The sequence below is a fragment of the Rhodococcus sp. FW305-130 genome (assembly GCF_058788335.1).
Genome location: NZ_JBYTAP010000003.1, coordinates 1 through 57,040 on the forward strand (window position 1 = coordinate 1; position 57,040 = coordinate 57,040).

The following is a 57,040-nucleotide window of genomic DNA, read 5'->3' on the forward strand; positions in this document are numbered from 1 at the left end:
GGCCGAGGACTTACCACAAAGAAGCTACGCGTCCACTGTGCGGTATCTGAAACAACACACAGATACTGATGAGAAACCCTGTTTTCTCCGTCCCCCAACACCAACAAACATTGGTGGTGGCGGGTGGTGAAACCAGGTGATCAGAAGTTGGTTACTGTGACAGTTTCATAGAGTTACGGCGGTCATAGCGAAGGGGAAACGCCCGGTCCCATTCCGAACCCGGAAGCTAAGCCCTTCAGCGCCGATGGTACTGCACTCGACAGGGTGTGGGAGAGTAGGACACCGCCGAACACAATGTAGAGAAGCCCCCCAACCAGTGATGGTTGGGGGGCTTTCTCGTACCCAAAACACCCCCCAAAACCACCCCGCACTCTCCGAGCGAACGGCACGTCCGTCGCCTCAGATCGACCGAACGTACCGTTCACACCATTAGGGGCGGGCACGCCGCCGGCTCACCACCCCGTCCGGGATCGAGTGAACGACACTCTCACCGCCTCTAACGAGATGAACGGTACGTTCACTCCATCAGGGCAGGGCAGGGCAGGGCAGGGCAGGGCAGGTGAGCGGATGGGCAGATCCGACAGGCGTTATCGCAGAGCCTCCTGCAGCACCTCGCAGAGCACATCCAGCGTCCTGGAGTACTGCGACTGCGTCGGCGTGCTGTAACCGACGACGACGCCGTCACCGCCGACTGACGACACGTCGGGATGTCGGAAGACGGACAACCCTTCGAGCCCGAGATCGCGCGCCTGCGCCGCCGCAAGAACAGATTGTTCGGTGCCGGAGGGAAGGCGGATCCCAGCGTGAAGACCCGCGGAGATCCCCTCGACCCTGACCTGGGGTACTTGCTGTGCAAGGGTCGCAACCAGTTGATCGCGTCGTCGTCGATACGAGGTACGCATCTTTCGAATATGGCTGTCGAATCTTCCGGATTCGATGAAGTCTGCCAAGGTCAATTGATCCGTTGAACTGACCCAGCGTTCGTAGGGTCCCTTTGTCGCGAGGACGGGTTCGATCAGCCTGTCCGGCAACACCATCCATCCGATGCGTATGGCCGGCGACAGTGTCTTGCTGACAGTGCCGAGGTATGCAACGTGCTGCGGCGCGATTCCTTGGAGTGCGCCGACAGGCTTTCTGTCGTAACGGAATTCGCCGTCGTAGTCGTCCTCGATGATGACGCCACCGGTAGTCGAGGCCCATTCGAGAGCGGTCGCGCGCCTCGCCGGCGTGAGGGGACCTCCGAGGGGAAACTGATGCGTCGGCGTCAGCAGAACACTCTCAGCAGACGTTGACGCCAATTCGTCTGTGCAAGTGCCTGATTCGTCGACCGAAATGGGAATTGTCAGCAGTCCTTCGTCGACGAGCAACTGTCGGTGCAGGTGAAGGCAGAAAGCATCGACCGCAATCGTTCCTCCGAGTGCACGGGCGAGGAGGGAGATCCCGTGACCCGAGCTGGCACTGATCACAATGCGGCTCGGATCGACGCGAACGCCTCTGGTGCGGCTCAGGTATGTGGTGAGGGCGTTCCGGAGTTCGACTCGGCCTCTGGGATCAGTGGTCGCGAAAGCGTCGGTCGGCGCGGTGGTCAAAGCACGTCTGGCGGACGAAATCCATGCAGTGCGGGGAAACGCCGACGCGTCCGGCGATCCGGGGAGAAGGCTGTAGGTCAAGCGCCGTCGGGTCGGCGATGGATCGACCTCGCGACTGTGTGTGCTGGCGAGCGTGGCGACCACGGTTCCGGAACCCGGCCGCGTGACAAGCCATCCAGCGGCGGCGAGCTCGGCATAGCAGTCCGCAACGGTGTTTCGGGCAACTCCGAGGTCGAGTGCGAGGGTGCGGGAAGGTGGGAGTCTGGTGCCGGGCTTCAATAGTCCACTGTCGATCGCGTCGCGAAGCGTCTGAAGCAGCGCAGCGCGAACCCCGATTCCCTGTGGCAGCTCGATATGCAGATCGAACCCAAGATTGGCCCATGAATTCATCACCGGATTGAACCATGTTTCGGGGTCTTTCCGGGATTACGGTTTGAGTATGACTACAGCAACAGGACAACGACTGGATATCGCAAAGCTGGCGCCCGAGGTCTACAAGGCGATGATTGCGTTGGATGCCGCTGCGCGCAAGGGGCTGGAGCCGACGCTCGTCGAGCTAGTCCTCACGCGTGCGTCGCAGCTGAATCATTGCGCGTGGTGCTTGGACATGCACACTCGCGATGCCCGAAAGGTCGGCGTGACGGAGCAGAAGCTCTACCTACTGAACGCGTGGGAAGAAGCGCGAGGGATGTACTCCGATCGCGAACGCGCCGCACTCGCCTTGACCGAGGCCGTGACAGTCCTTACCGACGGTTTCGTTCCGGACGAGGTGTACAGCGAGGCTGCCGGCGAATTCTCGGAGGAGGAACTGGCCCAGCTCATCAGCGTCATCTTCACGATCAATGCGTGGAATCGCATTGCGGTTACCACAAGGAAGGCGCCTCCGGTCCGAGACTGATCCGAGGCTCGTACTCCGCTCTCTATCGGGTGCAGATTGCCGCCGTCGAAGATCTGGGTAATCGACACAAAGAGGACCAAAAGATTGGTTCAGAGTGTGAACAAAACCAACAGATTCTCTAAATGTGAGGCAAATCACATTTAGTGAATCGGTGGATTGTTCCGAGTATCTGCAAGTTGTCTGAATCCAGACAAAGCAGTCTCGGTTGGAAGTTCCGGTGAAGGGGTCCGCATTGCGGGCCCCTTCTTTTGTGTGCGCGCTGAAAACGCCCCTTCCTGTGAGTTTCCCCAGAATGTCCGAGTTACCGACCGGCTAGCGTCGGAGGAATGCCGGGAACGCCCCGGTTACGTGAGCCGATTTTGAGTTGATCGCGATAGTTGTGCGGTTGGACAAAGGTGCAGTCATCTTGTTGGCTAACTCGTCGTCCGGAGGTTCAAGCTGCGTGCGGGGGCTCGACGATCGGGTGGACTTTCTTGAAACATGCACTACATTGCCATCTAGTAACTGGCTGGTTGCCAAAAGCGATCAGCCGATCCTCTCGGAAGTGAGCGCTGGGTGGCGTGGCCTTGGGAATCCAAGCAACCTTCCCGCTACCGAAATGTCTTGAAAGGGAAGCTTTGATGACTGTGTCTGGTTCACGGCGTAGGCCGCTTGTTCTCCGGCTCTCGCTAACTGCAGCTATTGCCGTAACGGTGGCCGGTAGTAGCGTTGCTTTTGCTTCACCAGCTGTGTCCGCGCCGATGCCGGTGCGAACCGCGGCTGCTCCGGCGTTCACCGCCGGGTTGTGTGAGGGCACCGAGTACACGCCCTCAGAGCAGATGCTCGACATCTCCGGCATTCGGCTGGATCACTTCAACGACGGCAACATCGTGCCGATGTACGGCACCACCGATCGGGGTACATCGGCCGCGGTGGATGCTCCGGTCTGCGGTGTCCGCGACGTCGACGGAATTGCGAAGTCGGAATGGATGTACTGCACGGACTTCGATCTCGATCCATGTGCCGGCGTCGACGAAAACGGTTTGCCCGTGGACAAGCACAACGACGAGATGGGTGCGACGGTTCCGTCATCGGGCAATCCCGATCTGTCAGCCGACGATCTCGCTGTCATCAGTTGGTTGCTGCAGAATCCCGCCAAGCTCGACGGCGTCGTTTCGGGAAATGGCAGTGAGGATGCGCGTTCGGCGCGGCAGACGCTGGTGTGGTGCGTTTCGGACTACGACAATCCGCTGATGGCCGATTTCAAAAGCCTGTGCGACAGGAACATCGGCGACGACGAGCGAGCTCGCATCGTCGAGATCATGAACGTCACGCAGACGCTCGACCTCGTTCGTAAGACACCCGCGACGGGAACTCTGAAGGCCGGCGAGACTGCCGTGTTCACCCTGAACACGAATATGTACCGGAAGCCGATCAATGTTCAGTCCTCGGCGGGCACCGAACTCACCGTCTGTGGCGACAACGCCAAGGCAACGTTGAGTGCAAACCAATTGACGGTCGACGGCCGCGGCGACGCACCGACTGCCGTGGATCTATGCCTCACCGCTGCGGACGGCGGTGACTACTCCGTGACCGCAAGCGTCATTCCGGATTCGGTCGAGAACCTGCACTGGAACACGGCAGGCGCACAGTGCCAGGTCTTCGCGTCGTTCGACACCGTTCGGCCGGCGTTGATGAATGCGTCTGCCAGCGTCGGATATGCAGCAGCGCCCACGACGACACCCGCAACGACGACACCCGCAACGACGACACCGGCAACAACGACACCGGCAACCACGACGCCTGCAACTCCGGTCGTTCCGATTGTGCCCATCGTGCCGATTGTGCCGGTCGTGCCCATCGTTCCGATTGTGCCGGTCGTGCCCGTAGTTCCGGGTGCGCCTGTTCCGTCGCAGCCGGTTGCAACTCCCGCTGCTCCGGCGCCGTCCGCTCCGAAGCCGGCTACCGGACCTCGCCCGGTTGCCATCGACGGTGGTGCCGCTGAACAGAATTCAGGCCGCAACGTCGCCGTCGCAGTGACGGGCCTCGGGCTTGTCGGTATGGCTGCTGCCGGAGCAGTTGCTCTCCGCCGCAAGCGTTCCTGACGCCAGGCAGATGTAGTAGACGTCGGCACCGGTCACGATTCGTGTGATCGGTGCCGACACTGATCAGACGCAGGGGGCGTCAATTCGCAAGAGGCGCCGGGGGTGCCTCATCCCGCAGGAGACAGTTCGATGACCATGTACGAGTCGGATCCCAATCCATCCAATCCATACGACGATTCCAACCGCGATCAGCCCGCGAACATCGGCAAGGGGCGTCGTGTCGCGTTCATCCTGGCCCTCGTCGCGGTGCTTGTCGCCGGTGCTTCCATGGCTTTCGTCGGCCTGCGATCCTCCGATGACGATGCTGCGATTCCGCCGAGTCCGGGAGTTGTCATGTCGCACTCTGCGAATCCGGCGGCGCCTTCGGATGAGTTGATGGCTCCCAATACCCTTTCGCTCGATCCGGTCGGTGTTCAGGCGCCGATCGTGGACGCCACCGTGCCGGAAGGAGTTCTCACTCCGCCGGAGAACGTCAAGAACGTCGGAATCTGGCTCGACGGCGCCTCGCTCGACTCGGTCACCGGCACGACTTTGATTGCCGGACATGTCAATTTGACCGGCCAGGGTAACGGTGCACTGTTCGACCTGGGCACGATCGAACCGGGTGAAGTGATCCGTACATCCGACGCGACGGGCAAGAGCACGTCGTGGAAGGTGACTGCGGTGACGACGCGTCCGAAGGCCGATGGCGTGGAGGAAAGCGTGCTGGCCGGCCCGGATGGCCCTCGAAAGTTGGCAGTCGTAACCTGCGGCGGCGAACTGCAATTCGAGGACGGTATGGGTAACTACGCCGACAACGTCTACCTGTACGCGGATCTGATGGTCTGAGACACAGAAACAATCCAGTCGGTCCCCGATCCCTCTTCGTAGAGATCGGGGATCGCCTGTTGGATAGTGTCGCAGGTATGGATCTTCACCTGTCTGGAAAGCGTGCGATCGTTGCCGGTGGTAGCAAGGGGATCGGTCTGGCAATCGCCAGAGGTCTGGCCGCAGAAGGGGTCGACATCGCGATACTCGCGCGCACTGAGCAAACGGTCGTGGATGTTGCCCGAGATTTGGTTTCGGAGTTCGGAATTCGTGCGATCGGAGTCGTGACGGATACGCGAGACGACGACGCAGTTCAAGCGTCGGTGCGGCAAGTAGTAGAGGAGTTCGGCGGCGTCGACATTCTGGTCAACTCCGCAGCGACTCCGTTCAGCGCCGGAAAGCCGACGGATTTCGAGGCGACCACAGACGACGTCGTGCGCGACGAAGTCGAAGTGAAAGTGCTCGGCTACCTGCGCACTGCGCGTGCTGTAGCGCCGTATCTGATCGATCAGGGTTGGGGTCGGATCATCAACATCAGCGGTTTGGGTGCCAGACAGGCAACCTCGATCGCCCACACGATCCGCAACGTCAGTGTGTCTGCGCTGACCAAAAATCTTGCAGACGAGCTGGGCCCCAAGGGAATCAACGTCACCGTCGTCCATCCGGGCGTGACGCGGACCGAGAGGTTGACCGCGCGGATTGCGCGCGAGTCGGAAGAATCCGGCCGCTCGCAGGCGGAGGTGGAGCGGGGTATCGCGACGAATTCGATACACCGGGTCATCGACGCCGAAGAGGTGGCTGATGTCGTGACCTTCCTGGCATCGCCGCGAAGCATCGCGATCACCGGTGACGCGGTGGCAGCGGGTGGAGGAGTGCCGGGGCCGGTCTATTACTGAGAACTCACGTACTGCTACCTGCTCGCGGTGGTGACGATCGTGTGAACACGTCCGCCGCCGAGTCTCTTGCTTTCGTACATCGCCGAATCGGCGACTTTCTGCATGTCGGTGAACGCTGTTGCACGCTCTTCTCCGGCGACGAATTTGTGGGTACGCACGGCGATTCCGATGCTCGATGTCGACGGTATCTCGTCGGTATTCGAGTGCATTGCCGGTCCGATCGAGTCGAGCATCGGGCCGATGGCCGGCACGGAAAGTCTTTGAGCGAGGATGAATTCGTCGCCGCCGACCCGTGCGACAACAGCATCGGCATGTGCCCAGGCGGACAACCGCTGTGAAACCCGGAGAATTATGCGGTCGCCCACGTCGTGACCGTGTACGTCATTGATCGTCTTGAACCGGTCGATGTCGATGGCGATCACGAGTAGTGCCGCCGATTCCTGACGCTGGAACTCCGCGAGTACCTTCTCGACGTGGCGGTCGAGGCCACGACGGTTCAGGAGCCCGGTGAGGGGATCGAGGTCGGAGCTGGACGCGTCCATGCTGAGCATCGTCAGCACGATCTGCGAGATGAACGCACAGACCACGAGTGCGGTGACGACAACCAGCACTTTCGAAACACCGAGCGCAGGATCTCGCTCCGGCCCGAAGAGGATCGGCTGCGCAGCCACCACGATCATCACAACCGAGAAGGTCAGGTGTGCGATCTGCAACTTCGGATTGTGAAAATAGGCGATGTAGATACCGATCAACGCGTAGATGACACAGGTAAGTAATCGCGCAAGCTGCGAGGAATCTCCAAGTACGGAAATCGTGACTGCGATGTCGCAGAAGACTACGAAACCGAACGAGCGGCGCTTTGTCGGGCCGAAGACCCACCATGAGACTCCGACCATGAAGCATGAGATCACGACAACAGTGTTGAAGAACAGCGCAATCGTGCTTGTCGGACCGGCCGGACTGAATCTGTTGAGTAGTGCGCACACGCCCAGTCCGATGACAATGATGCCAAGTAATAGCCGGGTGGCGGTCGTGAGGCCGTTGTCGCGGAGATAGCGAGTGAATCGGTCGTATTGATCGGGGAGGGCCAGCCACTCGCGGGTCAGGGTCCTCATGGACTTCATCTGCGACGTCATGAGTGCATCAGTCTGCGATGGCGGGAGCGTGCGCCGTTCATCGTGAACTGACTCCTCTTCTGTCTGGCACCTTGCAATGCTAGCTGGATCGATGCCGTGTTGGACCGAGATGTTCGGATCGGCGACCCGAATGTCTGGGTTCCGCCAGCGTGGAGTATAAATACATCTTGTGTCTATGTTGTATTCCGCTTCGGAAAACGTCTTCCGCGAAGTCAAGGAGCTGATCCTTTCCGGCGAACTCGCCGGCGGGGAGCTGATCAGCGAGGGTGACATCGCCGCTCGGACCAATGTGAGCCGAACGCCGGTGCGTGAGGCGTTTCTGCGTCTCGAGTCGGAAGGTTGGATGCGCCTCTACCCGAAGAAGGGGGCGCTGATCGTCCCGGTCGCGGATGGGGAAGCGGAACACGTAGTCAGTGCCAGACAACTCGTCGAGACTCAGAGCGTTCGAGTGGTGTCGGTCCGACCGCACGCGCGTAAAACGCTTGTCGCAGCGTTGCGCGCGAATCTGATCGAGCAACGTGAGATTGCTGATCGCGGGGACGTTGCCGCGTTCAGCGCAATCGATGCCGACTTTCACAAGATGATCGTTGCCGCCGGTGGGAATCCTTTGCTCGACTCGTTCTACGCGAGTCTGCGCGACAGGCAACGACGGATGACAGCGCGGTCGATCTCACGCGACCCCGGCCAACTGTCTCGCATCCTTGCCGACCACACCGCGCTTACCGACCTCGTCGAAACAGGCGATGCAGACGGATACAACGCTGCCGTCCTCACACACATGCGCCAGGTGCACGGCCTCGGCTTCGAAGGAACTCTGTGATGAGCACCCAAACAATAGACGCTGGGACCGCAGCCGAACGTCGTCCAGGCAGTGAACGTGGCACCGGCGGAAAATGGCTGTGGCTGACCGTTGCCGCCAGCATGTTCGCCGCGGCCTGGGGCGGAAACGAATTCACGCCACTGCTGGTGATGTACCGACTCGACCACGGCTATTCGCCGGTGATGGTCGACTTCTTCCTCTTCGCCTACGTCCTCGGAATTGTGCCGGCCCTGCTGCTCGGCGGCCCGCTGTCCGATCGATTGGGTCGACGCCCGATCATGCTCCCCGCGCCGATCATCGCGATCGCCGGTTCGACGCTGCTCGCTTTCGGGGCCGACTCCGCTGCCGCTCTCATTCTGGGAAGAATCCTCTGCGGCATCGCCTTGGGGATCGGTATGGCCGTCGGCGGCTCCTGGGTCAAGGAGTTGTCCACGCAACCTTGGGATTCGGCGGCGTCGGAAGGCGCAGGTGCTCGGCGAGCGGCGATGAGTCTGACCGCTGGCTTCGCCTTGGGGGCGGGTGCCGCGGGAATCTTGGCGCAGTGGGCGCCCATGCCGAGTGTGTTGGCGTACGTGTTGCACATCGCGATCACCGTCCTCGCCGCCATGGCGCTGTGGCGTGCTCCCGAAACACGACCGGCACAGGCGAAATCCGACCGTCGCAGGTTGATCGACGACCTCAAGATCCCTTCGGCAGGTCATCGTAGATTCCTCTACGTCGTTGTTCCGTTGGCGCCGTGGGTGTTCGGTGCTGCCAGTGTCGCGTATGCAGTTATTCCGGCGCTCATGACCGGGCACAGTGGCGATGCGCCCGTGGCCTTTTCGGCTCTACTGTGCATGGTCGCGCTGACATGCGGATTCGCGATTCAGTCGTTGGGGCGAAAGATCGATACCGACCGCAGCGCGCGCGGCGCAGTTGTGGCTCTGGTGTTTCTGGTGGTTGGTATGGCCGGCGCTGCTCTGGTTGCGTCGACGCTGACCGTGGCGATCGCGATCGTGGCTGCAGCGATCCTCGGTTGCGGGTACGGCATGGCATTGGTTTCCGGGTTGCTGGAGATCCAGCGAATCGCGGGGCCGGACGATCTGGCAGGACTGACCGCGGTGTTCTACTCGATCACCTACATCGGTTTTGCTGTGCCTGCGTTGCTGGCGATGCTGTCGGAAAGCATTCCGGCGCTGAGCTACACGGTGACTCTTCTGTTCGGATCAGCCGCCGCCGCTGCCTGCTTGATTCTGATTCTCTTCAAGTCGCGTTCACATCTTCCGAGCGCGTGATGCCGTCCGATCCGCCGACCCCTGCGAGAGTCGGCGGACCGGGGCGAAATCACGCGTCCACAGTTGCGGAAACGTTTTCCGAATTGTGGACCGAATTGTGTACCGAACCAACCGGAACCGATGCGGTCTTGTTCAGGCCGTTGAGCAATCCGGTGATATCGACGCCTGAGCTTTCGAGAGTTTCGATGACGCCGGCGATCACCTGGGGGCTGATGCCCAGGATCGAGCCGATCGAACCCTGGGCCCCATCACTGCCGCCGACGATGGAGATGCGGTCGATGTCGCCGACCGGCTTCGCCGCCGCTGCGGTGGCGTCGACCAACGCCGCCAGAACATCGGGCAGAGTGAGCAACTGCGCGGCCTGCGGGGTGTAGGAATTGAGCGCCTCGGCGATCTGACGCTTACCGGCAGCTTCGGCTTCGAGCTTGGCGCGCAAACCATCCGCCTCGGCTTGTTGCTCGGCACGGACGGCGTCGGCCGCTACCTTGCGGCCGTCTGCTTCGGCTTCCAGACGTGCTCGAAGGCCGTCGGCATCAGCCTGCTGCTCAGAGCGAACAGCGTCGGCGACGAGCTTTCGTGCATCGGCCTGAGCGCCGCCGGCCTGCCTTGCTGACTCAGCCTGTGCCTGGGCGCGGAGGATCGCGGCCTGTCGCTCACCCTCTGCGCGTGCGATGGAGGCTTGGCGTTCGGCCTCGGCCGGTGCAATGACATCTGCCTGCAATGCCGCTTCCGATTGCTGGGCGCGACGACGCTCGACCTCGGTGCGAGCTTCGACGCGGGCCGCCTCGGCCTGCTCACGTGCGATGCCGACGGCCTTCTCGGCTGTTGCCTGCGCGAGAGGTCCGGCCTGGTCGGCTTCTGCGTTCTCGGCTTCGGTCTGTGCTCGCAGGCGAGCGAGTTCGACGTCGCGCTTCTGATTTGCACTCGCGATCGCGGTGTCGGCCTCGGCTTGTGCGACGGAACCTGCCTGTCGCGCCTTTGCTGACTGGATCTGCGAATCACGCTCTGCTTCAGCAGTTCCGATCGCGGCATCACGTTTGACCTCGGCGATGCGGCGCTGACCGAGCGATTCGAGATAGCCGTTGAAGTCGGAGATTCCCGCGATCTTGATGACATCGACTTCCATGCCGATGCGGGCGAGGTCGCCGCCTGCCTCCTCGACCACACTGCGCGCAAGCGAATCGCGATTGGAGTTCAGATCCTCGACCGTCATGGTCGCGGTGATTCCGCGCAGGCTGCCCGCGAGGATTTCGTTGATCTGCTGCTGGAGCTCGTCCAGGTCGGAAGTCAGGAATCGTTGCACCGCTGTCTGAACCGCTTCGTCGGCGGAACCGATTCGTACCAGGCCGACTGCCTCGACGTTGACCGGAACACCGTCGTTGGAGAGCGCATTCTTGAGATTGATGCTGACGTTGAACGGCTCGAGCGACATGATGTCGACACGTTCGATGCCGGGAATCTTGAACCGGGCACCGCCGCGGACGACCTTCGGCTTGCCTCGTCCGGTGAAGACCGCCACTTCGTTCGGCGGGACCTTGACGTAGTTCTTCACGTAGATCGCGGGGAGAACAATGAAGATGATTACTGCGACTACAACCGCAATGATGATGATTGGCAGCATGTATCGAGTCCTTAGATCGCGTCGTCAACCGTGACGACGTGAAGGTATTGATCGTCTACATCGGCGATGTAGACGGTGGTGCCGGTGGTGAGCGCCATCGGCTGTGCACTGACGGCCTTGGCCTGGACGCGATTGCCTTCGGCGTCGACGAACGAGACTTCTCCCCAACCTTCGGCTGCGATGGTGAGGGTGACCGTGCCCAACAGTCCGTGGTATGAATTGCGCCCGATGTGCGAATTATCTTGTTGTTTAAGGAGATAGGGGAGAAGAAGGCCGCGCGTGACGACAACGAGAACGGCGGCGAGTGCGAGTGCTGCAATCACCGCTACCAACGTCGGAGCGTCCGCGAGAGTGGCAGCTACGCCGCCGGCGCCGAATCCGAAAAGTGCTGTGGCCAAAGTTGTCAGGCTCAGAAATGGCAGCCCGTCTGCGTGGCCGCCGCCCAGATCTGCAACCTCGCCGACGGCAAAGGCTCCGATCAGGGCGACGACCCCGATCACGAAACATATTGTGAATACAACGAACATCGATCCCCCGATCTACCTGTCGAGGAAGCGTGCCCTGAGAATTGTGTTGTCGGGGTCGTCCCTCGGCCCACCTCTATAGTAAAGGTAAGACAAAGCTAATCGGCGCATTCGGAATGTTTCGGCGTGGTGCTACGGCTGGGGGAAAGCGTCAAAGCCGAGGTAGCGGGCGTTGATTCAGCCAAGCATCCCAGAGAGGGCGCAGTGGGGTGTCGGTGAAACGTGAAGCGAGATCGGTGAATTGCTCGGTGCTGACCGTGCTGTGCCGATGCTTCGTAGTCCACTGGCGAATCAGTTCGAAGAACTTCTCGTCTCCGAGAACGCCGCGCAGGGCGTGCAGAGTCAACGCGCCCCGCTTGTAGATTCGATCGTCGAACATCAGGGCAGGCCCGGGATTGGCGACGATCAAGTCCTGAGATTTACGCCCGAGCCCTTGATAGGCGTTGGTCGCGAGTTGGTTCGAGGATGGGCCACCGGAATTCTCGGACCAGATCCACTCCGCGTAACAGGCAAAGCCCTCGTGTAGCCAGATGTCGCACCACTGCCCGAGAGTGAGGCTGTTGCCGAACCATTGATGGGCAAGCTCGTGTGCGACAAGACGTTCGGAACCGCGCCTACCCGTGCAGTGGTTGGCTCCGAAGATCGAGAGTCCCTGCGCTTCGATGGGGATTTCGAGTTCGTCGTCGGTGACCACAGCGGTGTAGTCGGCAAAGGGATACGGGCCGAACAGCTTTCCGAAGACCTCCAGCATCTGGGGTTGGCGCCCGAAGTCGACGTCGAACGCTGCGCGCAGCCGAGGTGGGTGAACGGCGAAGACCGGTACCGGCCCGGCGCTCACCTGCCGGTGCTCGTACTGACCGATCTGAATCGTCGCCAGGTAGGTTGCCATCGGTTCGGTCTGCTCGTAGACCCACGTCGTCTGACTCGCACGGGTCTGCTTGCGGATCAGCTTGCCGTTGGCGAGGGCATAGAACGGGGAATCGGTGGTGATCGAGATGCGGTACGACGCTTTGGAAATCGGATGGTCGTCGCACGGGAACCAGGACGCCGCGCCGTTGGGCTGACTTGCGACCAAAGTTCCTTCGTCGAGTTCCTCCCAGCCGACTTCGCCCCACAGGCTCTTGATCGGCTCGGGGTTGCCGCTGTACGCGATGGTGACCGACAGGGCACCGCCCGCGGGGATCTTGGTAGACGGCGTGATGATCAGCTTGTTGTTCAAGTGCGCGTACTTGGTGCCGCGGGCACCGTTGACGGACACCTTGGACACCTGCAGGTTCTGCGCGAGGTCGAAGCTGAACTTGGATCGGCTCTCGGTGGTGACAGCGGTGATGACTGCCTTGCCGGCGAGACGGTTACTGAAGACCTTGTACGTCAGTTCCAGTTCGTACCGAGACACGCGGTAACCGCGGTTGCCGTTGTGTGGCAGGTACGGATCGAGCGGCTCTTCGAGCATTCTGTTCGGCTTCACGACGCCACCCACGGTGCAATCGGATTGCCCTGCCAGCGGGTGGAGGGCGGAACGGTGTCACCTCGCATCACCAGAGATGCAGGCCCTACCGTCGCTCCCGCGCCGATCCCGGCTGCGGGTAGCGCGACACAATGCGGTCCCAGCGTTGCTCCTGCTCCCAAGGTGACGGTGTCCATGGACATGATCCGATCATGGAAGAGATGAGTTTGCACGACGCACCCCCGTTCCACTGTCGCTCCGTCGCCCAAAGTCACAAGATCTGCCTCGGGTAGCCAGTACGACTCACACCAAACGCCCTTGCCGATCTTGGCCCCGAGCCCACGCAAGAAGATGTTGAGTACGGCAGTACCAGTCGCTGCGCGAGCGAACCACGGCGCCGCGACGGTTTCGACGAACGCATCGGCTACCTCGTTGCGCCAGACGAACGAACTCCACAGCGGATGCTCGACCTTGGCGATGCGTCCGACGACGATCCACTTGGCGGCGATGGTGATGGCGCCAGCCACTGCTCCGGCGACGAGCAGAATTACGCCGCTCAACAGAGCCGCGAACCAGAATCCGACGGCGCCGACCAGTGCTTCGAGTGCAAACAGAACACCGAGACCGATGCCGAACGTGACCATCACGGGGATCAGTCGGCAGGTTTCGACCACTCCGCGGGCGATCTTGAGGCGCATCGGCGGATTGAACGTGCGGGCGGCGTCGGTGTCCCCGGCAGCCCTTCTCAGACGTACCGGTGGACTACCCAGCCACGATGATCCGGACTTGGCCTTGGACGGGGTGGCCGACAGAACCGCCACGAGACCGTTCTTGGGGACGCGTCGACCGGGTGCGGTCATACCGGAGTTGCCGAGGAACGCACGCTTGCCGATCTTCGCCTGTTCGATGTGCATCCAGCCGCCGCCGAGGCCGTAGCTCGCAACCATGGTGTCGTCGGCGAGGAATGCGCCGTCGGCGACCGTCGTGAACTTGGGAAGGAGGAGCACGGTGGATGCTTCGACGTTCTTGCCGATCTTGGCGCCGAGGAGGCGGAGCCATCCCGGCGTCAGCAGGCTCGCGTAGAGCGGGAAGAGGAAGGTTCTGGCCGAGTCGAGCAGGCGTTCGGTCGCCCACACCTGCCAGCCGATGCGGCTGCGGACAGGGTGGTAGCCGGGGGTCAGCCCGATCGAGAGAAGACGAACGGCCACCAGTGTGACGACTGCGAAGACGAGCAAACTCAGGATGGTCGCGACGGGAAGCATGATCAGCGATTGGAGCACTGCACTCGCGAGCGTGTCGGTGTCGCGGATCCACCAACCGATCAATGCGATTCCGGCCATCAGAGCGAAGATCGGCATACCGGCCAGGAAGACCGAGGTGACGCCGTATACCGGCACCCAGCCGGGTGCGCGCTTCGGATGTTCGGCCGGCCAAGGATGATTCGCTTTCCCGACCTTGGTGGCGGGGGATCCGGCCCACTGCTGGTTTGCCTTCACTCGGCCGAACACCGCAGATCCGGGTTCGACGACGGCGTCCCGACCGATACGCGCGCCGGGCAGAAGCGTCGAGCGTGAACCGACGGAGGCGCCGTCGCCGATCTTGATCTCACCGATGTGAATGACGTCGCCGTCGATCCAGTGGCCCGAGAGGTCGACTTCGGGTTCGACGGAGCAGCCGTCACCGAGTTCGAGCATGCCGGTGATGGGAGGAAGTGTGTGGAGATCGACGCCGCTGCCGATGTCGGCGCCGAGGGCGCGGGCGTAGTAGAGCATCCACGGTGCGCCCGAAAGGTTGGCTGCGCCACTGGCTTCGGTGAGTCGCAGCGCTATCCACAGACGCAGGTGTTCACTACCACCTCGCGGGTACGTTCCTGGTTCCAACTTGCGTAGGAGCAGGCGCGCCCCGACGACGGCGATGGTCATACGGCCGATCGGCGTGATGAACACGATGAACGCCAACAGGATCCACCACCACGAGACCGTGGGTGCCCAGCTGACGTCGACGAACCAGCCGAGGACGTTGTTCGCGATCGCCAGCCACGTCACCCACTGCAGTCCGGTGAGCGTCGTGAGTGGAACGGTGACGGCGATCTGCGCCAGCTGAGTTTTCAAGGGTGTTGGAGCGACGATGCGCGGCTCCACAGTTTCGGTGGGTGCCAATTCGTCGAGATATTCGGCGAGCGATCCCAACCGTGGATGGTCGTAGAGTTGTGCGACGGTCACTTCGGGGAACCGCTCGCGCAGGGCGGTCACCAACTGAGCAGCAGAGAGGGATCCGCCGCCCACTTCGAAGAAGTCGTCGTCGAGTCCGGTGATCTGGGCTCCCAGGATCGATCCCCACAGGCCGGCAACCCAGGCAGCGGTGCCGTCGAGGCCCAACGCGGCCCCGGCATCTTCACCGGCGCCGGGCAACGGCCACGGCAGCGCATTGCGGTCGACCTTGCCTGACGTACGCGTCGGAAGTTCGTCCATCAACGCCAGACGCGGCACGAGGGCTGCTGGTAGCTGCTCGCTGAGCAGTGCATGAGCGGCCTTGAGATCGAAGTCGGGATCCGTGCTGGCGATGTACCCGACGAGGAGCTGGTTGCCGGCTGCCGTCTTCTTCACGGCTGCGGCAGCGCCGCTCACGCCCGGCAGATTCTGCAAGGCGTTGTCGACCTCACCGAGTTCGATGCGCCTGCCGCCGAGCTTGACCTGATCGTCCGCGCGGCCCTGGAACATCAGGCCGGTGGTCTCGAGCCGGACCAGGTCGCCGCTTCGGTAGGCGCGTTCCCACCCGAGCGAGGGCATCGACGCGTACTTCTCGGCGTCCTTCGCGGGGTCGAGGTAACGGGCGAGGCCGACGCCGCCGATCACCAGCTCGCCCACCTCGCCGACCGCGACGGGATTGCTCTGGGCGTCGACGACGGCAAGGTCCCAGCCGTCGAGGGGGAGGCCGATGCTGACGGGGCTCTTGCCGTCCATCAGTGCGCCGCAGGCGACGACGGTTGCCTCGGTGGGGCCGTAAGTGTTCCAGACCTCGCGGCCCTCGACGGCCAGGCGCTCTGCCAGTTCGGGTGGGCAGGCTTCGCCGCCGAAGATCAGGAGTCGAACGGCTTCGAGGGCCTCGGCCGGCCACAGAGACGCAAGCGTCGGCACAGTGGAGACGATGCTGACGTCACGCGAGACCAGCCACGGGCCGAGGTCCATGCCGCTGCGAACCAGCGAACGAGGAGCCGGGACGAGGCAGGCGCCGTGGCGCCACGCGAGCCACATCTCCTCGCAGGACGCGTCGAATGCCACGGAGAGTCCCGCGAGGACGCGGTCACCAGGCCCGATGGGCTCGTCCTGGAGGAACATGCGCGCCTCGGCGTCGACGAAGGCTGCGGCATTGAGGTGAGTGACCGCGACGCCCTTGGGGGTGCCGGTGGATCCTGAGGTGAAGATGATCCAGGCGTCGTCCTCGGGTTCGGGTTCGCGAACCGGTGGATGTTCGAGCCGCTTCGGCGCCGTCCCCGGTTGGATTCCGTCGCCGGTGATGATCGCCGCTACCTGCGCCTCGCCGAACACCAACTCGGCGCGCTCTTCCGGATCGTCGGCGTCGACGGGAACGTAGGCGGCGCCCGCCGCGAGGATCGACAGGATCGCGACGTACAGCGAACGCGAACCTGACGGCATCCTGATTCCGACGCGGTCACCTGCGCCGACGCCGGCATCACCGAGCCAGCGCGCACCGAGCGCGATCTCGTCGAGCAACTCCGAGTACGACAGTGTGGTGTCGCCGTCGTCGATGGCAGGTGCTTCCGGGTTGGCCTCGGCTGAGGCCCGCACGATGTCGATGAGCGTGCGCGGCGCAGGTGCATGCGCCGACCGTAGGAATACGGACGGAATCCCGAAAGATTGTTCCGTCTCCGACTGCGACTGGAGTGGCAAACCCGTTGGTCCTGTTCTACTCACGAAACTTAGAGTCCTGCGAACTGTCGAGTTGAAAGTCTCATGACAAGTTTGCGAGTTGGTGAACAGATATGCCTAATGCAACATGCCGAACGTGCCGGTCAGTCCGTACTGGCGGCTTGCGCGTGGCCTTCTGCAGAGTCGGCGAACTCGGGTGTGTCGAACACCTCTCCGCCCAGCGGATCGATGACCTTCGATTCCTCGGAGAAGTCGACGGCGCCGGTATCCGGGTCGATGTTGACCGCATGGGCGGGAACTTCGTGGACCGCGACGAGCATGTGGGCGTCGGAGGGATCCGTCATGATTCCGCTTTGTGACGGGGTGAGCCCGGCGAAGGTCGACGAGATCTTCAGATCGCGGAGCCGCTTTTCGGTGGGTTGCGGAACGTCGGTCGATGCCGAGGCATTTGTAGAAACCCGCAGGTAGCGTGGTGCCGACGCGACCTCGTATCGGAACGCCTTCAGCATCGACAGACATGCCAGCACCATGATGACCGAGAACGGTACCGCCGTGGCGATAGCAACGGTTTGCAGCGCCGTGAGCGATCCACTGCCACCCACGATGAGGAGAACTGCGGCCGCGGCACCGGAGAGGAACGTCCAGTAGACACGCGTGATCTTGGAGGTCTCCAAGCTGCCACCGGTCGCGAGGATGTCGATGACGATCGAGCCGGAGTCCGCGGACGTGACGAAGAAGAACACGATCACGACGATCGCGAGAACACTCGAAATCGTTCCGAGCGGAAGTCCGTCGAGAAGCGTGAACAGTGACGTGTTGGTGTCCACTGCGCCGGATGCGTCGAGCATCGTGCCCTCGTTGCGCTGACGCAGAATGCCGGAGTTACCGAAGATCGTGAACCACAACGAACCAACCAGCGTCGGGGCCAGCAGCACACCGAAGACGAATTCGCGGATGGTGCGGCCGCGTGAGATGCGCGCGATGAACATGCCGACGAACGGTGCCCAGCTCATCCACCAACCCCAGTAGAAGATGGTCCATGCGCCCTGCCAGCCGTCTTCGGCGAACGGGGACGTGCGCAGCATCAGTTCGGGCAAGGCCTGGACGTATCCGCCGAGGTTCTGCACCCACGACTGCATGAGGAACAGCGTCGGTCCCAGAATCAGGACGAACAGGGCCAGCGCGGCAGCGAGCATCATGTTGATGTTGGAGAGCCACTTGAGGCCCTTCGTGACACCGGAGACGACCGAGAAGGTCGCCATGCCCGTCACGATGACGATGATGGTGATGACCAACCAGTTGTCGGTCTCCACCCAGCCGAGGTAGTCGAGGCCGGCCGAGATCTGCTGGACACCGAAGCCCAGCGACGTCGCGACACCGAACAGCGTGCCGACGATGGCGACGACGTCAATGGCGTGGCCGATCTTTCCTTCGATGCGAGCCCGTCCGAGGAGCGGCTCGAGCAGCCAACGGATCGAGAGCGGGCGACCCTTTCGGTAGGTCATGTACGCCAGACCAAGGCCGACGACGACGTAGATCGCCCATGCATGCAAGCCCCAGTGGAACAGCGTCAGTTCCATGGCTTGATTGGCTGCGGCGTCCGTGGATCCGGCGATCTGCCCGGCGACGGGTGGGGTCACGTAGTGCGAAAGTGGTTCGGCTACTCCGTAGAACACGAGCCCGATGCCCATGCCGGCGCTGAAGAGCATCGCGAACCACGAGAGCATCCCGAACTCGGGCTGCTCGTCGTCACGTCCCAATCGGATGTTGCCGATGCGGCTGATTCCGCAGTACAGCGCGAAGATCACGAAACCGGTGGCCGAGAGGATGTACCACCAGCCGACGCCGTCGCTGATCACGTTGTTGAGTGTTTCGAAAGCATCCGCGGCGGTTCCCGCGTAGATCACGGCAAAGGCGATCAGGGCAAAGATCACTATCGACGCGGGGATGAACACGGGTTTCCGTAGTTCACGCCACGCAGTTTTGACCGCAGTCATTCCACTCCTCGAACGTTCAGGCATTCACAGCGCCCATCAGGGCGGCCACGTGTCACGCGTAGGTGGGCGTTTCGCTCACACCATCGCAGGTCAAGACCGGGCTATTGCTTTGAAATTCAACGTAACGTCAAGTTTCGGTCAACTCAACTGGACGAAAGATGCTGCACTGTCGCGAAAGTTCTCACTGGATGCCGTAGTTCCGGTTGTAAATCGTTGGGTAATAGTGGCATTGGGCCATGAGTGGAATGCTGAACGGCGAATTCGATTGGTACGGTGAGTTGAATCGGTCGAGTCGACGCTCACCGATTGACCACATTTGTCAAACTCGGCGAAACAGCCTGTCTGTCAGGTGGTTAACTCCTGGCGTGCTTGCCCGATCGTGGCGGTCAGGTGTCGATACCTAACTGTGATTGTGATGGTCGCAACTATCAGTGATGCGGGCCCTGTTCGCCCCGCTGAGCGTCGATCAGATCCATCGCATCCTTCAGACCCAAGCCCGGATGCAGTTCGCGTAGTGCCTTGATTGCCGGAATACGGTCGTCAGTCGACGCGAGTGCACTACGGACGTCGTCGGCAGGGATTTCGGTGGGGGCAGTTGTCCCTTCCCACCACACCGACTGAGGTTTGTTCCTGTTTCGCCAGGCTTGGACTGCGTAGTAAGCAGACCCGACCGTCGCGAAAAGCCAGATTGCGAGGAATGTCCAATTCCAAGCTGTGGGTTCTGTGATGACCTTGTCGATGGTGCTTGGGCCGAAGAAAACGAGTAGCCAAACCAGCACGATCGTCTGCCACCATCGCTCGACGCGCCTGCTCGGATTCCACCACTCGGCCATCGACCGATACTCGCACAGGGCTGCTGTTTCGGTGCGACGATGGAGATCATGGAGATTCGTGATGCGGTGGAGCGACTTCGGGCGGATTCCGGGACCTCGATGATCTTCGGAGAACCGCACCAGACCAGCGACGGATCGACGATCATCACGGTTTCGCGACTACACCGGCAGTGGCGGGGCGACCCGATACCGGTGCCAGTGGGAGTGTTCTCGATCCACGAGGGTGAGCCGTCGTGGTCACCGGCCGTCGATCACACCAGGGCGGCTTTGATGGGGGAGTTCATCGGGTTGGCGGCCGCGGTGATCGCAACCCTGGCCGTTCTACGTCGACCGCCCTGGCCTGATGTGACGATTCGGAAGGGGTGACTCAATAGGGGCGACTCAGAAGGGGTGACCCAGAATTACGCCGATCAGTTGGAACGGCATCGCGAGGAACATCGATCCGACGTAGAGCGGATAGCGAATCGGGTCGCCGGCGAGGTAACCCTCGGCGAGCCAGGCCATGACATCTGCTGATCCCATATTCGTTACTTCCCTTCGCGGTTGTGGTTCACCGACATTTTCGGTCGTGGGAGTTGTTTTGTTACAAGCGAACTCGAAGGAGGAGTGCATGTGACGGCAGTTTCGACGCAGCAAACTCAGTCAAGTGAGATCCCCGGGGGTGGCAGTCTCTACCGGCTTAGTCTGGATACTTAGCACCGTGGCGTAGTGAAATCTGTGCATTCTGCACATGTCGGGACAATTCGGTGAGCCTTACAGTCGCTAAATGACAACGACACCTTCTCCTCTCTCAGACAAGACCGTCGTACTGATCGGTGGCGGAACAGGCATCGGGCTGCGGGTGGCGCAGCTTGCCGTCGACGCCGGCGCGCAGGTAGTTCTCGGTGGCCGAACCACATCCAAGCTGGAAGCAGCGGCCACGCAGCTGGGTGAGGCGGCGCACTGGTTCACAGTCGACACCTCCGACGACGACTCGGTGAAAGCGTTCTTCACCAACATCCCCAGCGTCGACGCTCTCCTCACCACGGCTGCCGATTACCAGGTCGGCTCTTTCCGTGAACAGAGTGTCGAGGAAGCGGCGTCGCCGTTCACCTCCAAGTTCTGGGGGCAGTACCGCGTCGTGCACGCTGCGCTCGACAAGCTGACACCCACCGCATCGGTGGTCCTCATGTCCGGTGCTGCCAGTGTGCGGCCACCCGCGGCTGCCGCGGCATACGTTGCGGCCAATGCGGCAATCGAGGGGCTCGGACGGGGGCTGGCGGTCGAGCTGTCGCCGATTCGCGTCAACACCGTTGCTCCCGGAACCATCGACGGGCATCTTTGGGCTCAGCGTCCGGCGGAGGTTCGGGAGGCGGCGTTCACCTGGAGTGCGGAGAACAACGTGCTCGGCCGCGTCGGGAACGAAGACGAGATCGCACAAGCGGTGTTCTATCTCTTCACCAACACGTACACAACGGGTTCCACGCTGTACCCCGACGGCGGGTACGCGTTGCGCTAGACCGTGCCATTTGACGACTGTGTGAAATGACGACTGTGCGAAATGCATTGTCGTAACACGAAGAAACGCCAATTCGCCCATAGGCGTGACCCCGACCACATTCGTACCGTCTTCTCCGAGAACACTTCCCAACTATTCGAGGAGTCCGTCATGAAAAACACATCAACGACCGCCGCCGGCGGTGAAGTGTCCGACGGTGACGACTACGCGCTCACCCGCGTTCCCGACGAAGCACGGTATTCGTGGTTCTCGGTGGCAGTACAGCGATTCGGTCAGGTATCGGCGCTCGCACAGTTCCTGCTCGGTGCGACGCTCGGCTACGGCATGACGTTCTGGAATGCCTTCTGGGCATTGACAGTCGGGGCGGTGATTCTCGAGGTCGTCTGTATTTTCATCGGCATCATCGGGGTTCGTGAAGGGCTCAACACGTCGGTGGTCGCACGCTGGTGTGGATTCGGGCACGCTGGTTCCGCGGTGATCGGCCTGGTGATCGGAGTCAGCCTGATCGGTTGGTTCGGCATCCAATCTGCTGTCTCTGCATCAGGTTTGCACGGAATCATGCCGTTTCTGCCGCAATGGGCGTGGGCCCTGGTCTTCGGCCTTCTGATCACCGCGATAGTCCTTCGCGGATTCGGCTCGATGCAGCTGATCGCAAACATCACCGTTCCCCTGTTCCTGCTTCTGGTGGGTTGGGCCGTCATCGCCGAACTGCGCAATCACTCGCTGTCAGATCTGATGGCATCTGCTCCAGCCGGACCGGAGCTCAGCTTCCTCGCCGGAACCACCATCGTCGCAGGCGGTTTCATTGCCGGAGCAGTGATCACACCCGACATGACGCGATTCAACCGCACGGCGGGTGACGTCGTGAAGCAGACACTCGTCGGAATCACATTAGGCGAATACGTGATCGGATTGACCGGTGTACTTCTTGCGCATGCCGTTCGCAGTTCCGACATCGCCACGATCATCCTGTCGTCGGTCGGCTGGGTCGGCGTTCTCATCATTGTTCTCGGAACTTTCAAGATCAACGACTGGAACCTGTACAGCTCGGGGCTCGGCATCGTGAACTTCATCGACGTAGTGTTCGGGCGACGCATCAATCGCGCCGTCGTCACAGCTGTGGTCGGCGTGACCGGTTCGATCCTCGCGGCTGCCGGAATCCTGAACTCGTTCACCGACTTCCTGATCCTGTTGGGCGTCGGATTCCCGCCGATCGCCGGAATCATGGTGGCGGAGTACTTCATCGTCAAGACCTGGCGCAAGGACCTGGAGGAGAGTCGAGCCGCGGGTACCCTCCCGAACTCGGCGCCCACTTGGGTACCGGCCACGTTGGTGATCTGGATCGTCTCGGCGCTGATCGGGCATTACAGCACCTTCGGTTTGCCGTCCATCAACGCGGTGGCCTCGGCATTCGTTCTCTACGTCGTCGCGGGTCGACTCGGCCTGATTCGCGGGGTCGGACGCACCACAACCGAAGCGCCGCAAGAGCCTTCGGGAACATCTGCGCTCACGCACTAGCACTGCAAACACTGTAGAAGGGAGTTCGCGATGCGAATCGGAATCGACGTCGGTGGTACAAACACCGATGCGGTCCTGATGGACGGGACCACCGTCATCGGGCATGTCAAACACTCGACCAGCAAGGACATCACCGGCGGAATCGGCGGAGCTCTGACGGCGCTGCAGCAGCAGTACTCGTTCTCTCCCAGCGCTGTTCAAGCAGTGATGATCGGCACGACGCACTTTCTCAACGCTCTCATCGAGCAGCGAGGACTTGCACCAACAGCGGCTCTGCGATTGGGGCTTCCGGCGACCGCAGCGCTTCCGCCGATGGTGGGGTGGCCGCGAGACCTGGTCTCCGCTGTGCAAGGAAGGCACTACCTCGCTCACGGTGGGCACGAGTTCGACGGTCGTCGTATCTCACCGCTGGATCCCGACGAGATTCGTCGCCATGCCGCCGACATGGCTCGCAGCGGTACTCGTTCGGTCGCAATATCGTCGGTGTTCTCTCCGGTCAATCTCGAATGCGAAGCGGCGGCAGCGGAGATCGTGCGTCAGGAACTCGGCCCGGACGTCGCAATTTCGCTCTCTCACGAGATCGGTCGAGTGGGTCTACTCCAGCGGGAGAACGCGACCATCATCAACGCTGCGCTGCGCGAGCTTGCCGATCACATCGTCGACGGTCTTGCCAGTTCTTTGGTCGAGCACGGCATCGCCGCACCGCTGTATCTGAGCCAGAACGACGGAACCTTGATGGACATCGAGTACGCAAGGCGTTATCCGGTGGCGACTTTCGCGTCGGGACCGACCAACTCCATGCGAGGCGCCGCTGTTCTGTCCGGTCTGGCCAGCTGTGCGGTGATCGACATCGGGGGCACCACTACCGACGTGGGCGTACTGACCAACGGTTTCCCCAGAGAAGCCACCACGGAGGTGACGGTCGCGGGGGTACGGACCAATTTCCGTATGCCGGACGTCTTCTCGATCGGTATCGGTGGTGGTTCGCTGGTGGATGCGGACGGACTCACAGTCGGACCCGAATCTGTGGGATACGAATTGGGTTCACGGGCACTCGTATTCGGCGGTGACACGTTGACGGCCACCGACATAGCCGTCGCGGCAGGCTTGGCCGACGTCGGAGATCGCAGTGCGGTGGCGCACCTCGACCGCGGTCTGGTGTCGACGGCACTCGACCGGATCTCGCGCCGGGTCGCCGACGCCGTGGAACAGATGCGGACCACGTCGGATCCACTTCCCGTTGTGGCGGTTGGCGGGGGATCGGTTTTGCTGGAGCACGAACTTCCCGGCCTGGGAACGGTGATTCGTCCTGAGCGCTTCGACGTTGCCAATGCGATCGGCGCTGCGATCGCGCAGGTCAGTGGTGAGGTAGATCGAGTCGAAGCGGTACGGGACGGGCGCAGGCAGATTCTTGCCGACGACGCTCGCCAGGAGGCGATCGATCGGGCAGTCGCAGCAGGCGCACGGCCCGAGTCGGTGCAGATCGTGGAGTTCGACGAGGTCCCGATTCCGTATCTGCCGGGCAACGCAACACGTATTCGAGTGAAGGCAGTCGGTGACTTGGCACTGCACAGTGGTCTGGTCTCCACCGGTCAGGAAGGCTCACGATGAGTTGGACACTACGAACGGCAGACCTCGACGACCTCGCCAGGGGCGCAGCTTTGTTGGGGACCGGCGGCGGGGGAGATCCGTTCGTCGGCAAGATGTTGGTCACGCAGGCGCTCGGGGAAGCCGGTGAAATCACGATTCTGGATCCGGAGGAGCTCGACGACGACGCGTGGGTGATCCCCGTCGCGCAGATGGGTGCACCGACCGTCGTGGTCGAGAAGATGCCGCGCGGAACCGAACCCGAGCTGGCGCTGATCACGTTGGAGAAGCACACGGGGCGAACTGCAGATGCCACGATGCCGATGGAGTGCGGCGGGATCAATTCGATGATTCCGTTGCTGGTGGCAGCGCGGCGCGGACTGCCGGTTGTCGACGCCGACGGGATGGGACGAGCCTTTCCTCAGCTCGAGATGGAAACCTTCTCGGTGTACGGGATTTCGGCGAGTCCGCTCGCCATGGCGAACGAGCACGACGAGGTGGCGATCTTCGACACCGGCAGCGACAACAGCAGATTGGAGGGCCTCGCTCGCGGGGTGACGTCGAGGTTCGGTGGGATGGCGCATATCGCGCAGTACTCGATGACGGGTGCAGATGTGAAGCGGACGGCGATCCCACGGACTCTGTCGTTGGCCTTGGCCATCGGTCGGTCCATCAGGCTTTCACGTGAGCAGCGGGTGGACCCGGTTCAGGCGCTGGTGGACGGTCTCTCCGACACGCTTTACGGATACGGGCGAGTTCTCTTTCACGGCAAGGTGATCGATGTCGACCGGCGAACCGATGAGGGGTTCGCTCGAGGTTCGGTGCGGATCGCCGGCGTCGGAGACGAAGAGCTGGAAGTTCAATTCCAGAACGAAAATCTGATCGCCGTGCAATCCGGAGTAATGGTGGCGATCGTGCCAGACCTTATCTGCATCGTCGAGGCCGACACTGCCGAGCCCATCACCACCGAGGGATTGCGGTACGGGCAGCGAGTTGCGGTCATCGGGATCGCGACTCCGCCGATCATGAGAACACCGGAGGCACTGGCGGTCTTCGGCCCGGCAAGCTTCGGACTCGATCGCCCGTTCCTGCCGGTGGAGACACTCGAGCAACCTGTACTGGCAGAATAGCGAGCCGTGAGCAGGCTGCACGCGGTCCGGGAGGCCGACCTCGACGCGATCGCAGCGGGGGCGGTGGTCTTGGGCTGCGGTGGGGGCGGCGATCCACGCCTGTTCGTGGAAATGCTGCGTCCACTGATGACGTCAACGTCGGTAGAAGTCATCGCGCCGGACCAGTTGCCGTCCGGGGCGATGATCATGCCGGTGGGAATCGTCGGATCGGCCCTGGCTTTGGAAGAGCAACTGCCCTCCGGGCATGAGTTTGCCGACACTGCAGCAGCTTTGACGCGGTGGACTGGTAAACGTCCGACCGCGGTGATGACTTTCGAAGGCGGTGGACTCAACGCTCTCTCCGGCATTGCGGCGGCGTTGGCGTTGGGGATTCCCGTGGTCGACGCGGACCTGCTCGGTCGAGCGATGCCTCGGCTCGATCACTTCTCTCTCGCCGCAGCCGGGTTGGAATTGTGCCCGGTCACTCTCGCCCAGCCCGGCGGCCTCATTACCGTCGTCGACGGAGTGGATGTGCTGGGCGCCGAGGTAGCAGTGCGGTCGTTGATCGGGAGAACCAGCGGTTGGGGCGCTCTGGCGATCGCGTCGATCGATGCGCGGACTGTGCAGGAGGCGTGCATTCCGGGAACTCTGTCCCGAGCATATGAACTGGGTCAGCACGTCGGGACCCTCGGCAGTTGGCGGGAGATCGCCGAAAGCTCCGGGGGGCGAGTAATGGGGACAGGCCGGGTGCGTGCGGTGCGTCGTAGTCGCCCGAACGCCGGCGATCGTCGGGGCAACGTGATTCTCGAACACGATTCTGCGGTGATACGAGTCGAATTCGAAAGTGAGTTCCTGACCGTCGCGTCGGACGGCGAGATGATTGCGACATGTCCGGACATCGTGACGTTGCTCGACGTCCGGACCGGTGCCTTCGTCTCGTGCGAATCAGTGCACCAGGGGCAAGATGTGGCCGTGTTGGTTCTGCCCGGCCCTCAGTGGTGGGCGGAAGATGTGAGCAGGTTGAAAGTTGTCGGCCCGCGGGCCTTCGGGATCGACCATGACGCAGTGCTGATGGAGGCGCAATGAGCGCGAGTGTGTCGGCGTTGCTGAACAACCCGATCTTTGTCGGGTTGTATCGACTTGCCGGCGAAGGTGATCCCGTCGTGACGACAGTGGGAGCGCTCACCGGGGAATCGGCACAGTCAGCGGAGGCCGTGTCGGGTGCGGCGGGTGCAGGATCAGTTCTGGTGATTCTCGATCGAATCGACCTCGGGGAGTGGAGATTCGACGCTCTCCTTCGACGCACGGCGGCGACCGGCTGCCGGGTGCTCGCGGTACACAGCACTGCGGCGGAGGATGCGAATCTCTCGTTGCTTGCCGATCGCCTCGGACTGGTGGTGCTCGGAGTATCCGACCCGTGGCAGTTCAGCGTGGATCTTCGTGATCTTCTCTCGAATTCGCGGGCGGTGATGGCCGACGCGGTACTGCGGGCGACACACGCGGGCCAGCGGGCCGGCGGAAGCGTCGAGAATCTTCTGTCGGTGCTGCTGAACACATTTCAGCGTTCGTTCATCCTCCTGGACGCGTCCGGACGCCCGCTGACCGGCGCCGATTTGTTGTCCGATGCTGATCGAGCAGCCGCCGGTATGTTGTCGGGCCGCGGGGCGCCCACCACTGTTGAATTGGACTCCGGCGGGGTCCTGATTGCGTGCCCGGTGATGTCCGGCGCAGCCCGAGAGCCCTGGCTGGCGGTGCTGCTCCCGGTGCGTCAAAGCGTCGAAGAGGCTTCTCTCTCAGTGGTTCTCGACGTGGCCTCGTTGGCTGCCGGGCACCGACTGGCCGTTGCACGCATGGTCGACGAGCGTGAAGCGCGCCGGCGTAGCGCGTTACTCGGTGAACTGATCGACACGTCAGCAGACGCCACACCCGGACTGCTCCGGCGCGCACTCGACGCGGGTTGGGCACTGGACGGATGGCATATCGGCATCAAAGTCCTGGCGGTCGGTGAGGTCGACCTGGTGGCCAGGCGCAGTGAGGTCGCAGACGCCCTCGCCGCCGAGGGAATCGACGCCAATGTCGTGGAACAGGCTGACGGCTGGGCAGCGTGGACCACTCTGCCGGGCGAGCCGCGACCGGAGTCGATCACCAGGATCGCCGAGAGCATCCGTGCAGCTCAGGCGAGGTTGGAACCCACGATGGAGACCTGGGTCGGTGTGGGACGCGCACACGACGGTCCGGCTGGAATCGGTGCGTCCCTGTCTGAGGCCGGGGATGCCGCTCGGCTCGCGGGTTCGAGGTCGCAGACAGGCCGCTTCCTGCACGTGGACCGCCTGGGTCTGGCGCAGTTGCTGCTGGCGTGGACGCGAACCGACACGTTTCAGCCCGCAGCCGCGGCACTGCTCGCGCCGCTACGCGATTCGAATGGAGAGTTGCTCGAGACTTTGTCGACGTACCTCGACGAAGAATCGTCTCTGGCTCACACCGCAACCCGAATGGGCTTGCACCGCAACACCGTATCGAGTCGGATCGATAGAATTCAGCGCCTTCTCTCGGTGGATCTCGCAGATCCGGAAACGAGACTCGCGCTCCACCTTGCTTGCCGGACCATCGCGCCCTGACGGAGATCTTCGCGGCTTCGTCTTGACAAGCACGGGAGGTTCCTGCCATCCTCGTTGCCAGGTCACGAGTACCAGTGTTCAGCCCCGGCTTGCTGGTCGGCAACCCTCCTCCGCGGTGGGGTGCTCCGGGTGACGACCCGGCTGCGTTCGAAAACGAATGCGGCAAGCGCGGACTCTTCCGGGGCCATCACCCGACGAACGAGTCCTTGAACGTGAGGATTGTCTTCGATGACTGCTGTATTGAGTGCCGACACCTGCCGCACCACCGCGATTGCCAAGGTTTCGGGTGCTGACCTGCAGGTTCCATTGGTTCAGGGCGGCGAATGCTCCTACGCCAACTTCGACTACGCCGCGAGTGCGCCGGCATTGGCCCAGGTCACCGACCGTATCGCCGAGTTGCTGCCGACATACGCCAGCGTCCACCGCGGTGCCGGCTACGCGTCTCGGATCTCCACGCTCACCTACGAGAACGCTCGTGAATCCGTTGCTCGTTTCGTGAACTGTGCCGACGATCAGGTTGTCGTCTTCACCCGGAACACCACCGATTCGCTGAACCTGCTTGCGCAGTGCGTCCCCGGCAGCACCGTCGTCCTCGATGTCGAGCATCACGCAAACCTGTTGCCGTGGAACGACGCTCGTATCGTCACCGCTGCAGACACCATCGAAGAGACGATCGAGCGTCTGATCGGTGAACTGTGCACCAAGCCTGCAGCGCTGCTCGCAATCACCGGTGCCTCCAACGTGACCGGCGAGATCCTGCCGATTGCACGCTTGGCTGACATCGCTCATCGTTGCGGCGCACGTATCCTCGTCGACGCAGCTCAGCTGGCTCCTCACCGTCGCATCGACCTGCAGGAATGCGGGGTCGACTACATCGCTTTCTCCGGTCACAAGCTCTATGCGCCCTTCGGCGCGGGTGTTCTGGTCGGACGCCGTGACTGGCTCGACGAGGCTCAGCCGTACCTCGCCGGCGGCGGCGCCGTGCGTGAGGTGACCATCGAGTCCACGGAGTGGGCCTGCGCGCCTGCCCGCCACGAGGCAGGTTCCCCCAACGTTCTCGGTGCGGCAGCCATCGCGACCGCATGCGAAACCCTGCACGCGCTGGACTTCGACGTCATCGCCGAGCAAGAGAAGGCACTCACGGCCCAGCTCACCGACGGATTGTCCGCCATCGAGGGCGTCTCGCTCGTGCGACTGTGGAATGACGCACCGGACGCCGTCGGAATCGTCACCTTCACCGTCGACGGATTCGAAGCGGGCGAAATCGCCGCATTCCTCTCCGCCGAGCACGGCATCGGAGTTCGCGACGGTCGCTTCTGCGCACACCCGGTTCTCGCACGCCTCGGCCTCACCGGCGGTGCAGTTCGCGCCAGCCTCGGCCTCGGTAGCAGCTCGGACGACGTGACGCGGTTGGTAGACGCCGTGAACATCCTGGTTTCGAATCAGCGTGATTGGAACTACGCCAAGACTGCCGGTGCGTGGAACCCCGTGCCCGAGACCCGCCCCTTCCTCGGAGCCGCAGACGACAACGCCGGCGCAGCCGAGTGCGTCTGAGCTGAGCTCGGTCCCCGAAAACTCGAACGGACAACTAGCATGGCAGCCATGGCACCAGCGGATTTCCCCGCCACCCCTTCGAGAGTGAGCATCACTCTCGGTCAGTGGTGCCGTCGCCATGTCGATCTGTGCCGCACCTCGTCAGGAATGTGTTCGAGCTGACGATTCGTCTCGCTCATCCCATACTTTTCTGATTTTCGGAGGTCTCACATGTCTTCACGCGCTTCGCATTCTCTGCACGTAGCGGTCGAGTTGACCGGATCCGGTCACCATCCGGCAGCTGAGGGCGCACCCGGCAACCTGCCCATCATCGGCGGCGACTACTGGGTGGACCTCACCGAGGGCGAAAAGGCTCTCGATTTAGCTTCATTCCCTACCAATGTGGTTCGGATTCGCGCTGCGGACCTGCGTGAGGCACAGCTCGAACGTGCACGGATACGCGCTGCTGTCGCCGAAGAAGGACGCGATCCCGACAGCGTCGCAGTACTGGTCGATCTCGAGATTCTGATCGCGCCGGAGGCTCGCTCCGCCCGTAAAGAGCTTGCACAGTTGGACAGCGCGTTGACGGCGCCGCGGGTTCCCGTTTCGCTTCACTACGTCGGAACGCCTTCCGGTCTCGGCAGTTTGATCGCCGATATCCGAGCTGCCGAGGTCGCCGACGGCGTTACGTTGCTGCCTCTCGCATTGCCTCGCACGCTCGAGCATCTGGTGGACAGCACCATTCCGTGGCTTCAGGATCGCGGACTTGTCACACCGTCCACCGCAGTCGACGAGGTTCTCGGGCGTTTCGGACTGCCGCCCCGTCAGCGCACGCTTGCGTCCTGATCGTCACCGATTGCATCTGCGTACAGGTGGAACAGCGACGGTAATTCGTCGGCACCGTCCACCTGTGCCAGAAGCGTCCAGCATTGCGCAGTGATCGACCGAGCCCTCGTGCCGATCCAGTTGGTGGGCAGTAGTTCCGGCGGCAACAGCGGATCCGGTTCCATGGCTCGCGTGAATTCCGCCGCGAGCTCGATGGTCATCGTGACAGCATCGGTACCGGAACCGTTCTGCAGTTTGTGCAGGCGTGCGGTCGCTACGTCGAGCAGCCGTTCGTATCCGTCAGCGATCTGGTCCAGTGGCCACAACTGCGCGGCAATCTTCACGGGGTCTACGAGCATGCCCACTTTCAGATCTCGAGTGGTGAGAGAAGACAGGTGCTGTTCGACGTCGAGTTCGGCGGCCGCATCGCGAATATACGGTTCCCAGGCGTGCGGCGAGACGTACAGACCGCCCTGGACGAGCGCGCCGCCGAGGTAAACGACCCTGGTGCGCAGCGCATCTCGCGCTTTCCGTGACGACTCCGGAATTGCGAACCCGGCCAGGTGCCAATACCCGTCCCACGGCGTCACAGTGTCGCGGTCTTGTTGATAGGCCAGCCGAACGAATTCGACGTCGGGTTCCATCTCGCGCACGGCTTTCGGCGTTGCTCGTAGCGTGGCCTGCCGCCCGCGACCTTCCTGAGTGAACTTCCCCTCGGTGACCAACCGCTTGATGCACAGCCGAACCTGTTGATCAGTTTTGTCGAGGGCGTCGGCGGTGGCATAAAGGGTGCGTCCGTCGACAGTTCCGTCCGTGCGCAGTAGTCCCTCGATCAAGATCCTCGTGGGTACATCGACGTCCCTGTCGGTCATCGCCATGTCCTTTCCTCGCTTCTCGACATCTTCGCCCACAACTGTACTATCGAATGCAATACGATCGTTTCAAATTCGTACGTTAGGGCGGGAAGATGGCAGCGGAATCGATGAGCGAGGGCAAGAGTAAGCCTCGTTTACGCAGGTGGATGGTTACTTCCCTGGCGGTGGTCGTTGTTCTGATCGCGACTCTGGTGGGCTGGACGCTGTACCAGAACACCTATGACATCCGTGAGGAAAAAGTGACGATCACCGGGGGATCGGTGCCGCTCCAGGGAGTCCTTGCACTGCCCGAACACGGTGACGGTCCCTTCGGGCTCGTGGTTTTCGTCCACGGAGACGGCCCGGTCGATGCAACACATGAGACGTTCTATCGACCGGTGTGGGAGGCGTTCGCAAAGGCGGGGTACGCGTCACTCTCCTGGGACAAGCCGGGGGTGAATGGGGCACCGGGCAATTGGCTCGACCAGAGCATGGACGATCGCGCGGCAGAAACGGAAGCGGCAATCGAGTGGGCGCGGGGACGTTCGGATATCGATCCGTCTCGTATCGGTCTGTGGGGTGCAAGCCAGGCAGGGTGGGTGATGCCCAAGGTGGTGAACCTCGACCCGGACGTAGCGTTCGTCATTGCCGTGGGTCCCGCGATCAACTGGCTCCAACAAGGCGAATTCAATACCCTAGCCGAACTTTCCGAGAGAAATGCGTCGGCCGACGAGTTCGAGAAAGCGCGGGTCGATCGTGCGAAGAACTTGGATCAGTTGGCCCGTGATGCATCGTACGACGATCTCGTGGCCTCCGGCGAGGCCGACGGTCTCACCGAAGACCGGTGGAACTTCATTCGAAAGAACTACCGATCGGATGCGCGAGCCGATCTCGAATCCGTGAGGGTTCCGGTGCTCTTGATCATCGGCGGACAAGACGTCAACGTCGACGTGGCCGATACCGAAAGGGTGTACCGCGAATTACTTGACTCGCCAGGGCAACTGGTGGTCAAGAAGTATCCCGACGCCACTCACTCGATTGTGGAGAAGGACCTCGACGACTCGGAAGTGATGTCGGCTCTGGTGGCCGTCCTTGCTCCCCGTTCTATCTTCGCTCCCGGTTATCTAGCGGATCAGACTGCATTTTTGGAGGGAATTCATGGCTGACGGAGTCACGGTTGTCGCACTGGGCGGTGCCGGTGCCATGGGCTCGGCAGCAGTTCGTCTTGCTGCAACATTGCCGGGAATCGGCAAGGTAGTAGTCGCGGATCGCGATATCGATGCTGCGAAGCGTCTTTCAGTTGAACTGGCGCAGGCGTCAACGCAAGTCGAGGCGCGCAGCATCGACGTCACGGACGGTCGCACGCTACGTGAATTGTTGGATGACGCAGACGTCATCATTAATACCGTCGGCCCGTTCTTCCGTTTCGGTGTCGGCGTTCTCCAGGCAGCGATCGAGACCGAGACGCACTATCTCGACATCTGCGACGACTGGGAACCTGCCGTCGACATGCTGGAATTGGACTGTGCTGCCAGGGAAGCCGGAATCTGTGCGGTAGTCGGCATGGGCGCAAGTCCCGGGATGAGTAACCTCCTGGCCGCGATGGCAGTCTCGCGATTGGACGTGGTCGACGATCTGTACACAGCCTGGCCGGTTGATGTCGAGGGCGAGGACGAGTCGGTAGACACACTGAGTGCAGCGGCCGTTCACTGGATGCAGCAGATCAGCGGCACGGTTCCAGTGGTTCGTGCGGGGCGAATCGTCAACGAAGAACCATTGCGTTCCATCGCACTCGAACTGCCCGGCGGACGTCGGGGGAACGCTTACGTGGTCGGGCATCCGGAGCCGGTGATGTTTCATCGGACCATCAATCCTGCAGGGCATTCGGCAAATCTGATGGTGATCACACCGGAAACCGTGGCGTTTCTCGACGTTCTCCGCTCAGATATCGACAAGGGGAGAATCGATCTCGACTCGGCTGCTGAAGAATTGGGCAAGCCCTCGCTCCGGCGGATGATCCGTGCTGCGCCTCGAATGCTCACGCGTGCCGGTCATGGATCCTTGCCGTTGTTTTTCGCCTCGGCGACCGGGGTGCGCGAAGGTCGAGAGATGCGCGTCGTGGCACGGATCGCTGACGATTCACCGGTATCGGAGTTACTGTCGGACATGGCCGGTGCAACCGGAATCCCCTTGGCGCTCGGCCTTGCTCAGGTGGTCTCCAGGCTGGCCGACGGAACGATTCGGGATCGGGTCGGTGTGCACTCAGCCGAGAGCGTCATCGACCCGGACGTTCTGTTCACTGCACTGGCGCGGTTGTTCGGTCGAACCGACTGGCGTGACATCGTTACCGTCGAATCCGAGTTTCGCTAGTCAGTTCGCGGCGTGCGATCCGATGCGACTGCGGATTTCGGTCTCGACGCGATCTGCGTCCTTGGGGCTGAATGAAGGCGCTCCGCGGCCGGCGAGGGTGAGTACCACCGCGGTCTCCTTCCACGGGCGTGAAAGATCCAGGCTGTACCACGAGCTGAAATCTGTTGTTCCCCAAATTCGTAAGCGTCCACTCAGCCATGACATGACTCCGAGGTCGACGGATTCGATCTGTGAGTACGGAACGAACTTGCTGACAAACGGGAAGTAATAGTGGCGGATCGTGACGCCCTGATCGTCGATTCGGACGGTCCTGTCCTCGTAGATCGTTGATGTCCCTGTACTCACAGTGAAAACCCGGTCCCTGCTGTTCGACGCTCTCGGCGGATGCCGAAAACCAACCATACAGTCTCTACTGGGAGCGGGTGGCCCGCCCGAGTCTCAGGCGCTGGTAGTCCTCGCGACGACGAGATCGCTCACCGCGATCTGAGCGTTGCCGATTGCCGCCTGAACCGGTTCGCAACTACTCGATGCTCTGGCGAGCGCAAGAACTGCGGTGAGTAAGGCGGCGTCGGGCTCTCCTTCGAACGGTCCGCTCTGGACGTCGAACTTTCCAGCTCGCAACTGCTTTCGGGCATTGATTCCAAGTTGTGAAATGACCTCGTCCATCGCGGTCAGGCACTGGGCGAGTGCGCCGATCGACCAGTAGAGATCGGCAGCGACGACAGGCGTCTCCGATGCCACGGTGCCGGCGCGGCGCAATCGGTGATGAGTGTCTCGGAGTATCTCGGGCAGTCTGTGGTCTGCGCAATGTTTCATCCCGCCGCCTCCGTAAGGTGTAAAGTTGGGTTATTCAATTACGGTAAGGCAGGACGGTAAGGGATGCAAGTAGTTTTAGACGATTACGTCGTCGGTGCGTCGTTCGCGACCGACCTGGTCAACACCTCGCCCCGCGTGTGGGTGGAGGCAGGCGACGCGTTGCGTGATCCTCAGGCGCTTCACGATCTACTGGATGAACATGGACTCTCGCCGGATGCGCTCCGCAACGGGCGTCGGCTTACCGGCGGTGAACTTGCCGACGTGCAGGCACTCAGAGAGGCGATTCGTTCGATTCTCGACGCTCCGACTTCTGATGAGCTCGTTGATCGCACTGATCAACTCCTGCAGACTGTCCCGCATCACGTTCGACTCGTGCCTGATGCCCAGTTCGACTATCGATGGAATGCGTTACCGGACAGAAGAATCGATCTCACGGGCGAACTAACATTATTGATCGGCTACTCGTTGCTGGGGACTCTGCGCACATTGGGGTACGAACGATTCCGCCCATGCGCGTCGCCGACGTGCAACGGGGTGTTTGTCGATACAAGCCGGGGAGGGCGACGCCGCTACTGCATGCCGGCGTTGTGCGGCAACCGAATCAACGTCGCGAATCACCGTCAACGGCAGCGTCGTACTTAGTCGTCAACGATGGCGTCGCACTTAGCGCCTGCGATTGCCCGGTCGATAGTGACAATCGAACAGAGTACGGCCGACTGTATGGGGAACTTCAACGAGATACAGACCACGTCAGTCCCGCACGATTGTCGCCATGGCAACTCCTAGTAGATGGCGGCTCGTATGAAAGCCCGTTCTGTCTCCGCGACAGCAGTTATCAGCGTTGGCGTATTCACTCTGGCCGGGTGTGGCGGCGCATCCAGTCCCGAAGGTTCGGTCGGTGAGTATGCAAAGGACGGCAGTTTCACGACTGTCATCAACGCCGATCCCGGAAATCTGCACCCTCTGATCACCAACCTTACGTCGACTCAGATCGTGAACGCGTACTCGTACGATTCGTTGATCGACATCGATGCGCAAACCCGCACGGTGCGTCCGTATCTGGCGGAGAGTTGGCGTGAAGAAGGAAACACGCTGAAGTTCGTGCTCAAGAAGGGCGTCACTTGTGCCGACGGCACTTCCTTCACCGCGCAGACCGCAGCCGATGACATCAACTGGGTCATGGACCCTGAAAACGCTTCACCGCTAAGAGGATCCACCGTACCGTCGTCGACGGTCGCGTCCGCGAACGGTGACGAACTGACGGTCACTACAGCCGAACCGGCACCCTTCTTGCTCTCCCGAATAGGCTCGATGCGGCTTCCGTGCGCTGCGACGCTCGAAGACCCGGCCAGTATCCGTTCGAGTAGTAACGGAACGGGTCTGTTCAAGGTCACCGAAGTTGTTCCCAACGATCACATCACGATGGAACGCCGCGACGGTTACACCTGGAGTCCGAACGGTGAGACCACTTCCGACACTCTCGGGGTGCCGAAGACAGTGACGATCAAGATTGTCACCGATCCGAGTACGACGGCGAATCTTGTTCTCACCGGTGGAGTGAATGCCGCGGCGGTGACAGGTTCGGACGAGGAACGAGTCTTGGCAGCGGGTCTGGATTCGAAGACCTACACCACGTTGTCCGGCGAGTTCATCTTCAATCATTTCGCGGCCCTACCCACGGCAGACCGTGCTGTACGGCAGGCCCTTGTGCAGGCAGTAGACCTGGACGACTACACCGAGATCACCACCGGCGGTAAAGGAACCCGTGCACGCGCCCTCGCGGTTTCGGAACCCCTTGCCTGCGACTACAACAGTGTCGAAGGGACGATCCCCGATTTCGACGTCGATGCAGCAAAGAAAACGCTGTCCGACGCAGGTTGGAAGGCGGGTCCCGACGGCCTCCTGACGAAGGACGGTCGACCGCTTGCCCTCAACGTAATTTTCAACAACTCACGCGATACAAACTCTGCCGCCGCGGAATACGTAGCAACACAGTGGGAAGGACTGGGCGCGAAGGTGAAACTGACCGGCGGCGACTACAGTTTCGTCATTGCCAACACATTCAGCACCACCGACCTGTCGTCGTGGGACGTTTCCATCGGTTTGACGCTGGGGAGTGATACGCCGAGCATCTTTGCCAAGTACTTCACCGGCCCGCCCAAACCTGAAGGAGTGAACTTCGCTTCCCTCGACAACAAGAAGTACATCGAATTGTCCACTGAGGCTTCGCTTCTTCCCGGTGACGAGTCCTGCAAGGTCTGGGAGGAAAGTGAGCGCGCGTTGTTCAACGACATCGACCTGCTGCCGGTATCCACGACTCCCGCTCACATGTTCTTCAACGGCGCAACGTCGATCTACCCGCCGTCGAGCGGAATCCTTCCGGGCTCGGCGATCCGTGTCCTGAAGTAGGACCCTCGGCAAACGCTCACTTTCGGGTATTGATCATCCGAAGTGCAAACCGAAATACCACTGCAGCACCGGCACCTGCAGCCAGGCCGGCGACGACATCGGCAAGAAGAACACCGACGCCTATGCCCAGGACGGCAGCAGCGGCGACGGCAAGGGCGACGTCAGCACGAGGAGCGGCGATCGCGGCATCCTTTCCCCGAGTATCGAACGAGCACCCATCTCAACGGAGCATGTCACGAAACTGTCGTCTGCAGGTGTATCAACCGCAAAATGTGTGAAACGCGTCGGCCCCGGCGGAGTTGAACTCCGCCGGGGCCGTGCTGTGTGTGTTGCGCACTTGCTCAGTGCGTCGGGGCGGATTCCTTCGACGTGGTCGGGGACGTATCGGTGTGCTGGCTACCAATCTCCTTGCGGGAGTTGGAGCCGTTGAACCGAGGGAGGAAACCGGCCAGGACGAGTGCGATGACGGCGGATCCGGCAGCGAGGGCCATGACGACGCGGAAAGCGTTCTCCGACGGCAGTGTTGTCCCACCGACGGACATGGTCATCTGGGCGATGACGACACCCGCGATGGCGCTGGCGAATGATGTACCGAGGGAGCGCATCAGAGTGTTGAAGCTGTTGGCCGCTCCGGTCTCGGACGGAGGAACAGCCCCCATGATGAGAGCGGGCATTGCGCCGTAAGCCATACCGGTACCGGCGCCGATGATTACTGCGATCACGATCAGTTCCCAAATCGAGTGCATGGCGAAAATGCCGATGCCGTAACCGATTGCGACCACAATGGCGCCGAGCATGAGCGTCACCTTGGGGCCGTGCGAATTGGTGATGCGTGAGGACAGCGGAGAGATCAGCATCATGATGATGCCGGAGGGAGCCATGACCAGACCTGCGGTGAGCATCGAACCGCCGAGGCCGTAACCAGTGATTTCAGGCAGCTGGACTACCTGGGGAAAGACCATGTTGGCGGCGAACATCGCGAATCCGAACACGATGGATGCGAGGTTGGTGAAGAGCACCTGTCGGCGGATGGATACGCGTAGATCCACCAGCGGCTTGGGGGTGCGTAGTTCCCACCATGCCCAGAATCCGAATATCAGGATCGCGGCGCCGAACAGGGAAAGCGTGAGCGTGCTCGTCCAACCCCAGTCGCCACCCTTGGAAATTGCGAGTAGCAGAGCGATGAGGGCGGCTGAGAGTGAGATTGCTCCGCCGAAATCGAACGTGCCTCCTGTGCGAACCGCCGATTCGGGGACCAGGACGACAACAAGAACGGCCGCAAGCGCGCCGAGCACGGCTGACGCCCAGAACAGGACGTGCCAGTCGGCGTACTCGGCGATCAAAGCCGCGATCGGAAGCCCCAGAGCGCCACCGACTCCCAGCGAAGCGCTCATCATCGCAACAGCGCCGGCGAGCTTCTTGGGCGGAAGTACATCGCGCATCACACTGATACCGAGCGGGATGACGCCGGCAGCAAGACCCTGCAGGATTCGGCCGGCAACGAGGGGGATAACGCTCGAACTGAGTGCTCCGACCACCGAACCGGTTACCAACAGCGCCATGCTGATCAGGAGTAGACGGCGTTTGCCGAACATGTCGCCCAAGCGGCCCATGGTCGGGACGGCGACGGCGGCGGCGAGCAGCGTGGCGGTCACAGCCCACGCGGTATCGGACGCCGGCGCGTTCAGGTACTCGGGCAGATGCGGGATGATCGGGATGACCAGCGTCTGCATGAGCGAGACGACGATGCCGGAAAACGCCAGAACAGCCACCACTGCGGTGGTGGCTGGCGACTTCGTTGTCTGTGGCGGCGTTGTCGGTGGTGGAGAAGTGGTTGACGACATTGCGGTAACTCCATCGGAGGAAGAACGAATAATGGTTTAAGTCAGTTGATTGAACTAAAGTTAAATCAAGTGACTGACTTAACGGAAGGGTGCGCCTCCGATCGTGACGAATATCTCCGGTGCCGAGCAGCTTCGGATGGTCGAGGATGATGGTGTCCATGACTACGAGGACTGAGGACGCGTCGGCCGACGTCGGCGGCGCCGCAAATTCCGCGCGCTCTGCTGCAACCCGAGACCGCATTCTCGCCGTCGCCGAGCAGCTGTTCGCCGAGCACGGAGTCTTCGCGGTTTCGAACCGCCAGGTGAGTGAAGCGGCAGGTCAGGGCAACAATGCAGCCGTCGGATACCACTTCGGGACCAAGACCGATCTGGTCCGCGCGATCGTGAACAAGCATTCCCAGCAGGTCGAGAAGAAGCGTGGCGAACTGCTGTGTGAGATCGAAGGGTCCACAAACGTTCGTGACTGGATTTCGTGTCTGGTTCGGGCGTCGACCGATCACTACGCCGAAATGGGTGGCCCGACTTGGTACGCGCGGTTCAGTGCACAGATTCTCACCGACCCGGTCCTGCGGAAAATCGTCTACGACGAGGTATTGGCCTCGCCCACCCTGCAGGAGACGCTTCGGGGACTCTCTGACTGTCTGGCCGACATGCCGATGAGTGTTCGACGCGCCCGCGCGGACATCGGACGCAATGCGATCGTGCACATGTTCGCCGAACGGGAGCGCACGCTTGCCGAAGAGGGGCCGGAAGCGGTCACGTCATGGGAGGACTTCACGACCGACCTCGTCGACGCGCTGGTCGGACTTTGGACGGCTCCGATCAGCCGCTGACCGGCCGTTTGTCCGCGCTAGCCGCCCGCCCCGGGGCAACCCTGCGCAATGGATCTCGCGTCGGCGGAAGATCCAGGAGCAAGCCCACTCCGGCAAGAATGATGACAAGACCGCCAACGAGCGCGAAGGTAACAGGCTCGTTCAACCACAGCACTCCGATGGCTGATGCCGAAATCGGAACGAGAAGAGTGACGGCCGATGCCGCGACTGGACCCGCCTGACGAATTATCCAGAAGTAGACCAGGTAGCCACCGGCGGTAGCCCCCAGCCCCAGGGCTGCCACGGCGATGAGTGGACCGACGGTTATGGGCCCCGGTGGGGGAGCGACGGCGGACACGGGAACCAATAGGGCAACCGCGGCAAGTTGTTGTCCGAGGGCCAGTGTCATCGGTGGAGTGTCCTGGAACGACTTTCGTGCGTAGACACCTCCGACTGCGTACAGCAGCGCCGCGGTCAAAGATGCGCCAATGGCCAGCATTGCGCGACTGTCGATCGCTGACGGAATTCCACCGACGAGCACCGAGACGCCGACGATGCCGATCGCGACCCCCGAGAGTTTTCGCCAGGTGATCTTTTGTCGAAGCCAGAAAGCGGCGACGAATACGGTGAACATCGGCGTCGTGGCATTCAGGATCGACGCCGTCGACGAGTTGAGGCCGACGATCGCAGTTGCGACAAGCGTCAGGGGCCCAGCGACGTTGAGGGCTGCCAGCAGTAGGAATGCAGGAAACCGGTGACCGACCGCGCGCCAGGTCGATCTGCTGGAAGCCGTTATCAGTGCGAGAACCAACGCTGCAACAATGAAGCGGCCGTGCGTCGTGCCGACGGCGCCGAGTGTTGGTGCTGCCACAGCAACGAGGGGGAACGAGCTTCCCCAGAGCGCGCCGACCAACAGCAAAGCTCCAACTACGGCGAATCGGCTGCTGCCGATTGCTTTCCAGTTCTTCATTGCGCCTCTTCGTCGACGACCTCGCGGACATGGATGGTCGATGCCAGACCTACCCTATACCCCCAGTAGGTATGATGCTTCTTGTGTCATGATGCTGCAGGTGATCCGAGGCTGAGGACGCATTATTCGTTCTCCTGCAATGGTTTATGTGTCGAGGCGCTGTACGCGCAGACCTTCAAGTTATCTCCAATATACCTATAGGGGGTATATTGGTGGTTGTGTCGGGCTCGCTTTCCGGGCCACATCCGTCCAGCAAAAGAACAGGAATCCCAATGAGTAGTTGTGGCTGTGGAAATACCCCGAAGGCCGACGCCAATGGCGCTGTAGGCACTGTCGGTACGGCGATGCCGACCGGTGGGAAAGACCTACTCAACTCTGGCAGCAGTGAACTCGTCGAATGTCGGGTCATGCCCGGCAGTGTGATCGAAAAGGCGCGTGCCGAAGCGGAAGGCCTGTTCCGTGACTACGAAGGTAATCGGTACTGGTTTTGCTGCAAGGGTTGTGGTCCTCGATTCGACGCAAATCCGCGGAAGTACGCTGACGTGAGCTGAGCGAAAAGTGGTGGTGCAGGCGATGGCTGCACCACCACTTTCGTTGAGGCCCAATCGGGGTTCGGGTAGACCGTCGACATCAGACGGTGCGAGCGCATGCGCACTGGGTGGCCGCCAAGGTGCATTCGCCTCGCGTGGTTTCGTACGTCGCTTGTACGGGCAATTCAGCAACTGTCTCCCGAGGCCAAAGTGCAAATCCTGCAACGGCTCCCACTGCGGCAAGCGCTGCAAGGATGCTCCAAGTGACCGCAAATCCCGCGCTCGAACCAACCCATCCGGCGATCGGATAGGTGACAAGCCAGGCAAGGTGCGACAGGGAGAACTGGGCTGCGAATACCTCCGGTATACCTGCGGGTTCGACGGAGCGCCGAAGTACTTTTCCGGTCGGCGTGACGATCATGGCCATCCCGGCGCCGACGAGTGCCCACACTGCGGCAGTGAGCATCCACGTGAATACACCGGCCACGGCGAGGGCTGCTGCCGCGCTGGCACTGACGACCAGGACAACGGAACCTGCTGTCATCACAGTGCGTTCAGCGGTTCTGTCGAGAACGCGTGGAAGAAGCAGCGCGGTCACCAACGTGCCGGTGCCTGACGCGGCAAGCATCCACGCCACGTCGGATTGGGTTCCACCGAGCTCGTCGCGGACGTAGTTGACTGTGTTGACCACGACGATCGAACCGGCTGCTGCCACCACGAGATTGAGTGCCATGATGCCGCGCAGTCGCGGTGTGGTCACGAAGATTCGCACCCCCGACGCGATCCGATCCCACGCCTTGCGGTGAGTACTCCGGCGAGCGTTGGGGATTCGGGTGGCCAGCACGAGCAGTGCCGAGACCGCAAAGCCCACGGAGGTGGCGACGAACAACAGGTTGAATGTCATGAAGGACAGTGCGACTGCGGCAAGAACAGGGCTGAGCAGGCTTTCCATCGTGTAAGCGACCTGCGATGCCGACAGTGCGCGGGTGAAATCGGCCTCGTCGGTCACGATGTCAGGAATGACCGCTTGGAACGTGGGAGTGAACGCTGCCGACGCAGCTTGGAGAACGCCTACCAGCACGTAGATGTGCCAGATCTCGCTGACGAAGGGCAATGCGATCACGACCGCTGCACGAAGGGCGTCGAGGGCAACGAGGAAAGCCCGTCTCGGCAACCGGTCGACGTACGCCGCCGCGAGTGGAGCGATCACGACGTACAGGGACATCTTGATCGTCAGCGCGGTGGCCAGCACAGCTCCGGCGCTCGGCCCAGCGAGTTCGTAGGCGAGTAGACCCAGCGCAACCGTCGCCAATCCGGTGCCGAACAGCGCGATGATCTGGGCGCTGAAGAGCAGGCGATAGTCGCGAATCAAGAACAGACGCATGCTGTTCCGTTCCGGTGCGGTCCTAGCGGTCCGGTTCATCTGGTTTCACTCCCGCGACAAGATTGAAAGCTCCGGTCAGGACATTGAGGGCGACGATTCCGACGACGTCAGCGATCTCGCGATCACCGTAGCCGTGCGCTCGAAGGCCCGCGATGTGTTCGTCTGAAATCGAGGCAGGCTCCCGATAGACGCGAAGTCCGAGGTCGATCATTGCCGCGATGGCAGGATCGGCGGACGTGCCCGCGCGGGCACGCTCGATCTCGTCCGCCTCGACGCCGTTGGCGTGCGCGGCGGCAACGTGGGCTTCGAGGCAAACAGCGCAACCTTGCTGGACCTGCACGGCGATCGAGATTCGCTCGGTGATCTTGCGGCTCAGTTTCGCTCGCTTCATTGCCCGGCTGAGTTGCAGATAGCCACCCAGTACGGCGGGCGAATGAGCCATCGCCGCGACCATGTCACCGACCTGTCCGTGACGGTTGACGAGTTCGGCGAGAAGGTCTTTAGATGCACCGACAGCGGTGGCGGGTGTGAGAGATGCAAGGCGCGACATAACGAGTCCTAAGTGGTTCCGCCGGTGGTGGGTTCGGCTGGTGACAGCCGGCCGAACCCACCACCGGAGTTGGTCAAGAATTGACGGTGGATTGAACGGTTCGAGGATCGTCGACCTTGGTCGACCGCATCACGACCGCGGTGATTGCTGCGCCCACCACTGCGATGGCGGCTGCTCCCAGGAACACGGCGGAGAAACCGTTCGTCAACTCCGTCAGGTCACCGAGTTGATCAGCGCCGAACACTGCTGCGATCGCGGTCATCACCGCGAGGCCGACAGCCGAGCCGACCTGGTAGCTGACGTTGACGATGCCGGAAGCCAATCCGCCCTCTTCCGGGCGTGCAGCCGAAATCGCCGTACCGAGTGAGGGAATGAACGCCAGCGTCATACCTGCCGCAGCCACGAGCGACGCCGGCAGTACGTCGACCCAGAAGTTGCCGGTGGGCCGGATCAACGACATCCAACCCAAACCGATTCCCAGTACCAGCAATCCGGTCACGATCATCGCTTTTGCACCGAAGCGTGCCATGGCCCGTGGTGCCACGACGACCATGCCGAGCATGACGAAGATCGTCATCGGCAGCAGCGCCGCACCGGCCGGGAAGGCGCTGTATCCGAGCACTTGCTGCAGGTACAGGTTCAGGAAGAACCACATCGGTATCCAGGCAGCGCCGAGGACGAGCTGAGCGATGTTCGCGGCACCGAGGTTGGGCGCCTTGAAGATTCCCAGACGCACCAGAGGTTCCCGACGCTTGGACTGGATCAACACGAATGCACCCAACAGAGCGGCCGAAACGGCGAGCGCCAGCCACGTCTGCCCGGATCCCCATCCGACATCAGGTGCTCTGACGATGCCGAAGACTCCGACAGCAAGACCTGCGGTGACAGCGAGTGCGCCGAGGAAGTCGATCGACCCGGTACGTGCCGGTGCGTTCGGCATCAGGAGGGGAGTAGCGATCAGCGCGATGACGGCGATGGGAATGTTGAGGTAAAACACCCAAGGCCAGCTGGTGTATTCGGTGATGACGCCGCCGAGGAACACTCCGGCCGTACCGCCTGCCGGGGCGGCAGCGCCGTAGATGGACAGCGCCTTGGTCATCTCTTTCTGCGTGCTGCCGAACAGCATCATCAGCAAGGTGAGCGCCGATGGTGCGATGAGTGCGGCACCGGCACCCTGAACGGCGCGGCCCGCAAGTTCGACGGCAACGTTACCGGCGGCACCGGCGACAACGGAACCGATCAGCAGGATCAGCCAACCAGCGGAGAACACTCTGCGGGCGCCGAACAGGTCGGACAGGCGGCCGCCGAGGAGGAGTAGCCCACCGAATGCGATGACGTACGCATTGAAGACCCAGGTCAGGCCTTCCTGGGAAAAGCCGAGATCGCTCTGCATCTGGGGGAGAGCGACACCGATGATCGAGGTGTCCATGATGACCATGAACTGAGCGGCGGCGATCAACGCCAACGCCCACCACTTACGGGTGGATTTCGGTTGTGTGGACATTCTGAGTTCCTTACCTGTACGGGGTATAGGTGATGCTCGTGTGGTCAGGGGGTGTCGAAAGCGAGCCTGGGCGACATCGGCGCAGCGCTTCGTTGAGGTGCGCGGGGAAATGCTGTTCTTGGAACTCATTCGGCCGGCGCTCTGCGTAGATGCGCATCGGATCTCCTTCGAGTGAATTCAGGGTGTTCGAGTAGTTCGTTGCATACCCTAGGGGGGTATGGTACAAATTGCAACAGGTTCGAATTCAAGGAGTGTCGAACCCGACGCAGACGGCAACGGAAGTGCTGCCGACCCAAACTTTGGAGGGCAAGATGTTCAGCGGCAACGGCTACACACTGGAATTGGCAACGTCGGAGGCGGCCGTCGGCAGCCATGTCCCCTTGCAGTTCCGGATCCTGGATTCGGTTGGAACTCCGTTGACCAGGTACACCGACACCCACGACAAGCAGTTGCATCTGATCGTGGTCGGTCTGGACCTGACCGGATTCCAACACGTGCATCCCGAATTGGACGAGAACGGAAACTGGCGTGTGTCAGTCGATTTCGATCACGCGGGAGACTACCGAGTCTTCGCTGACTTCACCCCGGACGGGGGTGACGGAATGACGCTGAGTGCGGATGTACGCGTCGCCGGGTCCTATGATCCTCGGCCGTTGCCCGCCGCTGCTGCCGTCACGACGGTCGACGGCTATACCGTCTCTCTCGAAGGCGCGGCCCATGCCGGCCAGACATCGAAGCTCACGCTCTCGGTCAGTCGTGACGGAATCCCAGTCACAGACTTGCAGCCCTACCTTGCCGCGTACGGGCATCTGGTCGCGTTGCGTGCCTCCGACCTCGCCTATCTCCATGTGCATCCGGATGGTCATCCGGGTGACGGTGTCACGCCGGCTGGACCGGCAATCACCTTCTACGCCAACATGCCGAGCGCTGAGGACTACCGGTTGTTCCTGGACTTCAAACATGGCGAAGTGGTGCGTACGGCGGAATTCACTCTGACTGCCGACAATGCGACCACGCCTGGGGCCGAACACTCGAGCCACTCGCACCACGGGCACTGAGACCGAATGAGTTTCGCAGCAACGGGAAAACGGGCATGGGCGATCACCATGCACCCATCTGTTCGTGCAGTAGCGAAATGCGTGGCGATGTGCGCAGTGATTGCTCTGCAAGACAACGGAAGTCGAAGAGTATCCGCACATCGCCCCGGTAACGAGAATTGTTGCGAAGTCACGCGTTGACGAACAGGAGGACATCGAATGTCGGAAGCGACAGAAGTGGGCAACGCTCCAAGCAGTGCCCCGGGCAATGATACGACCGGCGATGTGTGCTGCACGGGTGATTCCCACGGCTACATCACCGCCAAGGACGACTACCTAGGGCGCCTGCGTCGCATCGAGGGTCAAGCCCGCGGCCTGCAGCGCATGGTCGACGAGGACAAGTACTGCATCGACATTCTCACGCAGGTTTCGGCGATGACCAAGGCTCTCCACGCGGTGGCCATGGGGCTGCTCGAGGACCACATCAGCCACTGCGTCGTCAAAGCTGCCGTTGACGGTGGTCCCGAGGCGGAGGCAAAGGTGAAGGAAGCGACCGACGCGATTGCGAGGCTCGTTCGCTCGTAGAACTGTGCTCGACGAACATTGATACCGTGGTCGTCATGTTCAGCATCGAGATCCGTCGTACATTCGCTGTGAGGCAAGGGTTTCCGGCGGCTTCCGGCACCCGTGCGGGACGCAAAGAATTTGCCGCCGCTGATGCCCGTCGAGGGATTTCGCGTGACGATGCGAGTCGGGTTCTCGTTCGAGGACGACCAACTCGGAGAACGTGGATGGTTTGTCGACACGGACGCTCTCGACGAGTCTGTCGATCGGTGCGCCGAGCGATTGGCGAGCGGTGTCTGGCCGGAGATTTTCGATTTCCGTCCGTCATTCGAGAACGTTGCGAAATGGGCTTTCACGGAACTTGCGTCCACGATTCCTCAGCTGACCTACGTCGAGCTGGACAACGAGACGATAGGTGTGGCAACGAGATACGTCAGATCGCACTGATCTGACATATCTCGTTGCCACAGGGTATCGATCGATCGGACTACTGGTAGAGACGCAGTGCAGACCCGATGAAGGACTTACCGAATGCGAGCCCGGCCTTGTTGAAGTAGAAGCTCATGTTCGTATTCGCGAACGGCACCGCGGACACCGTCTTGGTGATCTGCGACTCGGCGTCTGCCCACTCTGCGCACGCTGCGTCGCCGGTCAACCCGGAAGCCTTGGCCACCGCTGCTTCGTAGGCGGGGTTGTTGATCGAAGAGAAATTCTTACCGGCTGCCGGAGCAGGTCCGGTGAAGAACGGGGTGAACCCGCTGGGAATCGAATTGTTGATCTGGATCCATGCGATGTCCCACTGATTGTTGTCTTTACCGCTGAGCATGACGTCGACAACTTTGGTCTGGTCGGCTCCCGTTACCTCGACGTTTGCGCCGAGATCCGACCATGCAGATTGAGCGAGTTCGGCTGCTGCGCTGCGAGCCTCTTCGCCTCCTGCGTAGAAGAGGCGGAGTGTCAACGAGTTTCCGTCTTTGCTTCGTTTTCCGTCCGACCCGGCGGTCCAGCCGGCCGCGTCCAAGGTTGCCTTCGCTGCGCTGACGTCGTAGTCCGGAATGTTGCCGGTGACGGAGTCGTACACGCAGGCGCGGGGCTCTATACCGACGAGACTTGTTGCGCGGGTGCCCTGGCCGGCCGTGATAACTTCTGCCAGATCGTCGAGATTGACTCCCTGGACGAGTGCTTTGCGAACGGCGGGATCGCTGGTGGGATTGTTCGCGATCTGGTTGAAGTACATCTGACCGGACGGCATCGGGCGATTGATCGAGTCCAGATTGGCGGCTTCGATCCGGTCCTTGTCCGGACCGGCGATCGGAGATGCGTTGAGTTCGCCGGAGAGAAGCTGGTTTGCGGCGGTGCTGACATTGGGTGCCATGACAGCGATGACGGTCTTGGGGACACCTGGTGTGTCGGAGGTGGTGTCGTCGGGGCCCCAGTTGTAGCCGTCACGACGCTGGAACGTGTAGTGGTCGTTGGCGGCGACTTCGGTGACTTCGAACATGCCGGAACCGAGAGACTTCTTGTTCGAGGCGGTCGGGTCCGCGAGTCCGGCGTCGCACATGATCGGGAGGCGACTGACCGTGAGGAGGAGGAAGGGGCTCGGCGCCGGAGTGGTGACCGTGATGGTGCGGGTCGCGGGATCGGCAGTGGCCGAAGCGCCTACGGGGACCGTGGTGCCGCGTTGTTGTGAACCGTTGGCCGGATCGGCCACGAAGTTGATGTTGTTCGCGACGGTCTGCGCGTTCAGCGTCGACCCGTCGGTACAGGTCACTCCCTCGCGGATGGTGAAGGATGCGGAGGTCGGCGTCTCTTCCCATTTCTCTGCCAACCACGGTTTGAATTCACTGGTGTCCGGATCCTGGTAGACCAGGGAGTCGTAGGCCAGCCTCGAGATGTCAGCGGTTGCCGCGGAGCCGGACATGATCGGGTTGAGTGCACCCGGATCGGCTTGCAACGCATAACGGAAGGTTCCGTCTGTCAGAGGTTCACCGCCGTCGGAGCCCGAGGACGTGTCTCCCGAGCTGCAAGCCGACAACACGAGTGCGAGCCCCGCGGCCGTTGCAAGTGCCGGATAAGAGCGGTGTTTCATTGTGCCTCCGTGAAGGAGCCAGGGCCCGAGCGAAATTCGAGAGGGCGCGGTCGAGTGTGACCGCTAAATCTTGGCGTAGGACGTGACGGGCATCTCGGTCGATCTTCACGAAAATCATGCCGATTTTTGTTCGATCTCACGAGAACCGGGGTGATGAACCAGTTCAGGTCACGGTGAGTCGAGGTCATTTTGCCGTGGCCACCCGGTTGCAGTGAGTACAACGGCAGGGACCGACGTCAACGGAGAGATCGGGCCGAGGGCGAGGAGATCTTCGTCTTCGTCGATCTCGGACCAGAATTTTTCAGAAGAAACATCGAGGCCGAGAACGATCCACGGCGGTCCGGCTTCTTGAAAGGCAAAGGAGACTCTGCCGGTTCGCGGAACCGTCGCATCGAACAGGTGGTCTCCGACTGGATATCCCTGTTGCTCGCCCACCAACGTCAGGGTTGTCGGTTCGAAGGACGCTTCGCGCAGCATCTTCTCGACTGCGCGGTCGAAACTCTGCTGGGTGGTGAACTCTTCGTCCGCGTTCGAACCGCTGAACTCGGGGAAATGCGCACAACACAAAAGGTGTGAGCCCTCCGAGTTGCAGTAGAGACGAAACACGGGAAATCCACCTGCCACGAAGCGTGACGTTAGCAGAGCGTCGAAATGGAGAAGTTGCTGTTTCGGCAAAGATGGTTGCGTGGGTTGTGGAAGGTCGTTCATCCTGGGTGCATGAGCCACGAACACCACAATCACCACGAAAACTCTGAAACCACCGAGAATCCGTACGCCAAGGCGGACGCACAGTTCTGGAACTCGCTGTACGAGGAACGCCCCGCGCGCTGGAGCGGAAATCCCAACCCACAGTTGATTGCCGAAGCCTCCGACCTGGAACCGGGCACTGCACTCGACGTCGGTTGCGGCGAAGGCGCCGACGCTTTGTGGTTGGCACGTCGCGGGTGGAAGGTCACCGGCACCGACATATCGTCGGTTGCGCTCAGCCGCGCCCAGGCTCACGTCGAGGGCGAGGGCGTCGACATCGAATGGCTGGAAGCCGACCTGACGAAGTGGGATCCGCAGGGGCGCTCGTTCGATCTGGTGTCCGCGCAGTTCTTCCACATGCTCGAACCCGCGCGCGGGGAATTGTTCCGTGCTCTCGGAGATCTGGTCGCGCCCGGCGGGCATTTGCTGATCGTGGGCCACTCGCCCCACGAGTCGCCCACCGAACATCATCGGGCAATGCTGCATACACCCGAATACGTGGAGTCGCTGTTCACCGATGGTTGGAAGGTGTTGGTCTCGGAGTCGCGGGAACGTGATCTTCCCGCGAACCCCGAGATGCATCACACCACGGATACCGTTGTGCTGCTTCAGCGATTGAGTGCGAGCACCGACAGCAACTCGTAAGCGACGTGAGCCGCTGCGATACCGGTGATCTCGGCGTGGTCGTACGCCGGCGCTACCTCGACGATGTCGGCGCCGACCACGTTGAGTCCCACCAACCCGCGCAGTGTGTTCAACAATTCGCGAGAGGTCATGCCGCCCGCTTCGGGTGTTCCGGTACCCGGAGCGTGTGCGGGATCAAGCACGTCGATGTCGACGGAGACGTACACCGGGCCACCGTCGAGGCGCTTACGCATGCGCTCGACGATGCTGGCGACGCCGTCGACCTCGTAGTCGTCACTGCGGATCACCTGGAAGCCGAGGACGCGGTCGTCTTCGAGGTCTTTCTCGCTGTAGAGCGGTCCACGGATACCGATGTGCTGCGAACGCTCCATGTCGATCAGGCCTTCTTCGCTGGCGCGGCGGAAGGGGGTGCCGTGGGTGAAAGGCTGACCGAAGTAGGTGTCCCAGGTGTCGAGGTGAGCGTCGAAGTGCAGGACGGCGATCGGGCCGTGATCGCGGGCCAGTGAGCGCAGGATCGGAAGTGCGATGGTGTGGTCGCCGCCGAGCGTGAGCACGGAGGAACCGTCGGCGCGCAGGTCGGTGACGGCGGACTGAACCGTCGTGAGAGCTTCCTGAATGTCGAAGGGGTTGACGCCGATGTCGCCGAAATCGGCTACCTGCTGGTTGGCGAAGGGCGAGACCTTGAGCGCGGGGTTGTACGGACGCAGCAGCTTCGACGCAGCGCGGATGTGCCCCGGACCGAACCGAGCGCCGGGTCGGTAGCTGACACCCGAATCGAAGGGGATGCCGAGGATTGTCACGTCGGCGCGCGAGACCTCGTCGAGGCGCGGCAGACGCGCAAAAGTGGTCGGCTCGGCGTAGCGGGGGACGCGCGTGGCGTCGACGGGTCCGATGAACGATCCGGGGTTGTTGGTAGCCATGTGCAGAGGTCCCTGCTCTCGATTCGGCGCACACCGGGCGCCCTTCAGTGATGTAGCTCTCTGAGCAAGTATGGTTTCTTCAAGAGGCTCGGTTGTCAACCCCTGTTTCCTGAAAGGGACACGGCGGTCGTGAAGGAGTGGGTTCAGTGGCCAAGGCGAAGGAAGCGGTCGAGCCGGTCGGACCGCGCATCGGGGCGAGGCTCAAGGCGGCACGTCAATCGAAGCGGTTGACCCTCGACGACCTGGCCGAGGCCTGTGGTGTGACGAAGGGGTATCTCTCGAAACTCGAGCGCGATCACGTCAACGCGTCGGTGGCGACCCTGATCAAGGTGTGCGCGGTGCTCGAGATCCCCGTCGGATCCCTGTTCGAGAATGCGTCCGCCGGTGAAGTAGTCCGCGCCGACGCCATGCCGCAAATCAGCTTCGGTGGCGAAAAGATGACGGAGTACCTGCTCACGCCTACCAACGAGCGTCGAATTCAGGTGCTGCTCGGCGAGCTGGAACCAGGCGGCGGAAGTGGTCAGGAGTTCTACAGTCTGCCGATCGACGTGAACTTCGTGCACGTGCTGGAGGGCGGCTTGCGGGTCTCGTTCGAGGGCGGTCGGACGGATCCGAACGGTGAGGCCGTCGATGCCGAGGACGTCGTGCTTGCGGCGGGCGATTCCTTCACGTTCACGCCGACGCACAACCATAGTTTTCAGGCCGAAGGCTCGGTTCTGGCGAAGGTTCTGTGGGTCTTGAATCCGGCATTGCCGGAAGGGCCACGCGCGTCGCCTTCGTGAGACCCGAATCTGTGAATGTTGATTCTTAGGAAACAAGAGTTGACATGATTGGCGGCACCCGTCACGCTGGTAGTTGTCCCCGTCACACACACCGTCGAAAATTGGCGTCACGGAACTCCTGAAGGAGCGCACCATGCATGTCGATTCAGTTCGAGTTGGCCTGTTCCAAGGTCCGCTCACCACCCCGGACACCTTTGCGTCGGTGGAGTTCAACCTCGCTGCAATCGACACCGCTGCCCGCGAGGCTGCGGCATCCGGTGCGAAGATCCTGCTGACGCCGGAGATGTCCGCAACCGGCTACGACATCGGCGAACTGGTGTCGCTGCGCGCGGAGCCGGCCGACGGCCCGATCTTCGATTCCGTCGCCGAGATTGCTCGAAGTGCAGGCATCGCCGTCGTCTACGGCTACCCCGAACTCGACGGGGGAGACGTCTACAACAGCGTGCAGGTGGTGGACCGCGATGGCACTTCGATTGCGCACTACCGCAAGACACACCTGTTCGGCACGCTCGACCGCGAACATTTCCGGCCAGGTGAGACCCTGGTGGTCGGGTTCGATTTCGAGGGCATCCGCTGCGGATTGTTGATCTGCTACGACGTGGAATTTCCCGAAGCGGTTCGGGCCCATGCCGACGCCGGTACCGAATGGCTCATCGTGCCGACGGGGTTGATGACTCCGTACGAACACATTGCGCAGCAAGTGGTTCCGGCCCGCGCATACGAGAGTCAGATGTTTGTCACCTACGTCAACCGCTGCGGCGCCGAAACCGAGCTGACCTACTGCGGTCTCTCGTGCGCCATCGCACCCGACGGTGCCGAGTTGGCGCGGGCCGGGGGCGGCCAGGAATTACTCTTCGCGGATATCGCCGCCGCCACCGTCTCGCAATCGCGCACCCTCAACACGCATCTCGACGATCGACGCCTCGATCTGTATCCAGACCTTTCTGTCACGACTGTCTCCAAGGAGAACCGTAGATGACCATCCCAGTAGCTCCGGACAGTTCCTCGGAACCCGGCAAGCAGCCGCCCCTCACGATGTTCGGGCCGGATTTTCCGTTCCCGTACGACGACTACGTTTCCAGTCCGGCGGGACTCGGCTCGGTGCCCGATCTGGCACTGGGTACAGAAGTTGCCGTGATCGGTGGTGGACTCTCCGGCATGATCGCGGCCTACGAGTTGCTCAAGGTCGGTCTCAAACCGATTGTCTACGAAGCTGATCAGATCGGTGGCCGGATGCGGTCGGTCGAGTTCGACGGGCACCCCGGGGTTGTCGCCGAGATGGGCGCAATGCGTTTCCCACCGTCGTCGACGACGTTGTTCCACTATCTGAACGAACTGGGTCTGCAGACCGAAGAGTTCCCGAATCCCCTTGCCGAGGTCACGCCGAGCACCGTCATCGATCTCAAGGGTGAGAGCCACTACGCGCACACTCTCGAGGATCTGCCGCCGATCTACACAGAGGTGGCGCAAGCCTGGCAGCGCACTCTCGAAGAGCACGCCGATCTGATTCCGTTGCAGCAGGCCATTCGTGACCGCGACACCGCAGAGATCAAGCGGATCTGGAACGACCTCGTGGTGCGCTACGACGACCAGACGTTCTACGGATTCCTCGCCGCGTCGAAGCACTTCAAGTCCTTCCATATGCGGGAAGTGTTCGGGCAGGTCGGATTCGGTACGGGTGGTTGGGATACCGACTACCCCAACTCGATCCTCGAAATCCTTCGTGTGGTCATCACGGCCGCCGACGACGACCACCGCGGCATCGTCGGTGGATCGCAGCAGCTGCCGATGCGGTTGTGGAACCGCGCCCCGGAGCACATGGCGCATTGGCCTGCCGGTACGACGGTCGCTTCGCTCAACGACGGCGAGACGCGTCCCCGCGTCACCGAACTCCGGCGTACCGAGCCCGGCAACATCACGGTCACGGACTCCGAAGGTTTCATTCGCACATATGCGAGTGCCGTTGTGACAGTGCAGAGTTGGATGCTGCTGAACAACATCAGGTGTGACGACGATCTGTTCCCGATCGACCACTGGACTGCGATCGAGCGAACTCACTACATGGGTTCGACCAAGGTGTTCGTTCTCGTCGACCGCCCGTTCTGGAAGGACAAGGATCCCGTGACCGGCCGTGATTCGGTGTCGATGACACTGACCGACCGTATGAGTCGCGGCACCTACCTGCTCGATCAAGGCGAGGGCAAGCCAGGCCTGATCTGCTTGTCGTACACCTGGTCGGACGATTCGCTGAAGCTGCTGGCGCTCGATGCCACCGAGCGCATGAACATAATGCTGCGTTCGCTCGAAGAGATCTACCCAGGCGTGGACTTCCGCAGCCACATCATCTCGAGCCCGGTGACGCTGTCGTGGGAAACCGAGCGCGACTTCATGGGTGCGTTCAAGGCGAACCTTCCGGGGCACTACCGGTACCAGGAGCGCCTGTTCTCTCACTTCGTGCAGAATGATCTCGAACCGCGTCATCGGGGAATCTTCCTCGCCGGTGACGACGTGTCGTGGACTGCCGGCTGGGCCGAGGGCGCGATCCAGACCGCGATCAACGCGGTATGGGGCGTCGTCAACCATCTCGGCGGCGCTGCGCCTACCGAGAATCCCGGACCCGGCGACGTGTTCGAGGAGCTCGCTCCGATCAGGTTGGGCGACTGAGCTCACCGCAACTGCCGAAATGTCGTGCCCGATAGGGGTTGGTACTCCTATCGGGCACGACCTCTTTCCGGTGATCCACGCAACACTGGAAAGTGTTCGGATCCAATAATTTCCAGGAGGGTGTTCAATGGCGAGCACATCATCGGCGACCAAAACCGCAGCTGCAGAATCGAGACCCGCGGGCGGTGATCGATCCGGTGACCCGGCGCTCGAACTGGTCGCCGAATTGGCAGCAGCGGGCCAGCGACTCGTCTTCCGTCAGGGCGACGACTCGAACAGCGATGCCCTGAACAGTGACGATCTGACCTGTGTGGTGCTGTGGCCGTCCGGAGAGCCCTCCCTCTCCGATCTGTGCGAGAACTTCGAGTCCCTCGGACTCCGAGTTTCGACGCACCGCCCGCTTCCGACCGTTCTGGGTTCGGCACACTACTTCACCTTCGAGCCGAGCACCTTCGACGGCAGTGCGCTCGAGAAGATGGCGGACGCCTTCGAAGCCGTCATCGCCGGACAGACCCGTATGGACGCATTCTCCAGTCTGATCGGACGAGCAGACATCACGTGGCGCGACGCAGAGTTGCTGCGCGCTGCGTGCCGTTTCCTCGCTCAGGCTCGTATCGGGTTGTCCGAGAGCTACATCGTCGGAGTGTTGGCAGCGAAGCCGCTCTTCGTACGGCAGGCAATCGAACTCTTCACCGCGCGTTTCGATCCCGCAGTAGCAGGTTCGCGTGAGACGGCCGTGGCCACCGCGGCGGCGGCCATCGACGAATCAGTCGACGGTGCAGACACTCTCGACGAGGATCGCGTCTTGCGCGGTGTGCGTTCATTCTTGCAGGCGACTCTGCGCACCAACTGGTACCTGCGCGGTGAGGCCGGCGAACCGCTGCCGTACGCGTCGTTCAAGATCGACTCGCAGTTGCTCTCCACCCCGCAGAAGACAGTTCCTTTCCGCGAGATCTACGTCAGCGCACCCAATGTCGAAGGCGTGCATCTGCGTAGCTCCTCCGTCGCCCGTGGTGGCCTGCGTTGGTCGGATCGATACGAGGACTTCCGCACCGAGGCTCTGAGTCTGATGAAGACCCAGAGCGTGAAGAATTCGCCGATCGTTCCCTCGGGAGCCAAGGGTGCGTTCGTGGTTCGGGGCACGTCGTCACCGACCCCGGCGCAGGTGCAGGAGTCGTACAGCACCTTCATCCGCGGCTTGCTGGACGTGGTGGACAACATCGTCGACGGCGCAGCGGTGCACCCGGCAGAAGTAATCGAGTACGACGGTGAAGACTCCTACCTCGTCGTGGCGGCGGACAAGGGGACCGCACGGTTCTCCGACGTCGCGAACGGCATCGCCGTCGAACGTGGTTTCTGGCTCGGCGACGCTTTTGCTTCCGGCGGTTCGGCCGGCTACGACCACAAGGCGATGGGCATCACCGCTCGCGGCGCCTGGGTAGCGGTTCGACGCCACTTCGCCGAGCGCGACCTCGATGTCGACACCGATCCGTTCACCGTCGCGGGCATCGGTGACATGTCCGGCGATGTGTTCGGTAACGGAATGTTGCTCTCGCACAAGATCCGTCTGGTCGCGGCATTCGATCACCGCCACATCTTCATCGACCCGAACCCCGACACCGAGACGACGTTTGCCGAACGCGCTCGCCTCTTCACCGTGCCGCGCTCGTCCTGGGACGACTTCGACCGCACCGTGATGTCGCCTGGTGGTGGCGTCTGGCCGCGTAGCGCTAAGTCGATCCGCCTTCCGCTCGAGGCGCGTCAGGTCCTCGGTATCGCCGAGGAGAAGCTGACTCCGCAGGAACTGATCCGAGCGATCCTGTGCGCTCCGGTGGACCTGTTGTGGAATGGCGGCGTCGGTACCTACGTGAAGGCGTCGACCGAAAGCAACGTCGACGCGGCCGATCCGTCCAACGACGCAGTTCGCGTCAGCGCTGACGAGTTGCGTGCAACCGTGGTGGGTGAGGGCGGCAACCTGGGTTTCACCCAGCGTGCCCGCATCGAATATGCCGCTGGCGGAGGACGAATCAACGCCGACTTCATCGACAACGCGGCAGGCGTGGCTACCTCGGACCGTGAGGTCAACATCAAGATCGCACTCGCAGAGTTGGACGCGACCTCGCGCAATGAACTACTCGCGGCGGCCCAGGACGAGGTAGCCGCATCGGTACTCGAGGCCAGTGAAGATCAGACCCTCGCGATCAGCCTGGCCGAGCACCGCGCTCCCGCCCTACTCGATCAGCACGAACGGTTGATCGAGAACCTGGTCTCGGCGGGCGCGATGAAGCGCCTCGAAGAATCATTGCCGGACGCCAAGGCGCTGGCGGTCAGGGCGCGAGCCGGGCAGGGCCTACTCCGTCCGGAACTTGCTGTGCTGGTGGCGCAGTCGAAGAACGTGCTGACGGCGGAATTGGGGGCGTCGACCGTCCCGGACAATCAGATCTTCGCCGATCGTCTCCCGCAGTACTTCCCGCTCTCCGTCGTCGAGGCGGCACCGGACGCGGTCCGCGCACATCGGTTGGGCCGCGACATCATCATCACCTCGGTGGTCGACGAACTGGTCAACCGCGTCGGACCCGGCGTGCTGTTCCGGCTGGAGGAACACCTCGGAGTCCACAGTCCGGAAGCGGCTCTGGCCTACGCAGTGGTCAGCGAAGTGCTCGGCACCGAGGAACTTCGGCGCGAGATCTTGAACTCGGAGCTGCGCGCCACCGAGCAGTTGCAGGCTCTCGATCGCTTGCAGCAGTTGTTGGAATCCGAGATGAGCTGGGTGTTGCGTCGTCCGGGAGCAGCCGGCCGGTTCACCGTGAACCCGCGAGCCGACATCGATCGATGGGCCGCGCCGGTGCGGGCTCTCACCGAAGGGCTGTCGGCCAGCGACCGCATCGAGGCGTCTTTCGGGGCGCTCGCCCTGGCTGACATTGCGTTGCAGGAGAATACGACGGTTCAGGCCGCGGCTGCGATCTACCGGGAACTCTCCGACACCCTCGATCTGGGCGACGTTCTCGGGGGCGTCGACGTTGCCGTCGGTGCCTCGCATTGGGA

Annotated in this window: 49 protein-coding genes, 1 rRNA gene and 1 riboswitch (1 of these 51 cut by a window edge); of the genes, 30 read left to right on the forward strand and 20 right to left on the reverse strand. The window is 61.9% G+C overall.

Annotation, left to right across the window (positions count from 1 at the left end):
- The first annotated feature begins 174 nt into the window (after positions 1–174).
- A 5S ribosomal RNA gene (gene rrf / locus AC3WQS_RS10025) occupies positions 175–291 on the forward strand.
- A 296-nt stretch (positions 292–587) separates the two neighbouring features.
- Here rrf and pdxR read toward each other — a convergent pair.
- Positions 588–1,979: a MocR-like pyridoxine biosynthesis transcription factor PdxR gene (gene pdxR / locus AC3WQS_RS10030; RefSeq protein WP_492712779.1), complete on the reverse strand. Its 1,392-nt coding sequence runs from the start codon at positions 1,977–1,979 to the stop codon at positions 588–590.
- Positions 1,980–2,028: 49 nt separating this feature from the next.
- Between pdxR and AC3WQS_RS10035 the strand changes: the two genes are divergently transcribed.
- The 4 genes from AC3WQS_RS10035 to AC3WQS_RS10050 all read left to right on the forward strand — a co-directional run bounded on the left by AC3WQS_RS10035 (position 2,029) and on the right by AC3WQS_RS10050 (position 6,274).
- Entirely contained in the window at positions 2,029–2,487 is a 459-nt protein-coding gene (locus AC3WQS_RS10035; RefSeq protein WP_069147323.1) for a carboxymuconolactone decarboxylase family protein, read from the forward strand.
- 620 nt (positions 2,488–3,107) lie between these two features.
- Positions 3,108–4,571, forward strand: a complete 1,464-nt coding sequence (locus AC3WQS_RS10040; RefSeq protein WP_492712777.1) for a hypothetical protein — start codon at positions 3,108–3,110, stop codon at positions 4,569–4,571.
- Positions 4,572–4,700: 129 nt separating this feature from the next.
- Positions 4,701–5,399, forward strand: coding sequence for a class F sortase (locus AC3WQS_RS10045; RefSeq protein WP_492712776.1), 699 nt, complete (start codon positions 4,701–4,703; stop codon positions 5,397–5,399).
- A 77-nt stretch (positions 5,400–5,476) separates the two neighbouring features.
- A complete protein-coding gene (locus AC3WQS_RS10050; protein ID WP_492712775.1) occupies positions 5,477–6,274 on the forward strand; it encodes an SDR family NAD(P)-dependent oxidoreductase in 798 nt (265 codons plus the stop codon).
- Positions 6,275–6,288: 14 nt separating this feature from the next.
- Here the strand turns inward: AC3WQS_RS10050 and AC3WQS_RS10055 are convergent, their stop codons facing one another.
- A complete protein-coding gene (locus AC3WQS_RS10055; protein ID WP_019746669.1) occupies positions 6,289–7,410 on the reverse strand; it encodes a GGDEF domain-containing protein in 1,122 nt (373 codons plus the stop codon).
- Positions 7,411–7,585: 175 nt separating this feature from the next.
- On the opposite strand from AC3WQS_RS10055, the gene AC3WQS_RS10060 reads away from it, so the two are divergent.
- Both AC3WQS_RS10060 and AC3WQS_RS10065 read left to right on the forward strand, forming a co-directional pair.
- On the forward strand, positions 7,586–8,230 hold the full coding sequence (locus tag AC3WQS_RS10060) for a GntR family transcriptional regulator (RefSeq protein ID WP_492712774.1): 645 nt from the start codon (positions 7,586–7,588) through the stop codon (positions 8,228–8,230).
- The gene (locus AC3WQS_RS10065) at positions 8,230–9,504 is read left to right on the forward strand and encodes an MFS transporter (protein ID WP_134998486.1); all 1,275 of its coding nucleotides are present in this window, start codon (positions 8,230–8,232) and stop codon (positions 9,502–9,504) included. The genes AC3WQS_RS10060 and AC3WQS_RS10065 overlap by 1 nt, the downstream gene beginning before the upstream one ends.
- Before the next feature lie 49 nt (positions 9,505–9,553).
- On the opposite strand, the gene AC3WQS_RS10070 is transcribed toward AC3WQS_RS10065, so the two are convergent.
- The 6 genes from AC3WQS_RS10070 to AC3WQS_RS10095 all read right to left on the reverse strand — a co-directional run bounded on the left by AC3WQS_RS10070 (position 9,554) and on the right by AC3WQS_RS10095 (position 19,816).
- On the reverse strand, positions 9,554–11,125 hold the full coding sequence (locus AC3WQS_RS10070) for a flotillin family protein (RefSeq protein WP_134998485.1): 1,572 nt from the start codon (positions 11,123–11,125) through the stop codon (positions 9,554–9,556).
- An 11-nt stretch (positions 11,126–11,136) separates the two neighbouring features.
- On the reverse strand, positions 11,137–11,652 hold the full coding sequence (locus AC3WQS_RS10075) for a hypothetical protein (RefSeq protein ID WP_063315111.1): 516 nt from the start codon (positions 11,650–11,652) through the stop codon (positions 11,137–11,139).
- Positions 11,653–11,800: 148 nt separating this feature from the next.
- On the reverse strand, positions 11,801–13,102 hold the full coding sequence (locus AC3WQS_RS10080) for a M1 family metallopeptidase (RefSeq protein ID WP_047888186.1): 1,302 nt from the start codon (positions 13,100–13,102) through the stop codon (positions 11,801–11,803).
- A gap of 11 nt (positions 13,103–13,113) precedes the next feature.
- The gene (locus AC3WQS_RS10085; protein ID WP_003941141.1) at positions 13,114–17,007 is read right to left on the reverse strand and encodes a Pls/PosA family non-ribosomal peptide synthetase; all 3,894 of its coding nucleotides are present in this window, start codon (positions 17,005–17,007) and stop codon (positions 13,114–13,116) included.
- Between the two features lie 122 nt (positions 17,008–17,129).
- Positions 17,130–18,983: a BCCT family transporter gene (locus AC3WQS_RS10090; protein ID WP_134998484.1), complete on the reverse strand. Its 1,854-nt coding sequence runs from the start codon at positions 18,981–18,983 to the stop codon at positions 17,130–17,132.
- Positions 18,984–19,411: 428 nt separating this feature from the next.
- Positions 19,412–19,816 (reverse strand): hypothetical protein, encoded by a 405-nt coding sequence (locus AC3WQS_RS10095; RefSeq protein ID WP_029254361.1) that lies wholly within the window; start codon positions 19,814–19,816, stop codon positions 19,412–19,414.
- Positions 19,817–19,855: 39 nt separating this feature from the next.
- On the opposite strand from AC3WQS_RS10095, the gene AC3WQS_RS10100 reads away from it, so the two are divergent.
- The gene (locus AC3WQS_RS10100) at positions 19,856–20,182 is read left to right on the forward strand and encodes a hypothetical protein (protein WP_046377860.1); all 327 of its coding nucleotides are present in this window, start codon (positions 19,856–19,858) and stop codon (positions 20,180–20,182) included.
- 15 nt (positions 20,183–20,197) lie between these two features.
- On the opposite strand, the gene AC3WQS_RS10105 is transcribed toward AC3WQS_RS10100, so the two are convergent.
- On the reverse strand, positions 20,198–20,338 hold the full coding sequence (locus tag AC3WQS_RS10105) for a hypothetical protein (protein ID WP_003941170.1): 141 nt from the start codon (positions 20,336–20,338) through the stop codon (positions 20,198–20,200).
- A gap of 244 nt (positions 20,339–20,582) precedes the next feature.
- On the opposite strand from AC3WQS_RS10105, the gene AC3WQS_RS10110 reads away from it, so the two are divergent.
- The 8 genes from AC3WQS_RS10110 (at position 20,583) to AC3WQS_RS10145 (ending at position 30,525) form a co-directional block, all read left to right on the forward strand.
- Positions 20,583–21,314 (forward strand): SDR family oxidoreductase, encoded by a 732-nt coding sequence (locus AC3WQS_RS10110; protein WP_492712773.1) that lies wholly within the window; start codon positions 20,583–20,585, stop codon positions 21,312–21,314.
- Positions 21,315–21,464: 150 nt separating this feature from the next.
- A complete protein-coding gene (locus tag AC3WQS_RS10115) occupies positions 21,465–22,832 on the forward strand; it encodes a purine-cytosine permease family protein (RefSeq protein ID WP_019746680.1) in 1,368 nt (455 codons plus the stop codon).
- A gap of 30 nt (positions 22,833–22,862) precedes the next feature.
- Positions 22,863–24,443, forward strand: coding sequence for a hydantoinase/oxoprolinase N-terminal domain-containing protein (locus AC3WQS_RS10120; RefSeq protein ID WP_021333724.1), 1,581 nt, complete (start codon positions 22,863–22,865; stop codon positions 24,441–24,443).
- Positions 24,440–25,549 carry an S-methyl thiohydantoin desulfurase family protein gene (locus AC3WQS_RS10125; RefSeq protein WP_020968290.1) on the forward strand — a complete coding sequence of 370 codons (1,110 nt, stop codon included), beginning with the start codon at positions 24,440–24,442 and terminating at the stop codon, positions 25,547–25,549. The genes AC3WQS_RS10120 and AC3WQS_RS10125 overlap by 4 nt, the downstream gene beginning before the upstream one ends.
- A 6-nt stretch (positions 25,550–25,555) precedes the next feature.
- Positions 25,556–26,614 (forward strand): DUF917 domain-containing protein, encoded by a 1,059-nt coding sequence (locus AC3WQS_RS10130; protein ID WP_020906014.1) that lies wholly within the window; start codon positions 25,556–25,558, stop codon positions 26,612–26,614.
- Positions 26,611–28,146, forward strand: a complete 1,536-nt coding sequence (locus AC3WQS_RS10135; RefSeq protein WP_492712772.1) for a PucR family transcriptional regulator — start codon at positions 26,611–26,613, stop codon at positions 28,144–28,146. The genes AC3WQS_RS10130 and AC3WQS_RS10135 overlap by 4 nt, the downstream gene beginning before the upstream one ends.
- 60 nt (positions 28,147–28,206) lie before the next feature.
- A riboswitch (SAM riboswitch) is annotated at positions 28,207–28,321 on the forward strand.
- Between the two features lie 53 nt (positions 28,322–28,374).
- Positions 28,375–29,700, forward strand: coding sequence for an aminotransferase class V-fold PLP-dependent enzyme (locus tag AC3WQS_RS10140; protein WP_492712771.1), 1,326 nt, complete (start codon positions 28,375–28,377; stop codon positions 29,698–29,700).
- Between the two features lie 210 nt (positions 29,701–29,910).
- A complete protein-coding gene (locus tag AC3WQS_RS10145; RefSeq protein WP_020906017.1) occupies positions 29,911–30,525 on the forward strand; it encodes an LLM class oxidoreductase in 615 nt (204 codons plus the stop codon).
- On the opposite strand, the gene AC3WQS_RS10150 is transcribed toward AC3WQS_RS10145, so the two are convergent.
- Positions 30,504–31,382, reverse strand: a complete 879-nt coding sequence (locus tag AC3WQS_RS10150; RefSeq protein ID WP_030534854.1) for a DNA-binding transcriptional regulator — start codon at positions 31,380–31,382, stop codon at positions 30,504–30,506. The two genes, AC3WQS_RS10145 and AC3WQS_RS10150, sit on opposite strands and share 22 nt — an antisense overlap.
- Positions 31,383–31,525: 143 nt before the next feature.
- On the opposite strand from AC3WQS_RS10150, the gene AC3WQS_RS10155 reads away from it, so the two are divergent.
- Positions 31,526–32,524, forward strand: coding sequence for an alpha/beta hydrolase family protein (locus tag AC3WQS_RS10155; RefSeq protein ID WP_492712780.1), 999 nt, complete (start codon positions 31,526–31,528; stop codon positions 32,522–32,524).
- Positions 32,517–33,728, forward strand: coding sequence for a saccharopine dehydrogenase family protein (locus tag AC3WQS_RS10160; RefSeq protein WP_492712770.1), 1,212 nt, complete (start codon positions 32,517–32,519; stop codon positions 33,726–33,728). Before AC3WQS_RS10155 ends, AC3WQS_RS10160 begins: the two co-directional genes overlap by 8 nt.
- Here the strand turns inward: AC3WQS_RS10160 and AC3WQS_RS10165 are convergent, their stop codons facing one another.
- The gene (locus tag AC3WQS_RS10165; RefSeq protein ID WP_019746690.1) at positions 33,729–34,073 is read right to left on the reverse strand and encodes a PH domain-containing protein; all 345 of its coding nucleotides are present in this window, start codon (positions 34,071–34,073) and stop codon (positions 33,729–33,731) included.
- 93 nt (positions 34,074–34,166) lie between these two features.
- A complete protein-coding gene (locus AC3WQS_RS10170) occupies positions 34,167–34,544 on the reverse strand; it encodes a hypothetical protein (protein ID WP_020906022.1) in 378 nt (125 codons plus the stop codon).
- Between the two features lie 63 nt (positions 34,545–34,607).
- Between AC3WQS_RS10170 and AC3WQS_RS10175 the strand changes: the two genes are divergently transcribed.
- Positions 34,608–35,186, forward strand: coding sequence for a CGNR zinc finger domain-containing protein (locus AC3WQS_RS10175; RefSeq protein WP_060939644.1), 579 nt, complete (start codon positions 34,608–34,610; stop codon positions 35,184–35,186).
- A 159-nt stretch (positions 35,187–35,345) separates the two neighbouring features.
- On the forward strand, positions 35,346–36,953 hold the full coding sequence (locus AC3WQS_RS10180) for an ABC transporter substrate-binding protein (protein WP_080908862.1): 1,608 nt from the start codon (positions 35,346–35,348) through the stop codon (positions 36,951–36,953).
- Positions 36,954–37,294: 341 nt separating this feature from the next.
- Here AC3WQS_RS10180 and AC3WQS_RS10185 read toward each other — a convergent pair whose 3' ends face one another.
- Positions 37,295–38,797, reverse strand: a complete 1,503-nt coding sequence (locus tag AC3WQS_RS10185; RefSeq protein ID WP_492712769.1) for an MFS transporter — start codon at positions 38,795–38,797, stop codon at positions 37,295–37,297.
- Between the two features lie 158 nt (positions 38,798–38,955).
- Here AC3WQS_RS10185 and AC3WQS_RS10190 point away from each other — a divergent pair, with 158 nt between their 5' ends.
- Positions 38,956–39,630, forward strand: coding sequence for a TetR/AcrR family transcriptional regulator (locus AC3WQS_RS10190; RefSeq protein ID WP_029254375.1), 675 nt, complete (start codon positions 38,956–38,958; stop codon positions 39,628–39,630).
- Here AC3WQS_RS10190 and AC3WQS_RS10195 read toward each other — a convergent pair.
- Positions 39,620–40,579, reverse strand: coding sequence for a DMT family transporter (locus tag AC3WQS_RS10195; protein WP_030534848.1), 960 nt, complete (start codon positions 40,577–40,579; stop codon positions 39,620–39,622). The two genes, AC3WQS_RS10190 and AC3WQS_RS10195, sit on opposite strands and share 11 nt — an antisense overlap.
- Before the next feature lie 272 nt (positions 40,580–40,851).
- Here AC3WQS_RS10195 and AC3WQS_RS10200 point away from each other — a divergent pair, with 272 nt between their 5' ends.
- On the forward strand, positions 40,852–41,130 hold the full coding sequence (locus tag AC3WQS_RS10200) for a YHS domain-containing protein (protein WP_020968300.1): 279 nt from the start codon (positions 40,852–40,854) through the stop codon (positions 41,128–41,130).
- 79 nt (positions 41,131–41,209) lie between these two features.
- On the opposite strand, the gene AC3WQS_RS10205 is transcribed toward AC3WQS_RS10200, so the two are convergent.
- From AC3WQS_RS10205 to AC3WQS_RS10215, 3 genes are all read right to left on the reverse strand, one after another.
- On the reverse strand, positions 41,210–42,532 hold the full coding sequence (locus AC3WQS_RS10205) for an MFS transporter (RefSeq protein ID WP_030534847.1): 1,323 nt from the start codon (positions 42,530–42,532) through the stop codon (positions 41,210–41,212).
- Positions 42,516–43,043, reverse strand: coding sequence for a carboxymuconolactone decarboxylase family protein (locus AC3WQS_RS10210; RefSeq protein ID WP_021333740.1), 528 nt, complete (start codon positions 43,041–43,043; stop codon positions 42,516–42,518). The genes AC3WQS_RS10205 and AC3WQS_RS10210 overlap by 17 nt, the downstream gene beginning before the upstream one ends.
- A gap of 73 nt (positions 43,044–43,116) precedes the next feature.
- Positions 43,117–44,547, reverse strand: a complete 1,431-nt coding sequence (locus tag AC3WQS_RS10215; protein ID WP_020968303.1) for an MFS transporter — start codon at positions 44,545–44,547, stop codon at positions 43,117–43,119.
- 251 nt (positions 44,548–44,798) lie between these two features.
- On the opposite strand from AC3WQS_RS10215, the gene AC3WQS_RS10220 reads away from it, so the two are divergent.
- The 3 genes from AC3WQS_RS10220 (at position 44,799) to AC3WQS_RS10230 (ending at position 46,595) form a co-directional block, all read left to right on the forward strand.
- Positions 44,799–45,605 (forward strand): DUF8832 domain-containing protein, encoded by an 807-nt coding sequence (locus tag AC3WQS_RS10220; RefSeq protein WP_024487558.1) that lies wholly within the window; start codon positions 44,799–44,801, stop codon positions 45,603–45,605.
- 198 nt (positions 45,606–45,803) lie between these two features.
- Entirely contained in the window at positions 45,804–46,169 is a 366-nt protein-coding gene (locus tag AC3WQS_RS10225; RefSeq protein ID WP_020968305.1) for a metal-sensitive transcriptional regulator, read from the forward strand.
- A gap of 159 nt (positions 46,170–46,328) precedes the next feature.
- A complete protein-coding gene (locus tag AC3WQS_RS10230; RefSeq protein ID WP_258537507.1) occupies positions 46,329–46,595 on the forward strand; it encodes a 6-carboxytetrahydropterin synthase in 267 nt (88 codons plus the stop codon).
- A 40-nt stretch (positions 46,596–46,635) separates the two neighbouring features.
- On the opposite strand, the gene AC3WQS_RS10235 is transcribed toward AC3WQS_RS10230, so the two are convergent.
- Together AC3WQS_RS10235 and AC3WQS_RS10240 are read right to left on the reverse strand one after the other, a co-directional pair.
- On the reverse strand, positions 46,636–48,237 hold the full coding sequence (locus AC3WQS_RS10235; protein ID WP_492712768.1) for an ABC transporter substrate-binding protein: 1,602 nt from the start codon (positions 48,235–48,237) through the stop codon (positions 46,636–46,638).
- A gap of 168 nt (positions 48,238–48,405) precedes the next feature.
- Positions 48,406–48,843, reverse strand: a complete 438-nt coding sequence (locus tag AC3WQS_RS10240; RefSeq protein ID WP_487760943.1) for a hypothetical protein — start codon at positions 48,841–48,843, stop codon at positions 48,406–48,408.
- A gap of 111 nt (positions 48,844–48,954) precedes the next feature.
- On the opposite strand from AC3WQS_RS10240, the gene AC3WQS_RS10245 reads away from it, so the two are divergent.
- A complete protein-coding gene (locus AC3WQS_RS10245) occupies positions 48,955–49,629 on the forward strand; it encodes a class I SAM-dependent methyltransferase (protein ID WP_020968309.1) in 675 nt (224 codons plus the stop codon).
- Here AC3WQS_RS10245 and speB read toward each other — a convergent pair.
- Positions 49,593–50,549 carry an agmatinase gene (gene speB, locus AC3WQS_RS10250; RefSeq protein ID WP_003941134.1) on the reverse strand — a complete coding sequence of 319 codons (957 nt, stop codon included), beginning with the start codon at positions 50,547–50,549 and terminating at the stop codon, positions 49,593–49,595. The genes AC3WQS_RS10245 and speB overlap by 37 nt on opposite strands.
- Before the next feature lie 146 nt (positions 50,550–50,695).
- Between speB and AC3WQS_RS10255 the strand changes: the two genes are divergently transcribed.
- The 4 genes from AC3WQS_RS10255 to AC3WQS_RS10270 form a co-directional block, all read left to right on the forward strand.
- The gene (locus AC3WQS_RS10255) at positions 50,696–51,331 is read left to right on the forward strand and encodes a helix-turn-helix domain-containing protein (protein WP_020968310.1); all 636 of its coding nucleotides are present in this window, start codon (positions 50,696–50,698) and stop codon (positions 51,329–51,331) included.
- 133 nt (positions 51,332–51,464) lie between these two features.
- Complete coding sequence (locus AC3WQS_RS10260) at positions 51,465–52,310, forward strand: carbon-nitrogen hydrolase family protein (protein WP_487760942.1); 846 nt, start codon at positions 51,465–51,467, stop codon at positions 52,308–52,310.
- Positions 52,307–53,995 carry a flavin monoamine oxidase family protein gene (locus tag AC3WQS_RS10265; RefSeq protein ID WP_020906039.1) on the forward strand — a complete coding sequence of 563 codons (1,689 nt, stop codon included), beginning with the start codon at positions 52,307–52,309 and terminating at the stop codon, positions 53,993–53,995. The genes AC3WQS_RS10260 and AC3WQS_RS10265 overlap by 4 nt, the downstream gene beginning before the upstream one ends.
- A 127-nt stretch (positions 53,996–54,122) precedes the next feature.
- On the forward strand, positions 54,123–57,040 hold the 5' portion of the coding sequence (locus AC3WQS_RS10270) for an NAD-glutamate dehydrogenase domain-containing protein (protein WP_492712767.1). The gene runs 289 nt beyond the window's last position; only the first 2,918 of its 3,207 coding nucleotides appear in the window; it begins with the start codon at positions 54,123–54,125; its stop codon lies off the right edge, out of view.

What these genes read in the sequence shown, in the direction of transcription:
- AC3WQS_RS10090 (WP_134998484.1), bottom strand. Translation starts at nt 18,983, where the DNA reads ATGACTGCGGTCAAAACTGCGTGGCGTGAACTACGGAAACCCGTGTTC.
- AC3WQS_RS10245 (WP_020968309.1), top strand. Translation starts at nt 48,955, where the DNA reads ATGAGCCACGAACACCACAATCACCACGAAAACTCTGAAACCACCGAG.
- AC3WQS_RS10260 (WP_487760942.1), top strand. Translation starts at nt 51,465, where the DNA reads ATGCATGTCGATTCAGTTCGAGTTGGCCTGTTCCAAGGTCCGCTCACC.
- AC3WQS_RS10195 (WP_030534848.1), bottom strand. Translation starts at nt 40,579, where the DNA reads ATGAAGAACTGGAAAGCAATCGGCAGCAGCCGATTCGCCGTAGTTGGA.
- AC3WQS_RS10145 (WP_020906017.1), top strand. Translation starts at nt 29,911, where the DNA reads ATGTCTTCACGCGCTTCGCATTCTCTGCACGTAGCGGTCGAGTTGACC.
- AC3WQS_RS10190 (WP_029254375.1), top strand. Translation starts at nt 38,956, where the DNA reads ATGACTACGAGGACTGAGGACGCGTCGGCCGACGTCGGCGGCGCCGCA.
- AC3WQS_RS10055 (WP_019746669.1), bottom strand. Translation starts at nt 7,410, where the DNA reads ATGACGTCGCAGATGAAGTCCATGAGGACCCTGACCCGCGAGTGGCTG.
- AC3WQS_RS10170 (WP_020906022.1), bottom strand. Translation starts at nt 34,544, where the DNA reads ATGAAACATTGCGCAGACCACAGACTGCCCGAGATACTCCGAGACACT.
- AC3WQS_RS10040 (WP_492712777.1), top strand. Translation starts at nt 3,108, where the DNA reads ATGACTGTGTCTGGTTCACGGCGTAGGCCGCTTGTTCTCCGGCTCTCG.
- speB (WP_003941134.1), bottom strand. Translation starts at nt 50,549, where the DNA reads ATGGCTACCAACAACCCCGGATCGTTCATCGGACCCGTCGACGCCACG.
- AC3WQS_RS10065 (WP_134998486.1), top strand. Translation starts at nt 8,230, where the DNA reads ATGAGCACCCAAACAATAGACGCTGGGACCGCAGCCGAACGTCGTCCA.
- AC3WQS_RS10180 (WP_080908862.1), top strand. Translation starts at nt 35,346, where the DNA reads ATGAAAGCCCGTTCTGTCTCCGCGACAGCAGTTATCAGCGTTGGCGTA.
- AC3WQS_RS10265 (WP_020906039.1), top strand. Translation starts at nt 52,307, where the DNA reads ATGACCATCCCAGTAGCTCCGGACAGTTCCTCGGAACCCGGCAAGCAG.
- AC3WQS_RS10120 (WP_021333724.1), top strand. Translation starts at nt 22,863, where the DNA reads ATGCGAATCGGAATCGACGTCGGTGGTACAAACACCGATGCGGTCCTG.
- AC3WQS_RS10125 (WP_020968290.1), top strand. Translation starts at nt 24,440, where the DNA reads ATGAGTTGGACACTACGAACGGCAGACCTCGACGACCTCGCCAGGGGC.
- AC3WQS_RS10140 (WP_492712771.1), top strand. Translation starts at nt 28,375, where the DNA reads ATGACTGCTGTATTGAGTGCCGACACCTGCCGCACCACCGCGATTGCC.
- AC3WQS_RS10160 (WP_492712770.1), top strand. Translation starts at nt 32,517, where the DNA reads ATGGCTGACGGAGTCACGGTTGTCGCACTGGGCGGTGCCGGTGCCATG.
- AC3WQS_RS10185 (WP_492712769.1), bottom strand. Translation starts at nt 38,797, where the DNA reads ATGTCGTCAACCACTTCTCCACCACCGACAACGCCGCCACAGACAACG.
- AC3WQS_RS10200 (WP_020968300.1), top strand. Translation starts at nt 40,852, where the DNA reads ATGAGTAGTTGTGGCTGTGGAAATACCCCGAAGGCCGACGCCAATGGC.
- AC3WQS_RS10235 (WP_492712768.1), bottom strand. Translation starts at nt 48,237, where the DNA reads ATGAAACACCGCTCTTATCCGGCACTTGCAACGGCCGCGGGGCTCGCA.
- AC3WQS_RS10105 (WP_003941170.1), bottom strand. Translation starts at nt 20,338, where the DNA reads ATGGGATCAGCAGATGTCATGGCCTGGCTCGCCGAGGGTTACCTCGCC.
- AC3WQS_RS10175 (WP_060939644.1), top strand. Translation starts at nt 34,608, where the DNA reads ATGCAAGTAGTTTTAGACGATTACGTCGTCGGTGCGTCGTTCGCGACC.
- AC3WQS_RS10080 (WP_047888186.1), bottom strand. Translation starts at nt 13,102, where the DNA reads ATGCTCGAAGAGCCGCTCGATCCGTACCTGCCACACAACGGCAACCGC.
- AC3WQS_RS10075 (WP_063315111.1), bottom strand. Translation starts at nt 11,652, where the DNA reads ATGTTCGTTGTATTCACAATATGTTTCGTGATCGGGGTCGTCGCCCTG.
- AC3WQS_RS10135 (WP_492712772.1), top strand. Translation starts at nt 26,611, where the DNA reads ATGAGCGCGAGTGTGTCGGCGTTGCTGAACAACCCGATCTTTGTCGGG.
- AC3WQS_RS10225 (WP_020968305.1), top strand. Translation starts at nt 45,804, where the DNA reads ATGTCGGAAGCGACAGAAGTGGGCAACGCTCCAAGCAGTGCCCCGGGC.
- AC3WQS_RS10045 (WP_492712776.1), top strand. Translation starts at nt 4,701, where the DNA reads ATGACCATGTACGAGTCGGATCCCAATCCATCCAATCCATACGACGAT.
- AC3WQS_RS10110 (WP_492712773.1), top strand. Translation starts at nt 20,583, where the DNA reads ATGACAACGACACCTTCTCCTCTCTCAGACAAGACCGTCGTACTGATC.
- AC3WQS_RS10095 (WP_029254361.1), bottom strand. Translation starts at nt 19,816, where the DNA reads ATGGCCGAGTGGTGGAATCCGAGCAGGCGCGTCGAGCGATGGTGGCAG.
- AC3WQS_RS10035 (WP_069147323.1), top strand. Translation starts at nt 2,029, where the DNA reads ATGACTACAGCAACAGGACAACGACTGGATATCGCAAAGCTGGCGCCC.
- AC3WQS_RS10230 (WP_258537507.1), top strand. Translation starts at nt 46,329, where the DNA reads ATGCGAGTCGGGTTCTCGTTCGAGGACGACCAACTCGGAGAACGTGGA.
- AC3WQS_RS10050 (WP_492712775.1), top strand. Translation starts at nt 5,477, where the DNA reads ATGGATCTTCACCTGTCTGGAAAGCGTGCGATCGTTGCCGGTGGTAGC.
- AC3WQS_RS10115 (WP_019746680.1), top strand. Translation starts at nt 21,465, where the DNA reads ATGAAAAACACATCAACGACCGCCGCCGGCGGTGAAGTGTCCGACGGT.
- AC3WQS_RS10100 (WP_046377860.1), top strand. Translation starts at nt 19,856, where the DNA reads ATGGAGATCATGGAGATTCGTGATGCGGTGGAGCGACTTCGGGCGGAT.
- AC3WQS_RS10210 (WP_021333740.1), bottom strand. Translation starts at nt 43,043, where the DNA reads ATGTCGCGCCTTGCATCTCTCACACCCGCCACCGCTGTCGGTGCATCT.
- AC3WQS_RS10155 (WP_492712780.1), top strand. Translation starts at nt 31,526, where the DNA reads ATGGTTACTTCCCTGGCGGTGGTCGTTGTTCTGATCGCGACTCTGGTG.
- AC3WQS_RS10150 (WP_030534854.1), bottom strand. Translation starts at nt 31,382, where the DNA reads ATGGCGATGACCGACAGGGACGTCGATGTACCCACGAGGATCTTGATC.
- AC3WQS_RS10215 (WP_020968303.1), bottom strand. Translation starts at nt 44,547, where the DNA reads ATGTCCACACAACCGAAATCCACCCGTAAGTGGTGGGCGTTGGCGTTG.
- AC3WQS_RS10060 (WP_492712774.1), top strand. Translation starts at nt 7,586, where the DNA reads ATGTTGTATTCCGCTTCGGAAAACGTCTTCCGCGAAGTCAAGGAGCTG.
- AC3WQS_RS10205 (WP_030534847.1), bottom strand. Translation starts at nt 42,532, where the DNA reads ATGAACCGGACCGCTAGGACCGCACCGGAACGGAACAGCATGCGTCTG.
- pdxR (WP_492712779.1), bottom strand. Translation starts at nt 1,979, where the DNA reads ATGAATTCATGGGCCAATCTTGGGTTCGATCTGCATATCGAGCTGCCA.
- AC3WQS_RS10070 (WP_134998485.1), bottom strand. Translation starts at nt 11,125, where the DNA reads ATGCTGCCAATCATCATCATTGCGGTTGTAGTCGCAGTAATCATCTTC.